Origin of the sequence: Flavobacterium sp. PL12 (genome assembly GCF_039123485.1) — a bacterium.
Classification (GTDB): Bacteria; Bacteroidota; Bacteroidia; order Flavobacteriales; family Flavobacteriaceae; genus Flavobacterium; species Flavobacterium weaverense.
On the sequence record NZ_JBANDI010000010.1, the window covers coordinates 57,672 to 111,085 of the forward strand.

The window sequence follows — 53,414 nt, forward strand, 5'->3', positions numbered from 1 at the left end:
AGATATAGACTAATATCATTTGTTGGAATTGCAGTTAAATAATGCTTTGGTGAAATAAATGTTCTTGAAATAGTATACGGAATTACGTAACCATCGGCATTAACTTTAGTTTTAGAGGCAGTTCCAATCAAAGAGGGAATTCTTGCTCCTAATAAAACGTCAGGGTTTTTAGCACCATCAAGATAATCTCCTTTTTTCCAACGCAAAATATCAGCTTTTCGAAGACTTGTCCAGCTAATGAATTCCATTCTACGTTCACGTCTAATTTCCCAGATAAGAGGGCTTACAGCGCCAGTGATTTGCTCTAAGCTTGATGTTCTTTGAGGATCGTTTATCTGAATTCCACCTACAGATGCATTTGATCCATCAGTAGTTAAAACTGCAATACCTGCACGAGCTCTTACTTTGTTTAAAGATAAGTTAAGATCTGCGTTTGTTGCTGTACCAAGTTCTGCACAAGCTTCAGCATAGTTTAAATAAACTTCGCTCAAAGTAAATATTGGTGCATCAATTTGGTTTTGGCCAATAGTTGTAACCTCTGTGCCACTAGCAGCGGGAGTGTTGTACAACTGAAATACATATCCAGTTATTGACGTTAGACCATTAAGTGGTTTGTCAGAGTAAGCGTAATCAACATTTCCAAAAGCCTTTGCAAAACGTGGATCTCTGTTAGCAAAAACATTTGTAATTGTATTATCTCCTAAATATTGAGGATTCCCTCCAATTTGTTTGATTGGCAAACCGTTAACTGTAGAATAACTCTCAGCAGCAAATTTAGACAAACCACTTTGCACAGTAGAAGTGTTAGTGTAGGCTTGAATAGAGTTACCAAGAACTCCTCTTAAATATCTTTTAGCTAAAATTACTTCAGTATTTCCTAATAACTCTAACGAATTGTATAAAGACTTCCAGTCAGAATTTAATGAATACGAAGCGTTATTCATAACCATTAATGAAGCTGCTTTTGCTTTTTGAAGATATTCGCTTCCTGGTTGTCCAAGATTATATTTTCTATTAGTTCCTTCGTAAAGACAAACTCTACTCAATAGTGCATAAGCAGTAAATTTATTAACTGTTACGTTTTTATCATCAACAGCAAGCATTAAAGAACTTGCTTCTTCTAGATCTTTAATTACATTGTTAATTACCTCAGTTCTACTTAAAGCGGGTTTATATACGTTAGCGTCATTTTGCTGTAAAAACGCATCGGTGTAGGGAACATCTCCAAATTCCTGAGCTAATCTAAAGTACGTATATGCTCTGAAAAATTTAGCAACACCTAAATAATGATTTTTCTTTGCTTCATCCATATTGACTGCAGGCACTCTTTCTAGCATCAAATTACTGCGACGAATTAATGTGTAATAAGAATTCCAGTTTGAGTTAGTTGCATTAGCAGTTGTATTAAATGTTGTAAAAACATTCATAGCTAGATTGTCATCAAAATTCGATGAATTATGAAAATAGAAATCTGCAGTTGTTCCTGCATTATTTCCATATCCTAAAAATGTATCGTAATTCAACCAAGAGAATGTTTTAACGTTATTTTCAGAAGTCCAAAAATTACTATCTGTAAATATATCTTTTGGTGGTGTATCTAGAAAATCTGAGCAGCTAAAAGACATTCCTGCTATTGAAAGAGCAAGAACAGAAAGCTTTATCTTAGAGTTTATTTTTAATTTTCTCATTTTCTTTAATTTTTAATTTATTTTTTAAAATGCAAGTTGAATACCCATAGACCATGTTTTAGAATAAGGGAATGTTCTTCCCCAAGTCGCCTCAGAATCATTGATTTCTGGATCCACAGGTAAATTACTGTCTTTAAAAGTCAATAGGTTTAAACCAGAAACGTAAGGTCTGATCTTATCAACACCAATTCTTTTACTTAAGCTTTTAGGTAAAGTATATCCTACTGTTACGCTTTTTAATCTTAAGTATGACATATTTAATAAATATCTAGACTGTGACACGAAGTTATTTGATCCTGGAGCATAACCCCCAAAAGCATTTGCATCATGTTTAGGGAACGGATTAGGATAATAAGCATTTGTGTTATCTGGTGTCCAGTAGTCATTCATGTTCGCATACATTGCATCAGTTCTACTATAGAATGGTAAAACTAAATCTGAAGTAGCCCAGTATTGACGCTCACCAACTCCTTGAAAAAATGCATCGATATCAAAACCATATACATTTCCACCAAGACGAATACCATATTGATATTTAGGAGTAGCGTTACCTATAACACTTAAATCACCTGAATCATCAGCTGTTCCTTTTCCTCTAGATATTTTTCCATCTCCGTTTAGATCTTTGTACATAACATCTCCAGCACCGTATTTAAATGTCCCTGAGCGAATGTCTTTGTAATCAATTCCGTTAACAATAGAACCAGTTGGATCTACAACATCAGTAGCTTGAATAAGTCTATCTGTAGTTAAACCCCAAATTTCGCCTATTTTTTGTCCTGCGTAGAATGAACCTAAAAGTCTAGAAGAGTTATTCCATTCAGTAACCTCTGTTGTGTAATCAGATAAAGTTAAGTCTGTGTAAACAGAAATGTCTTTAGTGATTTCTTTGTTGAAGTTAATTCCTAATTCCCAACCTCTAGTTCTTAAGTTTCCTGAATTTGTATTTGCTGCTGATTGTCCAAATGATCCTGGCAAAGTTTTTCCAGGAGATAAAACTCCTTTAGTGTCTCTTTGATAATAGTCAAATGTTAATCCAACCATATTGTAGATTCTTAAATCTAAACCAATATCTTGAGTTGTAACTTTTTCCCATGATAAGTTTGCGTCCACATTGCTTGGTAGTGATACAGAAGGTGGGATAGTAGCTCCACTTCCTAACCACCATGGATTACTACTTGTCATAACTGGTAAAAATGCATTGTTTGCAATATTTTGATTACCAATAGATCCTATAGATGCACGTATTTTTAAGTCATTCAACCAGCCTCTTGTACTTTCCATAAATTTCTCATTCGAAATTCTGTATCCAACAGATGCTGAAGGGAAAAATCCCCACTGTTCTTGCGTTGGAAATTTTGAAGATCCATCATAACGAGCATTTAATTCTAATAAGTATCTTCCATCATAATCATAGTTAATACGGCCGAAGAAACCTGCAATTGCATATTCAGACAATCCTGGATTAATAGAAGAATTAGAAGAAAGAGGTGATGTAAATTGGTCACCAATTGCTAAGTTAAATTCTGGTTTATTTTTATCTAGCAAAGTATTTCTACGAGCGTAAGTTCTTTCGAATGATTGCCACTCTGAGTTTAAACCACCTAATGCTTTAAAGTTATGTACACTATTAAAAGTCTTTGAATAGTTTGCGTAGATATTAGCAACGTTAGTAGTGTAAGAAGATTTTGATTGAGCAACAAAATCATTGCCAGACTCCATCATTGTAGGTTTTCCAGCAACTAAATCTGCAGCACTTGTCCACCAATCCCATAAAGGTATTTGTCCACCATTAAATTTATTACTAAAGAAATTGTTGTTAATGCTGTATTCAGCAATAATATTGAAGTCTTTTGTAACTTGAGCTGTTAATTTCGCATTGATACGAGTATCGTTCTCTAATCTTTTATTCATTGAGGCATTATTCATGTAACCCGGTGCATGACGAAAAGAAATTCCGTTATAAGTACCATAAGGGAAATAAGAACCCCAACGCATGTAGTATCCAAAATATCCATTTCCAGCAGTGTCTAAACCACTGTTGTAATAATTAAAAGGAGATTTATATTCTTGCATAGAAGATAATACTTTGAAATCTCCTGAAAGCCAACTAGATAATTGAGTACTCATACCCATGTTCAAGTTAATTCTTTGATTATTTTCAGTATTTATATTCATAACCCCTTCTTGGTTAGAAACTCCTAGCGAAACAATAAATGAACTTTTCTCTGATAACGATCCTTGTGCTGAAAAGTTATGGAATGACGTTATTGCGTTTTTCTTAAGCATTTCTTTATGTGGATCCCAAACTCTGTAGAAGTATTCTTTTCCTCCAATAACATCAAAATCTTCTCCTAAGATCATATTCTTATCGTTACTGCTTCTTGTAGCTGCATACTTTTGTTGCCAGTTAATTATCCCTGGAAGTAAAGTTTTGTAGTTCATTCCAAAAGATTCTGGATTTGCATTTCCTGCACGAGCTTGCGCTTGAATCATTGCTGGAAGTTCGATTGTTGGGTCATTAAATTCAATTAATGAAATAGGATTGCTCCAACCGTAATTATTGCTGTATGCAAACCTTACTTTTCCTTTAGCGTCCTTACCATTTTTAGTAGTAATTAAGATTACTCCAAAAGCAGCACGTGCTCCATAAATAGAAGCAGAAGCAGCGTCCTTAAGAACAGACATCGTAGCAACATCTTCAGGATTAATTAATGACATATCAGATGGAACACCGTCAACTAATACTAATGGAGAACCAGTAGCAGTACCATTAATAATAGTTCCAGCTCCACGAATATTTATATTTGATGTTTTTCCAATGTTTCCAGAATTAAAAGTAATGTTTAATCCCGGCGTAGTACCTTGTAAACCTTTACTTATATCGGTAATTGGTTTACTTCCAAGTGCCTTTTCAACGTCGATTTTAGCAACTGCACCCGTTAAATTTGCTTTTTTCTGCGAAGAAAACCCAACCACTACAACTTCATCTAAGTTTAAAGTGCTCTCAAAAAGCGAAACATTAATTGTTTGTTGTTCTCCAACTTTCATTTCTTTAGTTGTAAAACCCATATAACTAAATACAAGTACATCTGCTGCTGATGCATTGATTAGATATTGACCATCCATATCAGTAACACTGCTTTTAGTAGTGCCCTTAATTAGAATCGAGGCACCTGGAATAGGGATTCCATCTGCATTGTTTTTAATAGTTCCAGTTATTGTTTTTGTTTGTGCAAATGTAACTTGTACTAAAAAAAACAAAAATGAAATCAGTAATAATTTTTTCATAATTATTGGTTTTTTAATGGTTATTATACAAATATATTTATTTAAATTACATTAGTGCAATATTTTTCGAATATTTTTTATTTTTAACATAAATAACGCAACATAACGCAAAAAATTAGTTTTAATATATAAAACTTTTGTTAAATTTAGTTAGTAAGCGCTTTAATTTCAATTGTATATTTTAATACATTTGCATTTTACCTATAAATAGCAATATGTTAAAAGCAGAAAGACACCATTATATAATGACTAAACTCGTTGCGGAGCATCGTGTGAGTACTATTGACTTAGCTGTGGAATTAGGTATGTCTGAAGATTCCATTAGACGAGATTTAAACAAATTGCACGAGAAAGGTCTTCTTGAGAAAGTGTATGGTGGAGCAGTTCCTATTGCTGAAAAGAACAGAAGTGTTTTTGATATCGTCATTACTAATGAGCAAAAGAAAAAAGAGATCGGCTATAAAGCACTTTCTTTACTTCACGATGGTCAAGTTATAATCATGAGCGGTGGAACTACTAATATGGTTTTTTCAAAATTAATCCCTCCTTCCTTAAAAGCGACTATTTATACTTATAGTTTACCTATTGCTATGCAACTCTCTCAATATCCTAATATTGACTTGATATTTATTGGTGGTAAAATGCAGAAAAATGCAATGGTTACGATCGGAATGGATGTGCTCCAAGTTCTGTCAAAAATTAAAGCTGACATTTGCTTTATGGGTGTAAGTAGTATAGATGTAAAGCAAGGACTCACAGAAGAAGGATACGAAGTATCTATCGTTAAAAAAGCGATGATTGAATCCTCAGATAAAGTGATCGCAATGTTTACTGCTGACAAGATGAATACTAAAAAGCCTCATGTAGTATGCGATTTAACAATGTTAGATACCATTGTTACCGACTTAGGATCGGATGATCCTCGATTAGAAGAGTATAAAAAGTCAGGAGTTTTTATATTTTAATGAAATTTAAGCGTATTTAGAATGCGTTATTTTGCATTTTTCATATTTATTTATGTTAAACAATGCAAAATAAAAGAAGTGTTTTGTTTTTTGTATATATTTGTTATTCTATTTCAACTTAGATACAAATTATGAAAAACAGCGCTCCGTTACAATATGACATCCCTGGTAAATTTGAAGAAACTCGATTTGAAAAAAATCATAATGTAATTTTCAAAAGTGCTTCAGATGCTTCAAAAAATGTTGCTGAGGAAATAGCGCAATTAATTCGCTTTAAGCAAAGTCGCAATGAATCATGTGTTCTTGGCCTTGCAACAGGTTCATCTCCCATTAAAGTTTATGAGGAATTAGTGAGAATGCATCAAGAGGATGGACTTAGTTTTCATAATGTCATTACGTTTAATTTAGATGAGTATTACCCGATGACTAAGGAAAATCGCCAAAGTTATCACTATTTCATGCAGGAGCATTTGTTCAATCATGTGGATATAAAGCCAGAAAATATTAACATTCCTGATGGTACAATTTTATTATCTCAAGTCAACCAATATTGTATTGATTATGATAATAAAATAAAACAAGCTGGCGGAATAGACTTGCAGTTATTAGGAATTGGTCGTACAGGTCACGTAGGTTTTAATGAACCTGGCTCTCATATTAATTCTGGAACCCGAATTATAACTTTAGATCATATTACAAGAATTGATGCGTCGTCTGCCTTTAATGGAACTGCCAATGTTCCAAAAAGAGCTATCACAATGGGTGTTTCAACAATTTTGAAATCAAAGCGCATTTTACTACTAGCTTGGGGACAAAACAAAGCCGAAATAATCAAGAGAACAATTCAGGGTGAAATTACTTCTGAAGTTCCTGCTACTTTCTTACAAAATCATAATAATACTACTTTTGTTTTAGATCAATTCGCCGCTTCAGAATTGACACGATTTAAAACACCATGGTTGGTGGGAGAATGTATTTGGACACAAGAATTAAAAAGCAAAGCTATAATATGGCTTTGTAAGGAAACTAAACAATCTATACTTAAACTTACAGATCGGGATTATAATAATAACGGCATGTCCGACCTATTGGCCCAAGAAGGTTCTGCATACGATTTGAATATTAATATGTTCAATGTTTTACAACATACAATCACTGGTTGGCCAGGCGGAAAACCAAACACAGACGATAGTAATAGACCAGAACGTTCTAATCCTTCTAAAAAACGAATTATTCTTTTTAGTCCGCATCCTGATGATGACGTAATCTCGATGGGAGGAACTTTTTCAAAATTGATTAAGCAAGGTCACGATGTTCATGTGGTTTATCAAACTTCTGGAAATATTGCAGTAACTGATGACGAGGCGCTAAAATTTGCAGAAGTATGTAATGATTTTATTTCGAATGAAAATAGTAGTACTTTTTCATCAGTTATCTCGGATTTAAATACCAAAAGTGAAAATGAAGTAGACTCATTGGAAGTTAGGAAATTAAAGGGATTGATAAGACGTCGTGAATCTTACGCAGCAACAAGATATATCGGTTTGAAAGATGAAAATACACATTTTCTAGATCTTCCGTTTTACGAAACAGGACAAATTAAAAAAAATCCACTTGCTAAGGAGGATATTGATATCGTTGCAGCGATCATTTCAAAAATAAAGCCGCATCAAGTTTTTGCAGCAGGTGATCTGGCAGATCCACATGGAACGCATGAAGTTTGTTTGAATGCAATATTTGCGGCAATGAAGGAACTTAAAAAAGAGTCATTTATGGACGATTGCTGGTTATGGTTATACCGAGGTGCTTGGCATGAATGGGATCTCCACGAGATAGATATGGCAGTACCGTTAAGTCCTGACGAAGTATTGATGAAAAGACACGCTATTTTATACCATCAGTCTCAAAAAGATAGAGTTATGTTTCAAGGCAATGATTCTAGAGAATTCTGGGTTCGTGCAGAAGATAGAAATAAAAACACAGCCAAATTATATGATGATTTAGGGCTTGCTCAATATGAAGCAATTGAAGCTTTTAAGCGATTTGATTATTAAATAACCATTTTAAAAGCTCTAAAAATGTCTAATAATTAATTTATAAATCATAGCGCGAAAATTGTAACTATTCAGACAGCGAAATCAATTTATAGCACTAAATTTATAATTCAAAGTAGTACATTAAATTTCACTTTTTCGTGAAAATAATAATAAGAAAAATAAGTAAATGTCCACATCTCATAAATTAGCAAAATTAGCGGTGTCATTAGAAGGAACTCTTCTATACGACGAGCTAAATAAAATTTTATATTCTACGGACGCTTCTGCTTACAGAATCTTTCCCGTCGCTGCTGCAATTCCAAAATCGGAAGAAGATATTGTAAAGATTATTCAATTTGCTACCGAAAATAATATTTCGATTACTCCTAGAACAGCCGGAACATCATTAGCAGGTCAGACCGTTGGAAATGGAATAATTGTGGATGTCTCTAAACACTTTACAAAAATAGTTTCTTTCGATGCTATAAATAAAACCATCACAGTACAACCGGGAGTAATTCGGGACGAGTTAAATATTTATTTAAAACCACACGGTTTATTTTTTGGCCCTAATACATCAACCTCAAATAGATGTATGATTGGTGGAATGGTTGGAAATAACTCTTCAGGTACAACATCAATACGGTACGGCGTTACCAGAGATAAAGTCGTCGAACTTAAAGCGATTTTAAGTGATGGAAGTACAGCTATATTTAAAGAAATTAGTTCTGCTGAATTCATTGAGAAAACAAAAGGAAATTCACTTGAGAGTTCGATTTATAAGAGTATTTATGAAGAATTATCAAGTACGGAACAACAAGTAGAAATAATAAAGGAATTTCCAAAACCTGAAATCCACAGGAGAAATACAGGATATGCCGTTGATTTATTGCTTAAGTCGGAACTTTTTGGTGGTACTGAAAAAACAATAAATTTAGGACAGCTGCTGTGTGGAAGTGAAGGAACTTTAGCGTTTACAACTGAAATAAAATTAAAGGTCGATACTCTTCCTCCAACTAATAATGTAATGGTTGTTGCGCACTTTCATACTATTCAAGAAAGTTTAGAGGCTGTCGTAATCGCAATGAAGCATCATTTGTATACTTGTGAAATGATGGATGATACAATATTGAATTGTACTAAAACTAATAGAGAACAAGCTAAAAACCGATTCTTTATTCAGGGTGATCCTAAAGCCGTTATTATGTTGGAGGTTGCTTCACATAATAGCATGGAAGATGCAGAAACTCAAGCAAACGAGTTGATAGCTGATTTAGAAGCAAATAATTTTGGCTATGCATTACCTAAGATTTACGGTGCTGATATTGATAAAATTAATGAGCTTAGAAAAGCCGGTCTTGGACTTTTAGGAAGTATCGTAGGCGATAATAAAGCTGCTGATTCCATAGAAGATACAGCAGTTGAATTAAGTGATTTACCAAATTATATTGCTGAATTTTCTGCAATGATGGAGCGTCACGGTCAAAGTGCTATCTATTATGCGCACGCAGGTGCTGGTGAACTGCATTTACGTCCCGTTTTAAATTTAAAAACTAAAGAAGGGTTACATCAGTTTAGAAATATAGCAACTGAAGTAGCAATTTTAGTAAAAAAATATCGAGGTTCTTTAAGTGGAGAGCATGGTGACGGAATTGTTCGTGGTGAATTTTTACCATTTATGATTGGCGAAAAAAACTATGAATTATTAAAGCGCATTAAAAAGGCTTTCGATCCAAATGCGATTTTTAATATTGGTAAAATAGTGAATGCTTCTAAAATGGATGAGAATCTTAGAGTAGAGGCAGGAAGAGAAGAACCCGATATTAAAACAATTCAGAATTTTTCTGATAGTATGGGAATTTTACGCGCAGCGGAGAAATGCAACGGTTCTGGTGATTGTAGAAAGCTACCTTCAGCGGGAGGAAGTATGTGTCCAAGTTATCGTGCAACACGTAATGAAAAAGATACAACGCGCGCTAGAGCAAACGCACTAAGAGAATATCTAACGCATTCAGAAAAGGACAATAAGTTCGACCATCAAGAATTATACAAAGTTTTTGAACTGTGTGTAAGTTGTAAAGCTTGCGCTAGTGAATGTCCAAGTAATGTTGATGTTTCAGCTTTAAAATCAGAATTTTTATATCAGTATCAAAAAGCTAATGGATTTTCATGGCGAAATAAAGCTTTTGCATTTAATGCGAAATTAAATGGATTGGGAAGTATTGCTCCAAAATTAACAAACTTCATGGTTAATTTACCAATCGTAAAAAAAACTATGGGAATTGCTTCATTGCGTCAGGTACCACATTTAGCGCCACAGACATTTAGAAAGTGGTATGGCAAAAATTGGAATCAAGAGCCTAGTGACTCTTTTGTAAATGGTAAAGTATGTCTGTTTTCTGATGAATTTACAAATCATTACGATGTATCTGTTGGAATAGATGCATACGAATTACTTACTGCGTTGGGATACGAAGTTATCTTAGTAGATCATGAGGAAAGTGGTAGAGCATTTATTTCTAAAGGATTTTTAGAAGAAGCGAAAGCTGTCGCTAATAAAAATGTTGGAATTTTCTCAGATTTTATTACTGCTGATTGTCCTTTAATAGGAATAGAACCTTCTGCGATATTGACTTTTAGAGATGAATACATCCGATTAGCAGATGATAAAGAGCGTGCAGTAAAGCTTTCGAAAAATGTATTTACTATTGAAGAGTTTTTCAAAAACGAAATAACTACAGGTAAAATTAAGCCTAGTCAATTTTCTGAACAACCTAAAACAATAAAAATTCACGGACATTGTCATCAGAAGTCATTGAGTACAATTGAAGCAACTTTTGCAATGTTGAACGTACCAAAAAATAATTCAGTCACCATTTATAATTCAGGTTGTTGTGGTATGGCGGGTTCTTTTGGTTACGAAAAAGAGCATTATGAAATTAGTATGCAAATGGGTGAAGATACATTATTTCCTAAAATCAGAGCAACTGAAAATAACGTCCAAATTGCCGCAGCAGGAACAAGTTGTCGTCATCAAATTTTTGATGGAACGAGTAGAACTGCGCTGCATCCTGTCACTATTTTGAGAAATTGTCTTTAATGAATTGATATATTTTTAAATAATTCCCTTTAAACATAAGATTAAATCATGAATAAAATCCGATTTACAGTAGTAGTTTTATTTGTGTTTTTCTATGCACATGCCGCTAAAGTTGACACTATTCAAGTCTATAGTAAGTCTATGGGTAAATATATTAAAAGCTGCATTATAACTCCTGACACCTATAAAAAAAGTAAAACCAGATTCCCTGTTGTCTATTTACTTCACGGTTACGGCGGAAATTATGCAACTTGGGTTCAAAGTTTTAAGGATGTTGCAAGTCAAGTTGATCTATATGGCTTTATAGCTATAGGTGTAGATGGAAATACTTCAAGTTGGTATTTTGATAGTCCCATAGATTCTTCCTTCAAGTATGAAACGTATATCACAACTGAATTAATTCCCTTTATTGATTTAAAGTACAAAACCATTGTAAGTCCGAATGCTCGAGCTATAACTGGACTAAGTATGGGTGGACATGGAGCATTATATTTATCTTTTAAACATCAGGATATTTTTGGAGCAGCAGGGAGTATGAGTGGAGGAGTGGATATTCGTCCTTTTTCTGAAAAATGGGATGTAAAGAAACGCCTAGGTTCAATAGAAGATTTTCCTGAAAATTGGGAGAAAAACACGATAATAAACATGTTAGATTTGGTCCAAAATAATAAATTAAAACTTATTATTGACTGCGGTGTAGATGACTTTTTTATAGACGTAAATAGAAATCTGCACAATAATATGCTCTCTTCAAAAATAAATCACGATTATATAGAACGTCCAGGAAAGCATAATACTGAGTATTGGGAAAATGCTTTAAAGTTCCAACTATTATTTTTCCATAATTTTTTTAAAGATTTCTCTAATTAATTTAAAATTACACCATGAAATATTTGTATTTAAAAATTGTTTTTCTTTTTGCAATTGCAGCTTGTTATTCTCAAAAAAATTACGAAAGGTCAGATATAAAATTTGCACATCTTACTGACTTGCATGTATCTGTTGGAAATGATAATGACTTTTTATTACAGCAAATTATTAAAGAAATTAATAGCTCTAAAAATGAATTTGTCGTAATCACTGGTGATTTGACCAATCGCGGTGACGACGATGAGTTGAATCGAGTACATGCAATTCTTACTGATTTAAAAATTCCATATTACGTCATTTCTGGAAATCACGAAACCACTTGGAGTGAAAGCGCAGGATTGACTTATAAAAAATTATGGGGAAACGATCGATTTGCTTTTTCTAAAGGAGATTATTTATTCGTCGGATTTCCGTGTGGTCCTTACATGAAAATGGGAGATGGTTTTGTAAAGAAAGAAGATTTGCTTTTTTTAGATAAAACTTTAAAAGACAGTCTAAAAAACAGTGCAAAGAAAGTTTTAAGTTTTTCGCATTATCCATTAGACAATAGCCTTAGTAATTACAAAGAAGTTCTATCTATTTTGCAAAAATATCCAACCGTAGCTAGTTTTTGTGGGCACGGACATACCTTAAAAAAATATGACTTCTCCGGATTAAGTGGAGTGATGGGTGTAGCTATTGTTACCAGAGATGGTAAAACAAAAAGCTATAATGAAGTAGAAATAAGTAATGATAGCATACGCATCTATCAAAAAGAGATTGACAAACAAAAAGCATTTAGATTTTCAGTTCCTTCTCAGCCTTCAAAAATTAAAATTGAAAATGAGAATGGTTTTGCTAAAATAGTTCCTTTTATTACAGATATTGCTTCGATATACAGCGTTCCTGCATTTGATTCAAAAAACTTATATTTTGCAAATTCCGTTGGTGAGATACAGTCACTGAATGTAAAAAGTAAAGTTTCAAAATGGAAAATAGAAACAGGTAATTCTATTTATTTTACACCAACAATTATAAAAAATAATTTAGTTGTTGGTACTATAGAGGGGAATATTTTAGGTTTTGATAAAAAAACAGGAATTCAGAAGTGGAATACTGCAATAGGAGGAATTTTAGTTGGTTCACCCATTGTTGAAGATAGCAGAATTTACACTGCAAGTTCTACTAAATTTATTTGCGTGAATGGAGAAGATGGAACGGTGATTTGGGAAAATAAATTACCAAACTCTTATTCTCAAGCAACTCCATTGATCCATGGTAACTCAATTATTTTTGGCTCATGGGATTCTTATCTTTATTGTTTAGACAAGAGTACTGGAGAATTAGTGTGGAAATGGAATAATGGTAATGAAAAACAAGAATTATATTCACCAGGTAATGTAAAGACAGTAGCTTCAAAAAATAGACTTTACTTAGTTACACCACAACGTTTCTTAACAATTCTTGATATCAATACTGGTAAAACTTTATTGCGAACATCTAAATGGAAAGTTAGAGAATCGATGGGTAGGAGTGAAGATGGAAAGTATTTCTATGCTAAAACAATGGATGGTGAATTGTTAAGATTGCCATTAAATGATTTATTAGAGTTAACAGAAGAAAATTTAGTTAAAAATAGTAAAGTTCTAGATTTAAAGATTGGATATGAGCACAATCCTGCGCCAATACTTGAAAAGAATGGTAAAATTTATTTAGGGAGTCGCAAAGGCGAAGTTGTAATAATTGATGCTGATAAATTTGAAATTATAAAAACGCTTCATTTAGGAACTTCAAGTGTAAATGGTTTTACAACAGATAGTAGAGGAAATGTTTGGACCAGTCTTATTGAAGGAGGAATCTATAAGCTATAACAATTTTTGAAATTTTAGTAAACCTTCCTTTTAGCTTTAAATTAATCTTTACTATCGCATTACTCCAATTCCATTTTAATATCGAAAATGATGAAAATACATCTTCTATTCATACTGTTTTTTTTAGGCTTTTTGAATGATTTACAAGCTCAAAAACTTGATTTAATTCCTAAGCCAGTTAAGATTGAGCAGAAAGCCGGAGTTTTCTTGATTCCATCATCCGTTCAAATAATTGTAGATAAAAAAGCAAAGAAAAGTGTTAGTTTCATAAGTGAAAAGTTTTTAAAGAACACTGGTGTTAGTCCATCACTTGTAATTGGAAGTAAAAACAAAAAAAATGCCATTACATTTTTAGTTGATGAAAAGATGAGTGTGCCAGTAGATGGATATGCTTTGAATGTATCAAAAACTGGAGTGCTAATAAAAGGAAAGTCAATAAATGGTTTGCTAAATGGTTTCCAAACATTATTGCAAATCTTTTCGGCAAAAGAAGTTAAAAAAGGAACAATTCCATTTGTCGAAATTGAAGATTATCCGCGTTTTGAATGGCGCGGAATGATGCTTGACGTTTCAAGACAGTTTTTTGATAAAGAAACCGTTAAAAATTACATTGACTGGTTAGCCGCGCATAAAATGAATATCTTTCACTGGCATCTTACTGATGATAACGGTTGGCGAATAGAAATTAAATCGATGCCAGACTTAGCCTTAAAAGGAGGTTTTAGAGGTCCAGGAGAAGTATTGTTACCCTCGTATGGGTCTGGAAATAAAAGATATGGCGGTTTTTACACACAAGAAGAAATAAAAGAAGTTGTGGAGTATGCATTGCAGCGAGGAGTTTCCATTATGCCTGAAATCGAAATTCCAGGACATTCCCGAGCAGTAACAGCGTCATATCCTGAAATAGGTTGCGTGACGACTCAAGAAACGAAAAGTGTTCAGGGCGAAGTAAAAAATGTATGGTGTGTGGGACGTGAGGAAAACTACGAAATTTTAGATTCTATTATTAAGGAGTTTTCTCAAATGTTTCCATTTGAATATATACATGTTGCCGGCGATGAAGTAAATCGTGCCAACTGGGAACAATGCCCTAAATGTAAAGCGGTGATGGAAAAGGAAGGCTACACAGATACTTTCCAATTGCAAAATTATTTCTTCAGAAGAATTGAAAAAATTGTCGAAAAGTATGGAAAAAAGTCTGCTGGTTGGAATGAAATTTTAAAAGGTGGCGAATTAAGTCCTAAAACTGAAATTTTTGCATGGCAAGGAATTAGCTACGGAATCGAATCTGTGAAAAAAGGTTACACCACTGTAATGATTCCGGGACAATATACTTATTTTGATATGGCACAGTCTGAAAATGAGCGTGGACATCGCTGGGCCGCAATAATTGATACGAAAAGAGTTTATTCATTTGAACCTATTCCAGAAAACGACTTATCACTAAAAGAACAAAAATTAATTAAAGGTGTTCAAGGAGCGTTATGGAGTGAGTATTTAGATTTGCCCGCTCGATTTATGGAATATCAAAGTTATCCACGAATTACTGCTCTATCTGAAATTGCTTGGTCTAAAAAATCAGATAAAAATTGGGAGGACTTCTACAGCCGTTTAACAAATAGTCATCTCAGCAGATTAGATAGTATGGGAATTGCTTTTAGAGATTTTCCACCAACTGCGCTGTATAAAAATGGAAGTATAGCTGTGACATTACCTTACGAAGGAGCTATTGTTCGCTACGATGGAGACGGAAAAGAGCCAAGTAACACTTCGCCGATTTATTCTGTTCCAATCCAAACTAAAGAATATGAAAAATACATGTTTCGTACTTTTTTTAATGATAGTGTTTCGAGTCCTGCAGTAAAGGTCGATAAATTGCCAGTAGCGGTATGGAATACTTCAAAAGTTGAAGTAATAAATTTTTCACAGAATATATCTGAAAATATAGATAAGAATGGGATTTGGTACCTTAGTTTCAATCCTACCTCTGATGGTTCAACAAGCGGATTTATTAAAGAAGTATCTCTTTTTGAAAATGATAAACTAATAAAATCATATACAGCTGAAAATACACTAAAGTCAAAGTCCCGTTTGCGATTTGTGGTGGATAATTATAAAGATAAAAATAGCTATCGCTTGGATTTTATTTTCGAAAATAAAGAAGCTAAAGAATCTTCGGCTAAAGTAAATTTTGACTGCAGTCCCTACCAAGAGCCAGAAGTGAAAGTAACTTCATCAATGACTGAAAATCCTAAATTTCCAATTTCAAGATTAGAAGATTACAATATTGAATCCTATTTGCGTACAGATGTTCCTTGTGCAAATGGAGATTGGATTTTATATACTTTTAAAAATCCTGTGACTTCTTCTAAAATTGATGTTTCAACTGGAATTCCGCATCATCCAAGATTTATAATTAGTGACGGTCATGTTGAATATTCTCATAATGGCAATGATTTTATCAAAGGAGATGCATTTGATTACGGTAATGCATCCATTTATCCTTTGAAGGCAGTAAAGGCTGTAAAAATTGTTATCACGGGAACCAACAATGAACCAATTATGGCAGCCCAAGATTTAAGAATAAATCCCTAAAAACATGAAAAAGATACCACTAGCATTAGTTTTTGTTTCAACACTTGTATTAGGAATTGGTTGCAGTTCTACAAAAAAAGCATATACAGTTTTTGATACTCAACAAAATGAAATTTTCATTGATTCGATGATGGCCAATGCTTTGGATAAAGGTTTTTTTCCGGGTGCCCAAATCATTGTGGGAAACAAGGATTCTGTTTTTTTAAATAAAAATTACGGTTTTCATGATTATTCAAAGAAAGAATTAGTAACATCAGCTGATGTTTTTGATCTTGCATCGATGTCTAAAGTTTTAGGAGCTACATTAGTCACCATGCGACTAGTAAGCGATGGAGAAATAAATGTAAACGAAAAATTAGCTGATATAGTTCCTATTTACAAAAATACTGCTATTGCTGATTTAACTATGTTCGAATTTCTTACCCATACGTCTGGTTTGACGCCGAGCATTACCTTTTATCAAAGTTTACTTTCTACGTCAGATGGTTTACCATTTCTAAATAAAGAAAAATCAGAAAATTATATAGAGTCATTTGATAATATGTATGTCAGTAAAAATATTCTTTACGACGATCAATACTTGGCTTTTGAGCCAAAAGCAAACTATGTCAAGGTTTACAAAAACATGTGGTTAAATCCTGAATTTTATAAAATAGTTTACCAAAAAATCAGTAAAGCAAATACAAATAAGCGGGGTGAATATTTATATAGTGATTTAAATTTACTTTTGGTTAAGCAAATGATTGAAGCCAAAACAAATAAGAAATTAGATCAATTAGCCCAAATACAATATACAGAAATGGGTATTAAAAATATTGGCTTTAATCCTTTAAACTGGACGTCTAATAAAAATGTTATTCCGACAGAGATCGATAACTTTTTTAGAAAAGATACTATTAAAGGTTACGTTCATGACGAAGCAGCAGCGATTTTTGGTGGAGTTTCAGGCAATGCGGGTTTGTTTGCAAACGCATCTTCGATTGCTGTAATTTGCCAAATGTTACTCAATAAAGGAAAGTACGAAGGCAAAAAAATTATAAAATCGCGCGTTATCAAAGAGTTTACAAAATCGCCATTATCCAAAAAAGGAATTTACCGCGGACTCGGTTTTGATAAAAGAAAACCAAGTGAAATATATAAAAAGAACGATTTTGGACACACAGGATTTACGGGAACTTTTTTCTTCCTGAATCCTGATTCGGGAAGGTTTTTAATTATTCTTAGCAATCGTGTCAATCCTAGTCGTACAAATCGATTGATGTACAAAGATGACTTCTCATCTAAAATTTGGCAGCAAATAAATAAATAACCACACTGCATTAATTTTCATTTTATGATAATTCCTATTGTACAGTAATAATCGCTAATTCTATTTTTAATGACATTGCTAAAATTCAAATCTTACAAAAAAAGTAGGTTTTAATTTTTTCTATTTGCTTCAAAAAAAATATGTGATCAAATCTTTCAGAATTAAAATTGTTTTATACATTTGGTTTATGAATAACCATTGCGTTATTTATAATAAAAGAGTGTTATAGTTACAAATTATTAATTTTTATTGATAAAATCCATTATATGGCAATAAGCGGTTTATTTAGAAAAAAGACGGTTCAGGATATTTTAAAACAAGTTGAAAAAAATAATGCTGACGGAGCTAATACGCTAGGTAAACATTTAACGGCAAGAGATTTAACTGCTTTTGGAATTGCGGCAATTGTAGGAGCAGGTATTTTTAGTACAATTGGAAAAGCAAGTGCTGACGGCGGTCCTGCTGTTATATTTCTCTTTTTATTTACTGCGATTGCCTGTAGTTTTGCAGCTTTTGCTTACGCTGAGTTTGCATCAATGGTTCCTGTTTCAGGGAGTGCTTATACCTATTCTTATGTTGCCTTTGGTGAAATAATCGCTTGGATTATTGGTTGGGCATTAATTATGGAATATTCCGTAGGTAATATAACAGTTGCCATCTCATGGAGCGACTATTTTACAGGATTACTCGAAAGCGGAGGGCTTCATCTTCCACAATGGATTCAAATGGATTTTCTATCAGCATCTAACGGATTTGATGATGCGACTGCACTAATGCAAGGCGGAAAACAATTTTCTAATTTAAGTCCAATTCTACAAAATGCATACACAGCATGGACCACTTCACCAGTTATTGGTTCCTTTCACTTTGTAGCTGACTTACCGGCGTTATTAATTATTGTTTTAATTACAGCTCTAATTTATCGTGGAATGAAAGAGTCTCGTAATGCGAGTAATATCATGGTAGTTGTAAAATTATGTGTGGTACTGTTAGTGATTGCTGTTGGTATATTTTATGTCGATACAGCAAATTGGGATCCTTTTGCACCTAACGGAGTTACTGGAGTTTTAAAAGGTGTTTCAGCTGTATTTTTTGCGTACATAGGTTTTGATGCCATTTCCACAACCGCCGAAGAATGTAAAAATCCGCAACGCGATTTGCCACGCGGAATGATGTGGGCCATTATTATTTGTACGGTTTTATATATTGCCATTGCTTTAGTATTAACAGGAATGGTGAATTTTAGTTTATTAAATGTAGGCGATCCATTGGCTTTTGTATTCGAACAACTAGATCTTAAATGGATGTCTGGAATTATCGCTGTAAGTGCGGTTGTTGCAATGGCAAGTGTATTATTAGTTTTCCAAATGGGACAACCTCGAATCTGGATGAGTATGAGTCGGGATGGTTTGTTGCCAAAACGCTTTTCAAAAGTACATCCTAAGTATAAAACGCCTTCCTATGCAACAGTTGTAACAGGATTTGTTGTTGCTGTTCCAGCTTTATTTTTGAACTTAACTTTAGTGACAGATTTGTGTAGCATTGGAACTTTATTTGCTTTTGTTCTCGTTTGTGCGGGAGTTCTAGTATTACAAAATAGAACCGATATTCCAAGAGGAAAATTTAAAACTCCTTATGTAAATTCTAAATATGTGATTCCTTTTTTAATTGTAGCGGGCTTAGTATTTGCTTTTGGTTTTAATAAAAAAGCGACTATGGACTTTATTACAAACGAAGCGAAGACGAATACTTCAGAAACTATTGTAACTGCGCTAAACAAAGAAGATACAAAAAAAGTGTATGATTATTTGGTCCAAATCGACCCGAAAAACAGTAAAGATGGAAATGTAGATTTAGAACATTTACTCGGTCAGTATCAAAAAGACGAAGCAAAATATTCTGAAGTTATTGCAGGTTTACCTTTAGCGGATTCAGTCAAATATGAAAGTGGTTTTAGTCTTTTTAAACACAAAGTACCTATGTGGATTTTTCTTATTGTTTTAGTAGGTCTAACCATTTGGTCGTTTAAATCAAATCTGTCTTTAATACCTTTATTAGGATTGATTTGCTGCCTGTATATGATGGCTGAACTAAGCGTTTGGAATTGGATTTATTTCGGAATTTGGTTATTACTAGGTTTAGTAATTTACTTTGGTTTTAGCCATAAAAACAGTAAACTTAATTTGAAAACACTTTAATTACTTAAAATAAACCGTTTCGTACTATAGCTTGGCGGTTTTTTTTGTTGAAATAAAATCAATAATTAAATTTAGAACAAATTTTTTTTGGCAGAAAATTTTTACCGAAATGTGAAAATATTTTTTCTGATAAAAGTTTTTAAGTAATTTCTAAGCTGGTTTGATATGTAATTACGTTATCGCTTTTTATGAAATCAAAATGCTTTTTTTGATACATAATTTGAGAAAGAAATTGCTCATCTTGAAATTCAGACAATGAGAAAGTGAAATCGTCTAAGTTCAGATTTCTGCAGTCTACTTTTAATTGCACTGAATTGAGTAGCCCCATTGTTTTTTGAATGACGTAGAATCCTTTTTCCAGTGATTTATCTTTTATAATATTGTCTTTTTCTATTTGGAATAAAGGAAATAAAAGCATTTCGTTAAACAACTCATTTGGCTTTAATTTCAATACTTTGTGGCGGTTGAACCAAATTTCAATTTGACTTTTAGGCCTGTCAAGAATTCCTGAAATTAATTTTGAGTTTAGATCAGTTATCGACCGTACATTAGGATCTTTCAACTGATGGAAAAAAAATGGATCAAGAAGCAAATCTGATATTTTTTGATTCTTACGCGCCGCAATTTCAGACCATTGTTGATATCTGTCGTCATCAAGAACTAAATGTCTGACTTCGATTCCTTCGCCGAAAGTATTAATTTTTATTTTCTGCAACTCAATTATGCATTTAGTTCCAATAAAGATATTATTTATAACCGTAAAGATGCGGCGAGCTGCGAAATAGATTCTTTAATCCTTTAGACATTCGTTCTTATTCTCTTTCGATTAAAATAATGGTAATCTTTTTCAAAAATGAATTATTTACAAAGGAGAACGTAGGATTAAATCAGTTGTAACTTTCGAAAAAATTCAAGGACCTCAATTTCAAAAATTGACTTTGGAATTCTATGAGTCATTTCGCTATGAATAGCCAACTGGAAATTAGTAGCATCATTTCGATTTTCAGCGAGCCATTTTAACGTATTATTCGCTTCGATCACATCATCTTTTCCTCCTAAAGCAAATTGTAAATAAGGTGAAGCATCTTCTAATTCTAGATTTGGAATATCCTGGTGCACTGGTCTATGTGGTAGAGCAGGATTGAAAAGTAAGGCAGGAACCTTCATTTTATTTGCGAAATAATAACTCATAAAACCTCCCATGCTACTTCCCATTACTACATCAAAATGGTGCTCTTTGTGTAGCTCTATCAAAAATTCAAAAATGTCTGGATTTTTATAATAGTCCAAATCAGGTGCAACTACGTTGCCGTGATTTTGCAGAACAGCTTTTTTCTCATCGCTCAGTTTACTTTCTAGTCCGTGTAAATACAAAATAGTCATATACCTTATTTTTTAATTTTGATTAGCATATCGCACGTTAACGGATATATTTCTTGTTACTGAAGCGCGATATAGTGTGGATGAGATACTTAGTTAATGTTTAATTACTAAAAGGATTACTCCAAGTTACTCCCAAAGCCAGAATGTTAACATCAACTTTATTTGATCCTTTCCCTATTAAATTATAGCCATATCCTACATCAAATGTGAAAGGAATTTCTTTTGGCGTAAGAGAATAGAATAAAGAAAACCGACTTTCTTTATACTCAAATTTGGTCCATTCGTTTACTGGTTGGTTGCGTTTGCTAGTAGAAAATAATGCTTCTGCGCTTCCTATAATATGATGTAATTTTTGTGTTCCTAAATCAATATTTAATTGCGTTTTGAAACGTGTTCTTAATTGGTAGTCTTCACTACTTTTCGTAAAATCAGGATTAAAAAACTTTCTGTATTCTTGTCGTATTGTCGTTTTCCACTTTAATTTATCAGTTCCTGTTAAGTAGGCATAACGACCATAAATCCTAAATTCCTGCTTTATTGCGGGATCTGCAGTTTCATATGGAGCTGTAGATTCATACTCATTTTGGCGTCGATAACTTAAACCAAATGAGTATTGCCAGTTTTTAAGAAACTTATTTGAGAATTCTTGGTTGAGGACTAAAAGCCCCATTTTGTTAAAAGGATCACTATCATCAGGAGTGCTTTTTCTTCCTATACCAATGTATGTAGTTGATTCTTTTTTGCGTAAAGTATCTAATGATTGTTTAATTCCAAAAGCGAACCAAGATGCGTTTTTTGCTTTTCCAAGACCTGGAGGACTAAATTGTGCATAAGTGCTCAAGGCAAATAAGGAAAGCATTGCTGTGATTAAAGTTTTTTTTATGTTTAGTTGTAGTGTCATTATTCTTAATTGTAGCTTTTAATTATGGTGTAATAAGGCAAATGTTTATTTAATAATTTCTTAATAAGTAAGTACATAAAAGAACTTAATTTTTTAGTATTTTAAAAAATATTATTTTTTTGAAGTAGCAAATTTAATATTTAAAAATTAAGAAATCATATTTATAAATTATTGCTTTTTTACAAATTTTAATTAAGATATTGCTGTTGCAAAAATAGGAATAGAAAGACTTACGATATAGTATCAAAATAATGAAAATACTGCATACAGCCGACTGGCATTTAGGAAAAAAATTGGATCATTTTTCACGTTTAGAGGAGCAGAGGCAAGTACTCAGTGAAATTTGCGTTATTGCTGATGCTCATAATGTTGATATAGTTATTGTTGCTGGTGATTTATTTGACACCTTCAATCCGCCTATAGAAGCAGTCGATTTACTTTATAAAACTTTAAAAAAGCTTACTAATAATGGTAAACGTCCTGTTATTGCTATTGCTGGAAATCACGATAGTCCTGATCGTATTGATTCACCAAATCCTCTAGCACGGGAATGTGGAATTTTATTTGTAGGTAATCCTGATGTTACGATACCGTTAATAACTATTGAAAATGGCTTTGCGATAACAAAATCTGAAAATGGTTTTTTAGAAATTAAATTACCTCATTATGATTTTCCAATTCGTATTATTACAACTCCTTATGCAAATGAGATGCGCTTAAAAATCTATCTCGGGTCTGAAGATAAAGAAGATCAGCTGAATCAATTACTGCAAGATTCATGGGCAGCATTGGCGGATAAATATTGTGACACAAAAGGTGTTAATATCTTGACAACGCATTTATACATATTAAAGCGTGGCGGTGAAATTCTTGAGGAACCCGATGGTGAAAAGCCATTGCGAATAGGTAATGCAGATATCGTTTACACAGATTGCATTCCTCACCAAATGCAATATACTGCTTTAGGTCATTTGCATCGTTTTCAAAACGTAGGTGGTCATGGTAGTCCAGTTGTTTATTCTAGTTCTCCTTTATCCTACAGTTTCTCTGAAGCGGGTCAAGATAAAAAAGTGGTTTTAATCGAAGCTGAACCTAATAATGCCGTTCAATATACTGCGATTCCTTTACAATCTGGTCGCGTTTTGCATAGAAAGCGTTTTGACTCGCTTGACGAGGCAGTCAAATGGTTGTTGGAAAATCCGTACTGTTTAGTTGAATTGACTTTGGTAAGTGACACCTTTATCGCTAGTCAGGATTTAAAACGTATTCACGAAAGTCATGATGGTATTATTCATATTATTCCAGTATTAATTAAGAGTGATAACGATGAATTACAAACACTTAAAGTTAATTTAGAACAAGATATTCAAGGATTATTTACAGATTATTTTAAATCTAAACACAAGCAAGAACCAAACGATGAACTGTTAGACTTATTTAATGAAATTATCGGTACTCAATCTATAAACGAATAAATAAATCCACTATGTTACCATTAAAATTAAGTATTACGGGTTTATATTCCTATCAGAAAACGCAAACCATTGATTTTGAAGAATTGACTAATGCAGGTTTATTTGGAATTTTTGGTGCTGTAGGTTCTGGGAAATCTTCCGTTTTAGAAGCTATAGGTTTTGTACTATATGGTGAAACGGATCGATTGAATAAGGCGGACAAGCGCGCTTACAACATGTTAAATTTAAAATCAGATAGAGCAAATATCGATTTTGAATTCTTCAATTATGAAGAACGAAAATTCAAGTTTGTAGCAGATTGGAAACGAAAAAAACGCTTTGAGGAAACTACTACTATAGAACGATTAGCGTATGAATGGAAAGATGGGCAATGGATTCCGTTGACTTCTGCTGATGCGACAGTTATAATAGGACTTACCTATGAAAACTTTAGACGTACTATTATTATTCCGCAAGGGAAATTTAATGAGTTTTTAGGTTTAAAAGGAAAAGAACGCTCTGACATGATGAAAGAAATTTTTCATCTAGAACGTTTTGATTTAAGTTATAAAGTTTCCGCTTTACAAAAAGAAACAAATAGTAAATTGGATTTCTTAAATGGAGAATTATCAGGATTTGAAGCTATTTCAGTAGAAGCGATTGCTCTTTTAGAAAATGAAGCTTTAACTGCTGTTGCGGAATTACATAGGGATAAAGTAGATTTGAGTTTAATCGAGAAGGAAGTGAATGAGCTCGCGGATTTGAAAACCAAATTTGAAGATTTAGAAAAAAAGAAAAGTCATCTTTCAAGATTGAATAATGAAAAAGTAGCGATTGATTTTTTAGAAGTTGAATTAAATTTATTCGAAAAAACGGAACGGAATTTTAAATCGAATTTAATCACATTAAAAACAGAGAAAACAGCCTTAGAAAAGGCAAAAGAAAATCTAAATTCGACTGAAAATCAGAAGAAATTAATTTTAGATAATAATATAAAAACGCAAGCTGCTTTAGATGTTCTCCAATCTGATTTTGAAACTCTCGAGAATTCTAAATATAAAGTTTACGATTTACAATCGATTGAAAAAGTAATTGTAGCAAAGGCTGAAGCCAACATTATTGATGAAAAAATAAAGTTAGCAAAAGCACTATTTTTAGAAAGTGATGAAAAAGAAAAGGGGTTAGCTGCAAAATTAGGAACTACTCAAATCCAATTGGTCGATGCCAAAAAGAACAGATTGGATCCTTCAATTTTATTAGATGTAGGAGCTTGGTACCAGAGACAGCTTTATCTTACTACTAATCTTGAAGATAATGACAAAAAAAAGGATGTTTTCCAAACGAACTTAAACTCAAAATCTGCTGCTTTTCAGCTCTTAAAATTACCTGTCGAAAGTTGGAAAGCTTTTTTTAAAACGAAGCTAGAAACACTTTCGATTGAAAAGGAAAAAGCTATCGAAATCCGAACAAAACTTTTAGTTTCTAAAGAGCTAAGTCATTTTGCTGATAATTTACACGATGGTGAAAATTGTCCACTTTGTGGTTCGCAAGAGCATCCAAATGTCATGCAATTTGAAAATGTCGTAAATCACTTAGAAATTATTTCTAATACAATTTCAGACTTACAGGACGAAGAAACACAAATCAATTTAAAGAAGTCGGAATGTGAAAAATTAGAATTCGAAATCACTCATTTTCAGGATGAATTAGGCAAAATTATTTTAGAAAGAGAAAGAATTGAATACGAGCAAAAAATCCATTTGTCAAAATTCGTATGGAACGATTTTGATGTACAGAATTCGCAGATTTTTGAGTTAAAAAAAACGGAACAACAAGTTTTAGAAAAGACGATAATTGCTTTAGAAGAAAATCAAAACGAACTTCGCAAAGAGCAATACACTATAGCTTTATTACTAAAAAATCACAACGCCGCTATAAGTGAATTAGAAAGCAAGAAAGCTTCTAAAGTTGGTTCCATTGAAAATGAATTATCACAACTTAAAGTACTTTCATTCAATGATTACGAAGCAGCTGCATTAGCTTCAATTCAAGCTGAAAAAATAGCTTTACAGACTAAAAACATAAAAGTAGAACAGGATTATAATCTTTTACAAGAAGTTGTCGCTAGAGAAAAGCAAGAACTAGCAACGCTAACAGGAGTTTTAGCAACTATCCAATTACAAGTTATTGAGAGCGAAAAAGCACTATTGCAGACTCAAAAAATCATTGAAGATTTGCTAGCTGAGCATTCTTTTTCGTCTGTTGAAGAAGTGAGATCTATACTTATTAAAAACTGGAACATTGAAGCTGAAAAAGAGAAGGTAAAACTTTTCACTGTAAACTTACTAACTGCAATTAATTCTGTTTTAGAAGGTGAGAAATTGGTTGTAGGTAAAACTTTTGATGGTAAAATTCTTGAGCAAAAAACGATACAGTTTTCAGCATTTCAACTAAAATATGAATCGCAATTAGGAAAAGTATCTACTCTACAAGATAATCTAGAACGAGTTAAGAAGGAATTTATAAAAAAAGCAGACTTACTAGCTCAATTTGATGTTTTAAAAGCACGTTCGATTAACTTACAAACTCTAGCTAATATGTTTAATGCGAGTGGTTTTGTAAACTATGTTTCGAGTATTTATTTACAAAATTTAGCTGATGTGGCTAATGTACGTTTTCATCGAATGACTAAAAATCAATTAAGTTTAACGATTAGCAATTCTAACGAATTTGAAGTGATTGACTATCTAAATAATGGTGCTTCTAGAAGTGTAAAAACACTTTCTGGTGGTCAAGGTTTTCAAGCCTCACTGTGTCTAGCTTTAGCTTTAGCGGAAAGCGTTCAATCGCTAAATAAGAACGATAAGAACTTCTTTTTTATCGATGAAGGCTTCGGAACACAAGATCCAGACAGTATCTCAGTTGTTTTTGAAACCTTGCAATCTTTGTATAAAGAGAATAGAATTGTTGGGATTATTTCACACGTAGCAGAATTGCAAGAGCGAATTCCACGTTCGATAAATGTAATAAAAGATGAAGAGAAGGGTAGTGTAGTGAGTGAAAGTTGGAATTAATTAAAAAAAAAAGCACTCAGGAATTAATCAGCAACAAGTATTCGATCGTTTGTGTGTTTTTTAAACAGCAACGGCACTTGCAGCTTTCACTTCTTCTTTCATGGTTTCTTCGTCTTGAATTTCTACATCTCTAATGTATCCTTTAACAGATTTCCCTTTTAGACGTTTTTTCAATAACACAAGTCTTCTGGTGTTTAAACCCTCAAAATTGAGTAAAGAAACATAGATTAAAACAGAAGCTCCTACCATTATTAATAGCCCATAAATCCTTTTTGTAGAAATCATTAATGCATCAAGATTAATGATTCTGTATAAACCCATCGCTTTTTGTTGCGAGTAAGCAGATGCGTCGATTTTCCCGACTAAGTTTGTTAAGACTTCTAATTTCCAAATTCCATCGATGTAATTAAATGCTATACTCCATAAACCAGGTCCAATCATTGTTCGCACAATGATCAAAACAGCAGCTGCTCCAAGCATTGAGTCTGGCGGTAAATTACCAAGTGCGTAAAGCCAAATTCCAATAAATAAAACAGCCATCCCAAAACCACGAATTATGTTTGGAACAATTAATTTCTCGTAACTTAAACCTGGTGATACCAAGAAATACATAAATATGTAATAAAAAAGTAAGGCTGAGAAGCCAGTGAGAATATAAATTTTCAAGGATTTCTCTTTTACAAGCCATTTCATACTGTAAAAAATTGCAAGTAGCAAGCCCGGAATCATCCATAGATTAAATGAGTTGTCCATGAGTGAGTCAAAACCTAATATTCCAATAGTTATTTTGCTCTGCAAAGAACTTCCCGCTAAGAAAAACCCTAACATCAATAACATAACGCTACCATGAATTACGCTATAATTTTTGAAAAAATTAAAATTGACAAAAGGATCATCTTTTAGACGTTGATTAATCACATAAAGAATGCTTCCAAAAATCATAACTCCGAATGCGAATATAATATTATCTGATCTAAAGTAGTTTTGTTGTTTCGCAAACGCTATGACATATGCTAAAGCTAAAAACACTATTGTAAATAAAAACATCCCAGTCCAATCGATTCCTTTTCGAGACACTTTTTTATCATATCGTTGATTGTGCATAAAAACAATGGATAATGTGGCAAGAAATAGCATAATGATTGCCATTAAAAAGTTAGAATTTTGCCAATAGGTATTAAATCCGTAACGTGTCATTAAATACCCAACCAGTTGTGGGAAAACAATTGCAGAAGGGTAAAAAATAGCGTAAAAACGAGGGCGATTTCCATCTGGAGCAATAATAAACATCATTGGCATTATCAGTTCAATAAGTGCAAACATTTTAAGAAATCCTATAAAAAATGCGCTTGAAACTATCACTATATTACTATCTGTAGTTGCAATCATAAAATTAGCCAAAGCAATAAAGAGAAGCGTTCGAACCATAAGATACTTGGTGTGAAATCGCAATTTATACCTAAAAATAATTGGTAAACTAACACCCATTCCCACAACTCCAGCATAGTTTGCAAAAACTATCCATTCATTTTGTGTACCAAGACTACTTACAATATAACTCAAGTTACCTGTGTAAATACCGCTTACCACTAAAACTGGTAAGAGAAATACAATAAGTAAAACTATCATTAATGGTTTTGGAACCCAATCTGCAAATAAGCCTTTATTATACATTTTTTAATCGTTTAAGGTCATCACTACATTCATTCCTACGCGCACAAGTTCCACTAATTTAGGATCGTTATTTTGTGTAAATTCAATTTTAACGGGAATGCGCTGTTGTACTTTTACAAAATTTCCAGCAGAATTATCAGTAGGAATTGCAGAGTAAGCTGCTCCTGTTGCTGCTGAAATAGAAGTCACTTTACCTTCAAATTTTTGTTTTCCCATCGCATCAACAGTAAAGTTAATTACGTCTCCTACTTTTACTATTGATAACTGAGTTTCTAATAAATTTGCTTCCACCCATTTTGAATTATCTTGAACTAAAGCAGCAATTTGCTGTCCTTGCTGTACGAATTGCCCAGTAGTAATAGTTCTTCTGCCCATAACACCATCTTTTGGAGCTAAAATCACTGTGTACTTTAAGTTAAGTTTTGCTCTTGCTAAAGTAGCTTCTGCGGATTTTATTTGTGCATCACTAACCGCTAGCTGAGACTTGGTTTCATTTGTAGATAAAGACGCAGTGTTTTTCTGCTTGTTTAAAGCATTGTATTGAGATTGCAAGGTTTTAACTTGCGTTTCAATTTGCTGATATTGCTGTAACGTAACAGCATCATTATCTAGTAAATTTTTATAACGTGCTAAATCTGCTTTAGCATTACTAAGTTGCGCTTGAACTCCAAGCATATTTGCTTCAACAGTGCTCTCACCACTACCAACTCGAGCAACTGATGATGATACAGCAATTTTTCCAGCTTGTGCCTGACTCAATCCTGCTTCTGCCTGCAAAATAGAATTTTCAAATTCGGTTTTATCAAGGATTAATAGCGTATCACCTTTTTTTACAGACTGATGTTCAGTAAAAAAAATATCGGTTACATAACCTGGAACTCTCGAATTCACAGGATTTATATACGCCTTTACTTGTGCATCACTCACATAAGTATCGTCATTAATATGCAAATAGTTTTTAATAACGTACCAAATGGCGAATAATGTAATAGCGAAAACAAAAGAATTTAAAAGAATTAAATAGAGCTTATTGTTCTTTTTCATTTTTGGTGTTGCTGCTGCTTCTGGTGTTGATTCTGTTGTTGCCATAATTTCTAATTCTTTATAGTGATAGTTTTTTATAGTTCACCCGTAACACGAAGAAGTCTCACGTAGTTTAAAATGATATTTGTTTGGTCGTCAAGTACTTGTAGTTCAGCTTGCAGTTTTGTGTTTGCAGCGTCAATAATTTCGATGTAAGTTACTAGTTGATTTTTATACTTCAATTCAGTAATACGATAATTCTCTGAAGCTGCTTCCTGATTAATTATGCTAACTTCTCGCTGTTGTATTGCTTGATGGTAATTTTTATAGGCTGCATTTACATCTGATTCAATTTGTTGTCTCACTTCTTCTTTTTGCTGCTCGGCTTGGTCAATTACTATTTTATCGACTGCTTCTTTTTTAAAGTTTTTATAAATCGATCCAATATTATAGGACAAACTCAAACCAACTTGGTACGTATTTGAATATAAGTCTATTGGTGTGCCAGTTGTTTGTGGACGATTTGCATTGTATCCTGCAAAAGCAGCTAGAACGGGAACTCGATCCGTTTGTGTTAATTCAAAATTCTTTTCAGCAATTGCAATCTGCATATCACTTCCAGTTATTTGAGGATTTTTTGAAAATGCAATTTGTCTGTAATATTGTTCGTCTTGTTTTCGAATGTTATGATTGATATTGTCAATCGTAGGGATAATCAATATGTTTTCATCTAATCCTGTAAGTAAAGTTAAATTCTTATTGGTGATAAAAATGGCATTTTGAACCTGAAGAATACTTTGTTCTAATTGACGTTCTAAAACTTGTGCACGAAGCATTTCGTTTTTGGTAATCATATTTTGATCGTAGAAGAATTTAGTATTTTGTGTTCGCTTTGACGCTAGATTCTTATTGTTTTCAAGAATATTCTTTTGATTTTGAAGATTGTAAAGATTTAGATATAATTCAATACCATTTAATTTGATGCTCTGTTCAGTATTATTCAGTTGATTTTCGCTAAGACTTTTACTCAATTCAGCTAGAGCGATTGATTTATTAATTTTTCCTCCAGCAAATAGAAGTTGATTAGCTTTCACATTAAATTGATTTCCAAAATTAGGAAGATCAACCTTTTGCAATTTCTTGAATCCAGTATCGTAGATAGTTACGTCACTTAAATAAAAGGCGCTCACATCTGTAGAAATATCAGGAAGTCGATTCGTTTTTACTGCCCCAATTTTTGCATCGGCAACTTTTACAGAAGTGTTTGCAATTTTTAACTGAATGTTGTTTTTACTTAAACTTTCGGCTAATTCCTGAATAGTCATCAGTCGTTCTTGCGTTTCCTGCGCTACAGCTGATGCGTTTCCTATACTAAACAACATAAAGCTTAAAAGTGTAAAAAATATAAATTTTTTCATTTTTAAATATTTCAAATTAATGATAAATTCTTTTGACATCTAATTATATCCTGATTGTTAAAACTGGTATCATCGAATGATTTGCAACATCTTCAGATAGACTCCCTTTTAAAATTGATGCAATACCTTGACGAGCGTGAGTAGGAATAACAATAAAATCTGCGTTTATATCTTCACTAAAATTGAAAATGCCTTTTTCAATTGAGTGTTCTGAATAAATAGTGACATTGTTTTTAAATTCGGAACTATCTTTTTCTCCTGCTTTTGTAAAGAAATTAGTAAGAATTAGATCTAATTCTCGAGTATTTTTAAACTTTCTTCCGTTTGGATTTATATAGACCATTTTCATCGTCGTTTGCCACTCTTTAAAAAACTCTTTTGCAGTTATATAAGCATCAATACTATCTTCTGAAAAGTCTGAAGTATATACACCAATTCCCATTTTGTATTGTGATGCGACTTCTTTAATAACTAATACGGGCACATTTGAATATCGTATAACCTTCTCAGTGTTAGATCCTATTACTATTTCATGTAAGCCGCTAGTTCCATGAGAACTCATAACGATAAGCGACACATTGTTCTCGGTGAGCACCTCATTAATCTCACTGAAATTAGTGTTTTTCTTTATAATTTGACTCACTGACAGTCCTTCTAAATAGGCTTTATCCAAAAATTGAACGTAGTTCTTTTCCGCTAATCTTATGCAAAACATAGTTTCAGTAAAACTATCATCATTATTTTTTATAAGAGATGAATCTTTAATACCAGCGAAGTGTAAAACCAAAAGCTTAGCGTTTTGATGTTTAGCTATCAATGCCGCTGCTTTTAGCGCATTTTCACTATGTTCTGAGAAGTCAGTTGGCACCATTATCGTATTCATAATATTTAATTTTAATATAAACTAAAGTGCAAATTTACAACAAGTTCGTTTAGTTACGAACTAAAAGAACTAAAAGTTTTGTTAATACGTACTAACTGTTATAAAAAAGGAGAAATTAAGCGAACAATTTTCTCCCATAAATGAATATATTTCGGTCTGCCAAGCCAAAGTTTAGCATCAATTTGTACTGATTCTTTTAAATCGTTCTCGAAAGCTACTGTTAACTCTCTCGCTGTTTTCTCATTATAAATCAAAGCATTGACCTCAAAGTTCAGATCAAAACTTCTATAATCCATATTAGCAGATCCTATAATGGCCAAATCATCATCGATTACCATTGTTTTAGCGTGTACAAATCCTTTGTTGTACTTATAAATTTTTGCACCATACTGTAATAATTCAGTATAGTAAGCACTTGCGGCTGAGTTGACCATTTTGGAATCTGATATTCCCGGAATTAACACTTTTACATCTAATCCGCTCTGTATTGCAATAATTAGAGCATCCATTAAACTTTCGCCAGGAATAAAATAAGGACTAGTAATATATATACTTTTTTTAGCGCAGCTTATTGCTTCTAACAGAGAATAGAAAATAACGGGTTGCGCGCTGTCTGGTCCTGATGCAGCAATTTGCACTACTTCATTTTCGATTATTTCATTATGATTTATAGTGGGAAAGTACGTTTCATTATAAGTTAATTTTGTCGTGCTACAAAAATTCCAATTGCACAGGAATAAATATTGTAAATAGGAGGTAGCTTGTCCATTTATCATTAAATGGGTATCTCTCCAAAACAGCTTATTTTTTGTTTCCAAATCATTTCTGTACTTATCGCTCATGTTTATACCTCCAACAAAACCAGTTAATCCGTCGATAATTATAATTTTTCGGTGGTTTCTATAATTAATTCGGTTTGCTAAGGCGTACCATTTTATCTTGTAAAAAGGGGCTGTTTGAACTCCGGCAGCGTTTAACTTTTCTATAAATTCTTTTCCTAAACCATGGCTTCCAAAATCATCATACATGAAACGAACTTCAAGACCTTCATTTGATTTTTTAATTAATAAATCTGCTATTTGATTACCAGTAACATCACTTTCGTAGATATAATATTCGAAGTGAATGTGTGATTTTGCGTTTTCTAAAGCTATTAGTAACTCAGGAAATTTCTCCTCACCATTAATAAAAAGTTTTACTTTATTGTTAGCAGTTAACGGACTACTTCCTGAGCGACGAATAAACTCTGTTAATGTTTTATGCTTTTCGGCGATAAGGCCAGAATTAAGAATTGCATCAGAGTAAACATTCATTTTATTCTGAATTTTAACTCGTATTGGTTCATCAACCTCTAACTTTTTACTATATAACTGTCTCTTTCTGTAGTTGATTCCAAACGAAAAGTAGAAAAGCATTCCCGCTATTGGAACAAAAATGATGAATAAAATATAGGCTAAAGCTTTTGTACTGCTGCGAGTATCATAGAGAACGCGAAGGATTACAATAAAAACTGCTAATGAATAAATAATTTGAGTTGCTAATATCCAATTCATCATAAGATTGATATTTCTTATTAATTACAAAATGATTAAATTAAAAACTAGGGGAACACATTACACATTTAGAAACTATTAATTTTATTTTTAATACTAAAAACTATTTATAACAGCTAATTACACTCTTTTTTATACGTTTGACTTATCTTTATTTAATAAAACTTTTTATTACGCACTTTTTTATTTGCTTTAGGATCAAGTAGAATGCAAATTTTTAATACTATAAAATAATATGGCTTATAGAGATATCTTTATTAGAGAGTGTAAATTATAAAAAATATTTATAATATTATAAAAATGTAGCAGTAATTAATATTGTAAATTTCGACTCACAAAAAACAAATAAATTCTAATTTGATCGCTTACATTTTTATTTGCTTAGTGATTGTTTCTCAGCTCATTCAATATTTTACTAAAAGTTACTTTTGAATAAGAAATCAAAAATTAATTTTAAAATTTCACAAGCTGTTATTATTTTTTAAATCTGTAAAACGACGTAATTATAATTATCTTAAAGTAGTAGAGAAAATTAAATTATTTCAACAACACAATTATTTAAGCCTCGCCATCTACTAAAAACACACTATGACAATTACTTGGATAATTATACTTTGCTTACTGATATTAGTAGCATACGCCTTTGACTTGAGTTCAAAGCACACCAAAATTCCGACCGTTATCATTATGCTAATCATGGGATTTTCAATTCATCAAGGAATCAACTTTTTTGAAATTAAAATACCGAACCTAGATTTAATGCTGCCAGTTATTGGAACAATTGGATTAATCTTGATAGTGCTAGAGGCAGGATTAGATCTTGAATTAAATAAAAACAAAAAGAAAGTTATAACTAGTTCCTTTTTCTCGGCTTTGATTCCGCTCGTATTTTTACTTTTAATTTTTGGATTTGCAATTAATTATTTTACAAATCAAGGTGTTATGATCAGTTTATTAAACGCAGTGCCATTTTGTATAATAAGTAGTGCGATTGCTATACCTAGCGTTCAAAATTTATCCTCAAGTAAAAAAGAATTTGTGGTTTATGAGAGCAGTATGTCTGATATTTTTGGTGTGATTTTATTTAATTTTTTTCTGACCAATGAAACGATTGGAGTAGGTTCGTTTTTTACCTTCTTTATACAAATACTTATCATGCTAGTAATATCGTTAGTTGCTAGTTTAGGCTTATCACTTTTGATTAAAAAAATAGACCATCATGTTAAGTTTATTCCCATTATGGTAATGATTATTTTAGTGTATGCTCTTGCAAAAATTTATCATTTGCCAGCGCTATTATTCATTCTAATCTTTGGATTATTTTTAAATAACTTAGATGAACTAAAAGGCTTTAGATTCATAAAGAAGTTGAATCCAGAAAAACTGAATTTAGAGGTTCGTGAATTTGCTAAACTAATTGCTGAAGTTTCATTTTTGGTTCGAACGCTATTCTTCATACTTTTTGGTTATACTATTACATCAGATGTCTTACTAAATAGTGAAACGCTTCCTTTTGCTTTCGGAATTATCGCTGTAATAATTTTAGCTAGAGTAATCCAACTTAAAGTTTTAAAAATTGAATTAGCGCCGCTTCTCTTTGTTGCACCTCGAGGCTTAGTGACCATTATGCTTTTTATTTCAATCCCTTTATCAAAAAGCATTAATTTTATAAATAGCTCTTTGATTATTCAAGTGATTATTCTGAGTGCAGTGGTAATGATGTTGGGATTGATGTTTAATAAAACCAAAGCTGAAAAAACATTGTAATTTAAGTCAAAAATCATTTTAGCTCAATTATTTATAATACTACAGAATAAATATATTTTTACAAGAATGAAAGAATTTTTAAAATATACTCTATTTACATTTGATGGATTTTCATTGCAAGTATTAGCGATTGTAAAGTTAATTTTATGGTTATTCATGGTTGGAATTTTGCTAAAAACTATAAAATCAATAGTATATAGGACTAGTCGTTTTGATGATGCTAAGAAGTTTTCGATTTACACTTTGAGTAAATATGTAATTATTGTTTTTTCATTTATGATTGGTTTGCATCTCATAGGATTAGATGTTTCACTTTTATTAGCGGGTTCTGCGGCACTTTTAGTTGGTTTTGGATTAGGGATGCAAAACTTATTTAGTGATTATATTTCCGGATTAATCATATTAATTGATTCATCAATTAAAGTAGGTGATGTGCTTGAAATTAAAGGACTTGTATGTAAAGTGCAACAAATAAAATTGAGAACTACGACGGTTTTAACAAGAGATGATAAGTGGATAATTTTACCAAATACTGACCTAACGCGAAATCAACTTATCAATTGGACACACAGTGATACTACGTCTAGATTCTCTGTTTCTACAAGAGTTGATTTTAGCTCAGATGTCGATTTGGTAATGTCAATTATGGAGCAAACTGCTCAAAATTTTGACAAAATTAGATCGGAACCTAAACCTATAATTCGGTTTGAAGAATTTGCTGAGTCATCTCTTAACTTTACAATTCACTTTTGGTCGGATGACGTTTTTAGAATTGAAAATATAAAAAGTGAATATAGAGTGCTTCTTCTCAAAGCTTTTAATAAAGAAAACATCGTAATTCCTTACCCTCAAAGAGTTATACATTCTTCAATAAATAATCAATTTACAACAGAATAAAGAATTAAAGTGAGAAGTGATTTTATCGAAAAATGCGTAACAATTACTTTCAGTTTTAGATGAGATTTGCAGCATTATTTAGCTTTTATGCAATGCCAATAATTGTTATATTAATGTTTTGTAGTACTTATAGTTAACGCTTTTTTCTCTCGTATTAAGTAAATTCCAATTGAAATTAAAGCACCACCTACAATATACCAGAATGTAAATTCTTCACCATCCAGTATTCCCCAAATTATTGCAACAACCGGTAATAAGTAACTAGAAATACTTGCAAAAACAGCTGACGTTTTTTGAATTAGCTTAAAGTATAAAAGCATAGCGATCGCTGTACCAAAGATAGTCAAGAACGACATATAGATTATTGGTTCTATGTAAGTAGGTTGCATTTCAAAATTTTGAATCATTCCAGTGAAATACAATATTATTCCAGATGGAATTGCCCAGAAGCTGTAAACTGCCGCGGTCAACTTCACTGCGTTAAGCTCGGGTAGTTTTTCTTTAACAATTAGAGAATTTACAGCGTATGAAGCACCACCTAAAATGATAAGCATGGCATAACCAAACTGTGAATTTTCAGAATTTCCTTCTGAAAAAAAGATCAAACTTGCTGCTCCTATAAAACCAATTATTGCACCAATTACTTGCGTAATTTTGCTTTTGATTCCGAAGAGTAAAAATCCAAATGCCAGAATAAAAATTGGAACTAATGAATCCAAAATTCCTGCTAGAGAGCTACTAACTCGCGTTTGAGCAATAGGAAACAAGAACATGGGAAGGAAGTTTCCAAAGAAGCCTGCGATGATCACCCATAAAAGATTATTTTTCCCCATTTTTAAAAGTGCAGGAATACCTATTGCTCCTAATATTAATCCAGATCCTAATACGCGAATCGCTCCAATTTCATAAGGTGTAAATACTAGGAGAGATTTCTTGATTAATATGAATGAGCTTCCCCATGTGATCGAAATAAATAGTAAAAGAAACCAGCGATTGTTATAAATTTTATTCATAAAAAGTAATGCCTAATATTTTTGACCGCGAAAGTAATACAAAATAGAGCCTAATGCAGTATAATATTCTAAAGTAGTCTCAAATTAATTATTGTACTAATGCTTCCACTCATTAAATAAAAAGACGTAATACATTATCTAATTTTGAAAATAATTAGATTTTGTATTACGTCCTAAGTTTGTAATTTTCAGTAAGATTTACATATCTAAAGTCTGCTCGCCACCACCATTAATGAAAATAACTTGGCCACTTGTCCAACTTGAAATTGGCGCTGCAAAATAAAGTACCGCGCCTGCGATGTCTTCCGCTTCACCCAACCTGTGGATAGGTGTGTGCTTCAACATAGCTTTTTCTAATTCTGGAGTTAATACCGTACTTAAAGCGTGCGTTCTTGTCGCGCCAGGTCCAATTGCGTTTATTCTAATATTATCTGGCCCATAATCAAACGCTAGATTGCGCGTCATATGATTTATTGCTGCTTTTGACGATGCATACGCGCTTATTGCAGGACTTTTGTTAATAGAAGCCATTGACGACATATTGATAATACTACCGTAACCTGATTTTTTCATATGTGGTGCAACCAATTGACAAAGACGCCACATACTAAAAACGTTCATATCAAACACTTTTTTAAATTGCGCTACCTCAATATCGTAAGGGCTTTCTTTTCCTGCGCCACCACCACCAACATTATTTACTAATATTTCGATACTGCCAAATTTTTCAATAGTTTTATCTACTAAATTAATTAAGGCAGCGTCTTCAAGAACGTTGCAATCTATTGCGATTGAAGTTCCGCCATTGTCGTTTATTGCTTTTGATGATTCTTGAGCAGCTTCTAAGTTATAATCTGAAACAACAACGTTAGCGCCGTAAGCAGCTAGTATTTCGCAACAAGCTTTTCCTATTCCGCCTGCTCCACCTGTTACTATTGCTGTTTTTCCTTTTAAATCAAAATGTTTTGATGTATCCATAATTGTATTTATTTTAATTTTTAATATCTATGATCTTTAACGCTGGTATTATCTCTTAAATATCGTTTTACCTTCTTTTATAGTTTCTAAAATTTGGATGTTTTTAATTTCCATTGGTTGTACTTTTAATGGATTTTTATCTAAAATTACAAAATCAGCTAATTTTCCAGTAGTTAAAGTTCCTTTCAATTTCTCGTCAAATAACTCGTAAGCGGCGAACGCTGTAATCGCTTGTAAAGCTAAATAAGGAGTTGTTCTTTCAGATGCCCCAATTACTTGACCAGATCTTGAAACTCGATTTACAGCTGTCCAAATGGTGAAAATGGGATCGATAGGAGTAACCGTAGCATCAGAATGATTCGTCGGTTTTAAACCTAATTTTTTTGCTGTAACCATTGGACTTAAAAAATCAGCGCGAGCTTTGCCTAAATTTTGTACATGAACATCACCCCAGAAATAAGCGTGATTGGTAAAGAAAGAAGGTTGCATACTATACTGGACAAATTTATTTAATTGTTCCGGACGTACAAATTGAGAATGAATAACAATCGTTCTTCGATCTTTATCTAAAGGTTGGTTTAACTTTTTGCATGCATTTTCGTGTGCTAATAAAACCATATCGATGGAAGCGTCTCCATTACAGTGAATAAACAACTGATTGTCTTTTGCGTAAGCAGTTTCAAATAAATTATTTAAATTTTCTTGAGTTAAGCTTGGCAATCCTCTGCAATCATGATGACAACCAGGAACTTCAGTTAAAAAAGGTTTGCTAAAGAAAGCTGTTTTTCCTTGTGGCGAACCATCGGCAACTATTTTTGTTCCTTGAGTTTTAAATCCGTTTTTGTAGGTTTTAAAATGTAGAGTAGTATCTGCTAAATTACTTTCTAATTCTGAATATCCTGCTAAAGCAATCAAATCAATCTTTAATTTTCCAGCGTCAGCTTGTGACTGAAAGAATTTTATAGATTCTCTGCTAGTCATTCCATCTTGTGCAGTCGTAATTCCGTTTGAAGCATAATAATCTTGCGTAGAGTTGAAAAATTCTGCTTGTTTAGAATCTAATTTTTCCATCATCAAACGTACAAAAGGGTACATAGCTGTTTCTTGCACTAAGCCAGTTGGATCACTTGAATTTGGGAAACGAACAATAGTTCCACCGTCAGGATTTTTTGTAGCTGCTGAAACTTTTAAAGCTTCAAGTCCTAACGAATTAGCAACTCCCATATGTCCGCTAGTATGCTGGAGATAAACCGGATTATTTGGCAATACTTTATCAATATCTTTTTTGGTAGGATGACGTTTTTCAGTTAATTCGCCATCATCATAACCCCAACCAAAAATCCATTCACCATCTGGAATTTTCTTATCTTCTTTATACTTTTTAAGGTTTTCTAAAATATCAGCAAGATTAGTGACATTTCCCACGGGTTTTGGATTCAAATCTACTTGTCCCATCGTATTAGAAACCATTCCAAAATGACTATGCGGATCAATAAATCCGGGTAAAAGTGTGCTACCTTTTAGATCAATTTTTTCAGATTCTTCGAACTTTGATTCCGCTTCTAATTTAGTTCCTACAAAAACAATTTTTCCGTTCTGCGCAACAATTGCTTCTGCATATTGAGGAGAGTCGCCGTCCATGGTGAGAATGTCTCCATTATAGAACAGCTTAGACGATTCATTTGAATCTTTATTAGTTTCTTTACAACTGAATAAGGAAAAAATCAGGATGAGAGATAAAATGTGCTTCATATTGATAGGTTTTGTTTAACTATTTTTTTAAATAATTTTTTTTTAACTACTTATAGTATCCTCGGTAATTATCGTGCATTCCTTTAATGTCAAATAGTTAATAACTCCAGAAATTAGACCAGCAATTAAACCAATTATTATCAAAGCAGTCACTAATGAAACTTCAATAGTGCCCATATTCTTTTGCCATATCACTGCTAATGATGTAATAACTCCAAAAGTAAAAAAACCATTTTTTATCACGAGCCAAAAAGCGGTTGGGAAAAACTTGACTTTTTTCTCTTTAATCGTAAAATATGCCACCACCGTCAGTAAAATAGATAACGATATTGCTAAAGAAACCGCTTCTCCTAAAACCGTAGGAATATCATTTGTTATATCATCAACTGAAATGGGTATTACTTGTAAATCTTTTAGAAAAAAGTACTGAATTACTCCGTTAATAAACGCGTTAATAATCCCAGTGGTTATTGCACCATTTAATAATTTGGCTTGTTTTGATTTGGTAATAGTTTTGTTTTCTTAAAAATCTAAAAATAGTATTCTAAAATTTCGTTTAATGGTTTTTTACAAGCATGCTTTCGTACTATAAAAGGAATGTTCACTATTTAAAATGTTCTTACTTAAATCTCTTTAGAAATTGTGCAAAATCCTGTTCTAAATTATTCTCTTTTACTATTTAAAGAGATGTTAGCCCAACTAAATCACGCAGCTAAATGGCTTTTAAGTAAAATTAAGAAAAAGATAGAAATATACTAAACGTTATTCATCTTCTTAATATAACACCGCGAAAAAATTTAATGCTATTTTCTAATGCTTTTTTAAAACTTTGAGTTTGAACAAAGTTTTTACGACTCTAGTTAAAAAAGGCATTCGTGTGTATTTTATTTTCTTTAAATGATTCTACATTATATCAATAGTACAAATATACGATAAGTTCGTAACAAAACGAACCAAAATAGTAATACATTTTATATTTAAAGTTATAAAGTCTAATTTATTTGATGTGCAACTGTTTATTTAGTGATGATAAGCTTACAGATTTAAAGGATAAAATTTTTACTTTTCTTTATCAGTAGCACTAAAATCATCGATTTTTTTAATAGTGTCTTGAATTAGAGTTTGTTTTTTAATTAGATAATCTTGTAATATATCTCCTAAAGAGTTTTCATTGGTATATTTCGCACTATGGTACTTCTTATTGTAGGTATTGATTTTATCTATTAAACGGACCTCATTTGATATATCTTGAAGATCAACATTTAATGTTACTAATGAAAAATATTTAGCAAGTCTAAAATACCTTTTTCTCGTACCGGATTTTGTATAAAAAGAAATATAATCCAATTGCAAAAGAACGTTAACGTTTACTGAAATTGAACTTTTACTAGCTGGAACGATAGTTTGAATTTCTTCAAATGTTAGACCTTCATTCGAAGAAAGAATTAGTAAAGAATAAATTCTTGAGGCTAGGGGAGACAGTTTTATATTGTCCTCTAGCTGTAAACCTAATTCTTCTATAAGTTTTATTTGTTCTTCAGATTCAGTCATTGTAGTTGGTTCCTGTTTTTTATAAGAGGTAAAAATACGATTACTTTAGTTAAAGATCTTATTTTAGCGTTTTATAATTATTGTTATTAAATAGCAAAAAGGAAATAGTAGAAATCAGAAATCTACAACGCTACTAGAAAATAGGAAATGACATTCTAAATTTCGAATTAACTGTTTATTGCATTTTAGTACAGCATTTTGAGATATAAAGTGCTTTAATTCACTATTAACGATTATTAAAAATGTTTGATATAGTATTTTTTAATTTCGAGAAGCAACAACAATTTGTCGGTACATATTACAATATGTAAACTATCGAGAAAACTGCTGTGGATTAAATTTCAGATGAATCTTATTTTGTAAACGCAGTTGTTACAAGAGTTTTATTACATTGATTTTTAGAGGAATAAAAGGGATTAAGACTGATTGTAAAAATTAATTAGGCCAAAACATTTACTCCTTGATTTTCAAAAAAAATGCCTGATTTATAAAATCAGGCACTAATTTTTATTAGTTTTTTTTATGTAAAATGTTCAAGTTTAATTCAATTTCTCAAAGCAAAATTTATATGCGCAGTACAAACTAAATAATTTAATCTACTGAAAAAGGATTGAATTTTAGATTACTATTTACAATGCTCATTTTAATACAATGGATGTATAAATATCTAATTGATCATTTTAATATTTAAGGTCTTGTTCTCAATCAATTCAAACTTACAGTCCTTAAATTTAGGTGGGCCAAATTTTGGCTTAAAATTATTGGAAAACGCATAAGATTCTTTTGGCATTCCCATAAAATTTCTATTACATTCTTTATCTGAATTTTCGTCATGATACATTGTAACTGCATATTCGCCCTTAGGTAAATCGGTAATTGTAATAAAAGCAGTATTCTTTTCTACTTTAACAGTATAATTTTTTATTGCAGATCCCTCTTTAAGAAAGTTTTTGTCTTTGTCGAAAATACCAATTATAATCTCTCCCTTCATTTTTTCAATATTGGAAATTTTAATGGTTAACTGTGGATTTTCTGATGAAAATAAACTTGTGATGAGGCTGAAAAATATAAATAAGTTACTCATAATTTAGTGTTTTTAATTAAAATAGTGTTTCATTTGAATTGAATTGTGCTCTTTAAAGGCCTGATATGGTTCCGATTTTTTTAACAAAAACCATTTCACCGGTTCTTTAATTATAGAGGTAGCAATTTTTCTACCTGACGAAACTTTTTCAGATTCCATTTTAAAATAATCATCTAAACTGTCTTGTCTAAAATGTACGATTTCCTCTAACTCATCGCCATCAGCATAATATCCGCAATGGAAATTTTTATCTGCAAACGCGTGCTCAGGAAAATTTAACTTCCCTAATCCAAAGATAGCAAAAGATCGCTCTAAAAAAACTTTATAACTAGCGCGACAACTTTCTCCTCCTCCCAAGTTAAAAATTTGCTTAGAAAGTAAATGCTGTTTCTCAATTCCATTGACAAATGCTCGCGCAGTATCTCTAGGAGTTGCTATTTCCAATGCTGTATTTAAAGGTTGGTGAAACATTAGTTTTGATATTTTGTGATTACCCATAATTGCAGCTAATCTAAATATGGTGTAATCTAATTTACTATTCCGAATGTATTCTTCGGCTGCAATTTTAGTTGTTGCATAATAATCTCCTTCACTGGGTTGCAGTTGGTCTCCAACATTAATATAAGGATCTACTATTCGATCTCCATAGACAGAAATACTAGAACTAAACATAATAAAAGCTGCAGGCGAATGCATTTCTAACTGTTTTACTAAATTTTGAGTTCCATTTAAATTTACTTTTTTAGCTAATGGTGGAAAATCATCTGCTACTGGCGGAATTACTGCCGCTAAGTGAATTGCAAAATCTATATTTTGAATAGCATCCAAGTCATCAAAATTGCTAATATCACCAAAGACTATTGTAATTTTATCTTTGAATGGAAGTAATTTTTCGCGAGAGGCTTCACTTTCTTGATCAAAAACAGTTATGGTATATCTATCAAGAGCAAGTAATTGCTTTAATGCCTCGAAACCTACAGTTCCAGATGCTCCAGTTAGTAAAATATTTTTCTTTATCATACCTCAGGAATGCAAAACAAATGCCGAAATTTAACAATTCATGAATTTAACTTTTCTTTATAACTTTTCTTATAAAGTACATTAGCATAAATCTTTATCATTTTCACTCATTTCTTAGCGTAAATTAATTAACTATTTATCGATAAATCGACCCATTGCTTCGATTACAATAATTATAGTTCTTAAATTAGTGTCATTTATTGTTCTTAAATTATTTAAAATTCAAACATTAAAAAATTTGTAATTTTGAATCTTTCATAAGATAAAGATTTAAAGTTAGTACTTACGAGTATAAATTTTTAGATGAAATTTTGTATAATTTTTTAGATTTTTTAATATGCAAGGAACAAATTTTATAGTCTTTAAATAGTGATTAAAAATAAATTTTGTTCATGCGCTAATAGAAATATTAAGATTAGATAATTCAGGGGAATGAATTAAGCATCTAAACTAATAAAAGATGTAATTACTCTTCTCTATACTTAAGATTGATCCGTTTTTTTTAGTTAAATAAAATTTTGGTATCAAGCATAAAAAAAAGATCTGATATACATTCGTATACCAGATCTTTGATTTTGTTACCACACTACAAAAGTTATTTTTAGTTATTGTAGAATTCTACAACGATTATATTAGTTCATGTAAACTGCTTCGAAAACAGCTAAAGGAGCTCTTCTACCTACGTTTAAAGATAACACATCATTTACAATCGTGTAATTATCAGCTAATTCAAAAACTTCTAAAAGTTCACTCTCGTTTAAATCTACATCTGGACACATTTTCATTGTCACTGCAACATTTTTGAAGCTAATTCTATTTCCTTCCTCTAACGTGTATTCACCAGACAAAGAATTGCATCCTGCAAATCCTGTAAGTCTATTTTCATTTGTTTTCAAAGTAATAAAGATTTCACGCTCCTGATTTTTTTTCATCAAAACTTCTTTACCATCTAATGTTTTTAATTTCCAATATTTCTCAGTTATCGTCTCATCTTTCGATTCTGGATTTGACTTTTTTGTTGAATTGCATCCAATAGCTATAAAAGCTAAGAATACCAGAAGTAGGCTTTTGATTTTCATAATATTTTTATTTTTAAAATAATTGCAAAGATAGCCATACTTTAAACAATGAGAACTATAGATATTTTAAAGTGAACATTTAATTAATTAAAAGTAAGTAAATCAAAATGTTACGGTATGTTATGTAAAGTTAATCAGCAATTTTTAATCCTATTTAAAATAGCTCAAATACTATTATGTTTTCGTTGTCAACACTTTACAATAACTGTGGTAATTAAAAAGAAAACGCTTTAATGATATTTTATATCAAAGTTAAATTTGAAATCCGGATCGAATAAAAATTGAAAACTTGAATATTATTAATAAGACTCTTTAATAATTTTATTTTTATTTACACCAATGGATAATAAGCTTTCATCAATTGCATTCATCATTGGCGGTGGCCCACATAGGTAGTAAGTATTAGAATTACCGTCTACATGTTTTTTAATGATTTCAGTGGTGATATAACCATTTTCATATCCTTTTTTATTTTCTTCTGATAACACATTGATAAAATTATCACCCAAAATGTTTGAAAAGAATTTTTTATCAATAATATCTTCTGCCTTTTTATTAGCAAAAATTAACTTGCTGTTTCCTACCGCTCCTTTTTGTTCTAATACTTTTAGAATAGCTATAAATGGAGTAACTCCAGCACCGCCAGCGATAAAAACTCCTTCGCCCTGATTTCTAATATCCCCAAAAGCATCTTGTAGAATAATTTCGTCCCCAACCTGCGCCAATAGTAATTTATTAGTAACTCTTTGTCTCGCTGGATAGGTCTTAATTGTGAATTCTAAAGTTTCATCTTCTGGTAATGAAGTGAAGGTGAAACAGCTTTTTTTATCTTCCCAATTTGGCTGATTAACTGAAATGTCTGCTGCCTGGCCCGGTACGAATGTATATCCTTTTGGTTTTTCAAAAGTAACTCTCAATACGTCGTGAGTTATCATTTCTAAATCTGTAATTTTTACTACTTTTCCCATGTTTTATTTTTTGAGTTTTGTTTTGGAACGAATCGAAGTACAAGAGATGCGCATTCATAGTTCTCTTTTTAATTAAAACAATAAAATTTCTTGCACTAACGTTCTTAAAGATATTGATTTTAAACGCTTTCATCAATATCTCTATAATTTATTTAACTTTTGTTGATTTATTCAATAAGGATTTCTTTTTAAATTCTTTAAAAAAGTAATTTTTGACAATCTATAATTATTCGTAAAATACCATGGTAATTTCAGTGATAATATTGTTCAATAGTATTTTAATTTGTAGTAATTAATGCAATTAAGATACTTTTTAGACCTTAAAATTTATAGAAGTACAGTTGAACATAAAATTTCTTGTAGATTTGAAGTTGAAAGTAGGCTCAAACTAAAATTGAATTACTAATACATTTTGATCATTTCTACTGCACGATTCTTAATGTCATTTCGCACGGTTTCGGGCTTCTATAAGTTATACTTCTGCACCATATTTTAATAATTTCATGGCGATGTCATTTGTAGGATTTATGAACAATTCATTCACTAATTTATCATCGCTATCGCTTATTATTTTTTGCGAACATATTATGAATTCGAATTACAAATGCTTTTTACAAAAAAAGCGCTGATTAAGTTCAGCGCTTTTAATTTTTGTGATTTAAAGAATAAATTTTTGATAGATTTATAGAGTAACTGTCTGAGAAATTGGTTTTCCGCATTCTTTACCCTGAGGCATTGCAAACGAAATAGATTTTCCATTTAAGGTTACTACAATCTCTTTCAAGTCTTTATTCATTTCAGCATCGGTAACGCTTATGATATATCCTTTACTAACTTTTTCTATCAAAACAGCGCAAGGAGCTGAAACTTTCAACGTAGTTGTGCCTGCTTTCATTATCGCATTTTTCGAATAAAATACAGCACCAATAACTTTTCCATCCATAGATTGTACCGCTTGCAAAGTTGTATCGTTATTTGTTACAACCATTGGAAGTTCAGCAGCAGGATTTCCTTTGCCAATATAAACAACATAACCATAGGTATCGTTTGTCGGTTTTTGCCCGTGATCCAACCATAATTTAAAAACTTTAACAGATTTTGGTGCGTCTGCTTTGCTTTTATTGGTGAGATTCATTTTTATCCAATCTGTTTCTTTAGTCTCTAAAGTATAATTCATTTTCTTCGAGAACTCAGGCAATAGGGTATAGGCAAACTTATTTTTTTGCTTAATCCAGATTGGGTTTTTATCGGCTAAAATAGAACCCATGTTTCCAGAAAGTGATTTTTCTTTTCCATTTTGTATTAAAGTAACTTCATTTTCCCATGCTGTGTGATCAATAGTAGTACGAATAGTTCCAGCCATTTCCGGTTTATTATTGTTTACTCCAGCACCAAGAGCTACCATGTAATCGCCTACAATAAACCATGATTTATTTGCTTTTACACCATATAATATTTCGTTTGTAATTTTATTAGTTTTGCCATTTTCATCCTTTTTATCATATGTATTATTTTTTTCGAAAATGAAACCAGAAGCACTATTTAATCCACCACTAGTTGCAGCTGCTGCAAAATTGTGTAAACTATTATATCCTTCCCAATTAGTTACAGGAACTAATTTTTCCATGCCTTCCCTTGCCGTTACTCCTGGCGATGCGGTTACATCATAAGCACCAAAAATAGATTTGTATTCATAACCAGTTCTTTGGAATAATGTCAATCCATCAGCAGTATAAAAATTATAATTGTCAGCAGTATTATCAGCACTTTCTAATCCAGAACATCTGCTAGAAGCCATATTAACGATGAGGTGATAATCATCAGTTTTTTTTATTAAATCATCATTATTAAAAAACCAACGAGTGCCGTTATACATCCCTGCAGGATAATCTTTCATTTGGATGTTTTTTGTTTGCGCTTCTTTTTTTAATTGTGTTAATTCATTTAATTCCGCTTTAGTTAGCACGTTAATGTAGTTAGTGATCAAGTTGTTTACAATATTTATATAAGAGATAACACTCGTTTTATTATCATAAACCATTGAACCACGATCAAGACACGGCAGTATATATCCTTTATAGTAATAGAAATTACCACCTCGTATAAAGTTCAATAAAGCATCAACGTTTTCGCGATCGATATTCTTATTAAAAGGAGTATCTTTTAGTAAATTCAGTATTCCAAATATTCCATTGGAGCCATGAATTGGATATCCCCAAATCAAACATTGTCTGCCATGTCCCCATCCTGCGCCATCTACAGTCATACCTTCATTCCAAAAATCAGTTTCGTTTGTGTTTTGTGCAGTATTGCTAAGTCCACCCACTGCTACCTCTGCTAGTAATTCAATCATTGGTACTGATTTATACATTACAGCAACAGGCATTACAGCACGGTACCCAGACCAACCTCCTAATCCATTTCCACCTACCCACCAAACGTGATGTCTAAAGCGTTCTATTTGTACAACATTATTATCTGTAGCATCTTTGCGCAGTGGTTGTGTCCATGATTGTAATGCCGTAACTTTTAGCATGTCACAGGCTTCTTTTAATAATGGATTTTTGTTTTGTCCACTTTCATTAGCGTCCATTTGCTTTAAAAAACTAAAGTAAATACTAACTGCCGAAGACGGAATACTAAAACAAGAATCGTGAAAACGATGTACATAGTTAGATCTACTAATTTCTAAATTACCATAATAAATAATAGATTTTAGATAGGAAGGCGTTAGCGCTACTTCTGCAGTTACTTCACCACGTCTAACAGATATCGCAATTTTAGCTAGTCTTTTATAAGCTTCAGCAACAGTACTTGCGACGTTTCTTTCTTTATCGATTAAATCCTTGAATGCACCATTTTCTTGGATTAATTCGCTACACTCTTTCCAACTTAATTTTACGCTGCCTATCCTACCATCTACTTCAGTTGAGGTAGCATAATGCGCTCTTAATTTTTCAATTGCTTGCTCTTTCTCTGGCTCATTTACTTTTGGGTTGTAGTATTTATGATAATTATCAAAAGCCCATTTTCGTGGTTCTGATTGCGCAAAAACTTGAGCTGATGCTATTAGTAATATTAAAAGGTAGTAGACGTTTTTTTTCATTTTTTTTATTTTTTGTTTTGCTAACACTTTTCTCTTCTCAAGAACCATGCATTTTTAAAATTATTGGCTATGTGATAAGCTAATTTTTTTGTTTTTAAAGCGGTAATTTCGAGATAGAGAACAAAAAAAGTTCCTGAATATAAATAATTGAAGTTTTAAATTTCAAAAGTCATGCTAATTAAGTCAAAATTTTATTATAAAAATTGGAATTGTCGTAATTTTTAAGCTCTGTTATCCTCATGTAACTTATCATTTTTGTTTTAATCTAATATTTGGATCTGTAAATAAAACCTGCAGTATAGGTCAAGCTAAATTTTTGTAATTAATTTGATTGATAAAGTCTTCTATAGTTGCATAAATCAAAGCGGAGTGTAGCCTTTTTCTGTTGTACCAAATTTCAATGTGTACAAACCTGATGAAAATTTAAAGTTGAATTTCTTGAATTTTGAATTGCCTTAAGGCTAAAAGGTAAGTGAAAATTATTTTTGCAAAAATAAATACTTTAGAGAACAGGATTTTGAGACTGCTCTTTAAAGTATTTAATTCAGTTAATATTTTGCTTCTTTTTAAACTAATAATTTTCATTTCTGTTTGAACCATCTCCTATTGGATCATTAGGATCAGCGCTATTTAAAAAGTGCTCGTTGTTCTGCGCATTCTCGTCATCATTTGTATCATTATCCGATTGTTCATCGATATCACTTTCGTCAATTTCATCCATGTCATCCATGTCTTCATCATTTTCTCCACTATTTAAAAAATCGTCATTATCCTCTTCTTCATTAAGTTCTTTATTTTCATAATCACTTAATCTATCGTCATCATGTTCCGGAGAATTATAGTTATCTCCTTCACTTGTGTGCTCAGTTCCAGTTTTTTGGACTGTTGTCATGTTTTCTAAACATTCTTTTGATCCCTCTTTAATCTCAATTGCTGTTTTACTTAAATTATCCATGTTGTTGAATGTTTGAATTAATAATAATTAAAATTAGTAAAAGAATCAAGTTATTATTTACACAATTATATTTTATACTTTATTAATTATAAGATGCTTGTGATTGTATATGATTTGAAATTCGGTAATTGAAAATTTAACTTTACTTTTAAAAATTAGTATTTACGACTGCCGTTTCATTCAGTTAAGTTTTAAATATTAAAGTTATTTAGATGAGAAATAAATCTGCAATAACTTTATATAATCGCAAAAAGCCAGCAAATCTCTTGATTTACTAGCTTTTTACTTTTTAACTAATCTAATATTTAAAAATTAATTACATCATTGTACAATGATTGACATCTCAACACGTCTTGCATGTGATGCAGAGGATGACAAATCTTCACCCCTAAAAGAAGTGAGAATACGTTTAATTTCAATTCCATTCTTTAAAAATATTTTTTCCACTGATTCTGCTCTTCGCATTGAAAGCTGCTTATTATAAATAGTTTTGCCTAGAGGACTAGCCCATCCTTCTAACAACACTTTTGCTTCAGGATATTTTACTAAAATATTTGTCAAATTCTGGATATATTTTAAATATTCATCTCTCAAAGTTTCTGAATTGTTATCAAAATAAACTTGTTGCCTAAAGTAAGTTTTGCCCGTTAATACATCTTTTTTGAAACTTTTTTGAGAAGATTCAGCCTTCATCTCTAAACTATCCATTTGACGTCTTACAATTCGTAATCGTTCTTTAACACCTGCTAAACTATCATTAAGTGAATTATATGATTTTTTTGATTTGTAGGCATTTTTAAGTGAATCTATTGTAAACTCCAACTGCTTTATTTTATAATCTTTCGCGGGAGTAAGTGTTGTGATAGTTCTCGCATTAGGATAAAGAGCTGGATTTGACGCTTGTGTACTACTTGGCATTATTATGGTCGAATTATCTCTACTTAAAGGAGAAATGCTATTGCTACTTGAGCTTAAGTGGTCAATCCTCTGATTTAAATAATTCAATTCACGAAGAATTTGCTCGTTTGAAACATTTTCATATCTAAGTGGTTGTACTAATGATGATTGTTGCGATTTTGAGCGTAACTCAGTTAAATCCTGCTTCATTTTTCTACTATCTCGTTCTTTAATTTGTGTTCTTCTTGCTTCTGCAATTGTACTTAAAAATGAGTCTAGTTCTGACTGTGTCATCACGATAGTACTTTTTTCACTATTTTTTTTATTTTGAGAGAAAGTACTAATTGAAAATAAGATGCACAGAGAAACTACTATCTTTTTTAATTTATGTAATTTATTTAGCTCTAACATAGTATTAAAAATTTAATTTATATCCAAGAGATATTCTGTGGATATCTACAAAATTGTGTGCTGTATAGTCTGCAAATAGGCGACCTCCAAGTACATTAAAAGAAGTACCTAAAATAATATTTGGACTAAAAGTGCTAGCTCCAGCTGCATCATTGTATCCAATCCCTAGACCTGCGTAAGGATTTAAAATCACACCTTTATTTACTGGAAAGGGAACTACTACGTTTGCATTTATTCCAAATCCAGTATTTTTTCCTGGTGCCACATATACGTCTGGCATAAATTTAAACGGAGAATTAGTAAATGAGTAATTTCCTCTAATCCCTATAGTCATTGCTACCTGATCTGCGATAGCTACACCTGTGAAAACTGAAATTCCTTCATTTACGACCCATCCTGTCGCAACTCCTTTTACTGCAGATTCAGATTTTAAAACCGTGTTTCCACCACTATTTGAATTAACAACTGTTTCTGGTTGCTGTATAACCTGTGGAGCTATTTGATTCGGTTGGCCTGAATTAATAATGGTTGTCTTATCTAAATTTGGATTCTGATTATTAAAATTCAGATTATTTATTTTATCTGTATTTCTCTCAATTTTTTTGTCTAGCTCATTTAATTTATCCAAAATTTTCTGTGAAGCGTCTTCTTGGCGAGCTGGAGTTAAATTTTCTCTATAAGTACCAGTATTAATTTCTAATAATAGTCTCTCTAATCGATCCATTCTTTGGTCAACCGTTTGTGCTTTTGTAGATTCTTCGTCAACTCCTTGTATTACTTTTTCAATAAGGTTTTCAAGCTCCTTAGGAGTCATTTCAACGCGTGATTCTTTTGCAGATTCATTGTTGAATTGCTGTTTCGCTTTACTGTTTGTAGGTTCTTCTTCAAAGTAAATCTTACGTTCTAATTCTTTTTTCTCCTCAATAATTTCTACTGCTTTTTTAGTGTCACTATTTCTATAAGCTTCAGATAATTCAGACTCTAGATCATTGATACGATCTTTATAAACTTGCGTTTTCTCATCTGCTCTTATTTCGATCTTTCTTTCTAAAAGCTTGTCTGTATCAGCAGCTTTTTTACCTAACTGAAAACGTACACCCACACTATACATGGTATGTGTTTTTAATTCGTCAGGAGCAATAGTATTCTGTAAATCATCGTTGTCACGTTCTGATGTATACATTAAACTTGCATCACCAAAAACTTCAAAGTTACGACCAAGTGGAACATTCACACCTAAACCACCTTTTGCAAAATAGCCTGACTTAGCTCCAGTTAGTCCATTCTTTCCAACGTATTTACTATTATTAACATTTAGATATCCACCACCTAAATTAATGTAAGGAACTAGACCGCGAGATACATTTAGTTTGGCAATAAAATCTCCTCCATACATAGCCATATCGTCCCAATCAGTTGATATTTGCTCATTTCTAGTAGCTTGGTAATAAAATCCTCTTATGCCTATATATTGATTTAAATCAAATCCAACTTTACCTCCAAGAAAGTAAGAGTCTGCTAAATTGGTGTCATTGTCAAAATTGATGAACGAACCTGTTGGCTCAAATATCAATTTAAACCCGCCTGACCCACCAGAGAATTTATTTTTATACGCTCTATCTAATGCACTGTATTCTTCTGGTGTACGGCCACCTAGATACAATTGTAAACCTGCAAGAAGTGTCCAGTTATACATCCTTGTATTCTGATTATCATTTAACCAATTCTCAAGTTCACTTTGATCTTGTCCTTCTTGAAACAAGACAGAAGAAGGATTCATATTAAAAATAGTATTTTTCGCTTCTAAATTTAAAAATAAGCGATTACCTAATTTAATTTGAGTTCCTAATCCTACATGTGCGAAAATCTGATCTGATTTTTGTTGGTTTGAAGGAGCTCCTACTGCAGCTATATCAACTTTAAGGGATTGTACTCCAGCACCTACAGTAAAGTATGGGACAAATGTGCCACGCGTTGGGATATTTGCTTTAAACTCACCTCCAAATCTTTCGATATCTACACTTCTAGAATTGAAATTATTTACAAAATCGTTTGAAAAAAAATTTAGTCCATCAACGGTGTTTTTTAGATCGGCTGATTTCTCATAAATAGCTCTCAGTTCGATAGTTTCACCGAAACCAAAACCTATTCTACCCCCGTACATTACTCCATCATCTATAGCTGTGTTCTTATCGAACCAGTTATAACTAGCTGTTGGTTGCAAAGTAACCGTGATGTCTTTCATCTGAGCGTGCGCTGTAGTTCCTAAAAGGCCTAAAACACAAAAAGTAATAATTTTATTCATAGTGTTGTTTTTTTGAATTAAACTTTTGTAAAGCATTAAAGATTTATTTAAAATTGAATTCAGTTGAAGAGTTTAAAGGGTTCCTTAAACTACTTACAAAAGTACTGACTGATATAAGTATCTAAAATGACCTAGGTCAGCTGAATCATTTTTATATAATTTGCAATCAACTAAAAATAAAACCTTATTTATTTGAGTAATGAAATATGGTTTTTAAATATTTTGTGAGATTGTAGAATCTGTCATTATAGTTGACAATTAATCTAACTAATTATTTTAGCCCCCGATAAGTTCGGAGTGTTATTTTAAATTTCAAACTTATATATTTGAAACATGAAATACAAGAAATGGACTTTAGATCAGAAG

General features: G+C 32.0%; 35 protein-coding genes (1 of these 35 only partly in view). 12 read left to right on the plus strand and 23 right to left on the minus strand.

The genetic code is table 11. The features are described from left to right. On the minus strand, positions 1-1,688 hold the 5' portion of the coding sequence (locus RCH19_RS06510) for a RagB/SusD family nutrient uptake outer membrane protein (protein WP_121926182.1). 40 nt of this gene lie to the left of the window's left edge; only the first 1,688 of its 1,728 coding nucleotides appear in the window; its start codon is at positions 1,686-1,688; its stop codon lies off the left edge, out of view. 24 nt (positions 1,689-1,712) lie between these two features. Next, positions 1,713-4,979 (minus strand): TonB-dependent receptor, encoded by a 3,267-nt coding sequence (locus RCH19_RS06515; RefSeq protein WP_343022543.1) that lies wholly within the window; start codon positions 4,977-4,979, stop codon positions 1,713-1,715. Positions 4,980-5,194: 215 nt separating this feature from the next. Between RCH19_RS06515 and RCH19_RS06520 the strand changes: the two genes are divergently transcribed. From RCH19_RS06520 to RCH19_RS06555, 8 genes are all read left to right on the plus strand, one after another. Next, complete coding sequence (locus RCH19_RS06520) at positions 5,195-5,944, plus strand: DeoR/GlpR family DNA-binding transcription regulator (protein WP_343022544.1); 750 nt, start codon at positions 5,195-5,197, stop codon at positions 5,942-5,944. A 131-nt stretch (positions 5,945-6,075) separates the two neighbouring features. Further along, on the plus strand, positions 6,076-7,998 hold the full coding sequence (nagB, locus tag RCH19_RS06525; protein ID WP_343022545.1) for a glucosamine-6-phosphate deaminase: 1,923 nt from the start codon (positions 6,076-6,078) through the stop codon (positions 7,996-7,998). 169 nt (positions 7,999-8,167) lie between these two features. After that, a complete protein-coding gene (locus RCH19_RS06530; protein ID WP_343022546.1) occupies positions 8,168-11,080 on the plus strand; it encodes an FAD-linked oxidase C-terminal domain-containing protein in 2,913 nt (970 codons plus the stop codon). A 48-nt stretch (positions 11,081-11,128) separates the two neighbouring features. Further along, positions 11,129-11,950 carry an alpha/beta hydrolase family protein gene (locus tag RCH19_RS06535; RefSeq protein WP_121926177.1) on the plus strand — a complete coding sequence of 274 codons (822 nt, stop codon included), beginning with the start codon at positions 11,129-11,131 and terminating at the stop codon, positions 11,948-11,950. A gap of 14 nt (positions 11,951-11,964) precedes the next feature. Further along, on the plus strand, positions 11,965-13,800 hold the full coding sequence (locus tag RCH19_RS06540) for a PQQ-binding-like beta-propeller repeat protein (RefSeq protein ID WP_343022547.1): 1,836 nt from the start codon (positions 11,965-11,967) through the stop codon (positions 13,798-13,800). Positions 13,801-13,887: 87 nt separating this feature from the next. Continuing rightward, on the plus strand, positions 13,888-16,395 hold the full coding sequence (locus tag RCH19_RS06545; RefSeq protein WP_343022548.1) for a family 20 glycosylhydrolase: 2,508 nt from the start codon (positions 13,888-13,890) through the stop codon (positions 16,393-16,395). A gap of 4 nt (positions 16,396-16,399) precedes the next feature. Beyond that, positions 16,400-17,704 (plus strand): serine hydrolase, encoded by a 1,305-nt coding sequence (locus RCH19_RS06550; RefSeq protein ID WP_343022549.1) that lies wholly within the window; start codon positions 16,400-16,402, stop codon positions 17,702-17,704. 266 nt (positions 17,705-17,970) lie between these two features. Further along, entirely contained in the window at positions 17,971-19,902 is a 1,932-nt protein-coding gene (locus RCH19_RS06555) for an amino acid permease (protein WP_343022550.1), read from the plus strand. A 139-nt stretch (positions 19,903-20,041) separates the two neighbouring features. Here RCH19_RS06555 and RCH19_RS06560 read toward each other — a convergent pair whose 3' ends face one another. From RCH19_RS06560 to RCH19_RS06570, 3 genes are all read right to left on the minus strand, one after another. After that, entirely contained in the window at positions 20,042-20,617 is a 576-nt protein-coding gene (locus tag RCH19_RS06560; protein ID WP_343022551.1) for a hypothetical protein, read from the minus strand. A 167-nt stretch (positions 20,618-20,784) separates the two neighbouring features. Continuing rightward, positions 20,785-21,285 (minus strand): YqiA/YcfP family alpha/beta fold hydrolase, encoded by a 501-nt coding sequence (locus RCH19_RS06565; protein ID WP_343022552.1) that lies wholly within the window; start codon positions 21,283-21,285, stop codon positions 20,785-20,787. Positions 21,286-21,385: 100 nt separating this feature from the next. After that, positions 21,386-22,186, minus strand: coding sequence for a hypothetical protein (locus RCH19_RS06570; protein WP_343022553.1), 801 nt, complete (start codon positions 22,184-22,186; stop codon positions 21,386-21,388). Between the two features lie 251 nt (positions 22,187-22,437). Between RCH19_RS06570 and sbcD the strand changes: the two genes are divergently transcribed. Further along, positions 22,438-23,661, plus strand: coding sequence for an exonuclease subunit SbcD (gene sbcD / locus RCH19_RS06575; RefSeq protein ID WP_343022554.1), 1,224 nt, complete (start codon positions 22,438-22,440; stop codon positions 23,659-23,661). An 11-nt stretch (positions 23,662-23,672) separates the two neighbouring features. Then, a complete protein-coding gene (locus tag RCH19_RS06580) occupies positions 23,673-26,714 on the plus strand; it encodes an SbcC/MukB-like Walker B domain-containing protein (RefSeq protein ID WP_343022555.1) in 3,042 nt (1,013 codons plus the stop codon). Between the two features lie 60 nt (positions 26,715-26,774). On the opposite strand, the gene RCH19_RS06585 is transcribed toward RCH19_RS06580, so the two are convergent. The 5 genes from RCH19_RS06585 to cls form a co-directional block, all read right to left on the minus strand. After that, positions 26,775-28,388, minus strand: coding sequence for a hypothetical protein (locus RCH19_RS06585; RefSeq protein WP_343022556.1), 1,614 nt, complete (start codon positions 28,386-28,388; stop codon positions 26,775-26,777). 3 nt (positions 28,389-28,391) lie between these two features. Then, entirely contained in the window at positions 28,392-29,477 is a 1,086-nt protein-coding gene (locus RCH19_RS06590; RefSeq protein WP_343022557.1) for an HlyD family secretion protein, read from the minus strand. 29 nt (positions 29,478-29,506) lie between these two features. Further along, the gene (locus tag RCH19_RS06595; protein WP_343022558.1) at positions 29,507-30,829 is read right to left on the minus strand and encodes a TolC family protein; all 1,323 of its coding nucleotides are present in this window, start codon (positions 30,827-30,829) and stop codon (positions 29,507-29,509) included. Positions 30,830-30,872: 43 nt separating this feature from the next. After that, a complete protein-coding gene (locus RCH19_RS06600) occupies positions 30,873-31,712 on the minus strand; it encodes a universal stress protein (protein ID WP_343022559.1) in 840 nt (279 codons plus the stop codon). Positions 31,713-31,810: 98 nt separating this feature from the next. Next, positions 31,811-33,268 (minus strand): cardiolipin synthase, encoded by a 1,458-nt coding sequence (gene cls, locus RCH19_RS06605; protein WP_343022560.1) that lies wholly within the window; start codon positions 33,266-33,268, stop codon positions 31,811-31,813. 585 nt (positions 33,269-33,853) lie between these two features. On the opposite strand from cls, the gene RCH19_RS06610 reads away from it, so the two are divergent. Both RCH19_RS06610 and RCH19_RS06615 read left to right on the plus strand, forming a co-directional pair. Continuing rightward, complete coding sequence (locus RCH19_RS06610) at positions 33,854-35,032, plus strand: cation:proton antiporter (RefSeq protein WP_343022561.1); 1,179 nt, start codon at positions 33,854-33,856, stop codon at positions 35,030-35,032. A gap of 66 nt (positions 35,033-35,098) precedes the next feature. Continuing rightward, entirely contained in the window at positions 35,099-35,929 is an 831-nt protein-coding gene (locus RCH19_RS06615) for a mechanosensitive ion channel domain-containing protein (protein ID WP_343022562.1), read from the plus strand. A gap of 110 nt (positions 35,930-36,039) precedes the next feature. Here RCH19_RS06615 and RCH19_RS06620 read toward each other — a convergent pair whose 3' ends face one another. The 13 genes from RCH19_RS06620 to RCH19_RS06680 form a co-directional block, all read right to left on the minus strand. Continuing rightward, positions 36,040-36,942, minus strand: coding sequence for a DMT family transporter (locus RCH19_RS06620; protein WP_343022563.1), 903 nt, complete (start codon positions 36,940-36,942; stop codon positions 36,040-36,042). Between the two features lie 198 nt (positions 36,943-37,140). Then, complete coding sequence (locus RCH19_RS06625; protein ID WP_343022564.1) at positions 37,141-37,920, minus strand: glucose 1-dehydrogenase; 780 nt, start codon at positions 37,918-37,920, stop codon at positions 37,141-37,143. Positions 37,921-37,968: 48 nt separating this feature from the next. Continuing rightward, positions 37,969-39,672, minus strand: coding sequence for an amidohydrolase (locus RCH19_RS06630; RefSeq protein ID WP_343022565.1), 1,704 nt, complete (start codon positions 39,670-39,672; stop codon positions 37,969-37,971). Between the two features lie 42 nt (positions 39,673-39,714). After that, positions 39,715-39,975: a hypothetical protein gene (locus tag RCH19_RS06635; RefSeq protein ID WP_343022566.1), complete on the minus strand. Its 261-nt coding sequence runs from the start codon at positions 39,973-39,975 to the stop codon at positions 39,715-39,717. Between the two features lie 756 nt (positions 39,976-40,731). Beyond that, the gene (locus RCH19_RS06640) at positions 40,732-41,223 is read right to left on the minus strand and encodes a MarR family transcriptional regulator (RefSeq protein ID WP_343022567.1); all 492 of its coding nucleotides are present in this window, start codon (positions 41,221-41,223) and stop codon (positions 40,732-40,734) included. Between the two features lie 667 nt (positions 41,224-41,890). Next, positions 41,891-42,307 carry a DUF2141 domain-containing protein gene (locus RCH19_RS06645; protein WP_343022568.1) on the minus strand — a complete coding sequence of 139 codons (417 nt, stop codon included), beginning with the start codon at positions 42,305-42,307 and terminating at the stop codon, positions 41,891-41,893. A 12-nt stretch (positions 42,308-42,319) separates the two neighbouring features. Continuing rightward, positions 42,320-43,327: an NAD(P)-dependent oxidoreductase gene (locus RCH19_RS06650; RefSeq protein ID WP_343022569.1), complete on the minus strand. Its 1,008-nt coding sequence runs from the start codon at positions 43,325-43,327 to the stop codon at positions 42,320-42,322. 632 nt (positions 43,328-43,959) lie between these two features. Further along, complete coding sequence (locus tag RCH19_RS06655; protein ID WP_343022570.1) at positions 43,960-44,406, minus strand: META domain-containing protein; 447 nt, start codon at positions 44,404-44,406, stop codon at positions 43,960-43,962. A 299-nt stretch (positions 44,407-44,705) separates the two neighbouring features. Beyond that, the gene (locus RCH19_RS06660; protein WP_343022571.1) at positions 44,706-45,374 is read right to left on the minus strand and encodes a flavodoxin reductase; all 669 of its coding nucleotides are present in this window, start codon (positions 45,372-45,374) and stop codon (positions 44,706-44,708) included. A 682-nt stretch (positions 45,375-46,056) separates the two neighbouring features. Further along, positions 46,057-48,480, minus strand: coding sequence for a polysaccharide lyase family 8 super-sandwich domain-containing protein (locus RCH19_RS06665; protein WP_343022572.1), 2,424 nt, complete (start codon positions 48,478-48,480; stop codon positions 46,057-46,059). 571 nt (positions 48,481-49,051) lie between these two features. Then, entirely contained in the window at positions 49,052-49,435 is a 384-nt protein-coding gene (locus RCH19_RS06670) for a hypothetical protein (RefSeq protein WP_343022573.1), read from the minus strand. Positions 49,436-49,756: 321 nt separating this feature from the next. Next, positions 49,757-50,743: an OmpA family protein gene (locus RCH19_RS06675; protein ID WP_343022574.1), complete on the minus strand. Its 987-nt coding sequence runs from the start codon at positions 50,741-50,743 to the stop codon at positions 49,757-49,759. A 4-nt stretch (positions 50,744-50,747) separates the two neighbouring features. Next, entirely contained in the window at positions 50,748-53,048 is a 2,301-nt protein-coding gene (locus RCH19_RS06680; protein WP_343022575.1) for an outer membrane beta-barrel protein, read from the minus strand. Positions 53,049-53,414 lie beyond the last annotated feature (366 nt).

Coding starts and splice junctions, on each gene's coding strand:
- RCH19_RS06515 (WP_343022543.1), bottom strand. CDS start 4,979: ATGAAAAAATTATTACTGATTTCATTTTTGTTTTTTTTAGTACAAGTT.
- RCH19_RS06520 (WP_343022544.1), top strand. CDS start 5,195: ATGTTAAAAGCAGAAAGACACCATTATATAATGACTAAACTCGTTGCG.
- nagB (WP_343022545.1), top strand. CDS start 6,076: ATGAAAAACAGCGCTCCGTTACAATATGACATCCCTGGTAAATTTGAA.
- RCH19_RS06530 (WP_343022546.1), top strand. CDS start 8,168: ATGTCCACATCTCATAAATTAGCAAAATTAGCGGTGTCATTAGAAGGA.
- RCH19_RS06535 (WP_121926177.1), top strand. CDS start 11,129: ATGAATAAAATCCGATTTACAGTAGTAGTTTTATTTGTGTTTTTCTAT.
- RCH19_RS06540 (WP_343022547.1), top strand. CDS start 11,965: ATGAAATATTTGTATTTAAAAATTGTTTTTCTTTTTGCAATTGCAGCT.
- RCH19_RS06545 (WP_343022548.1), top strand. CDS start 13,888: ATGATGAAAATACATCTTCTATTCATACTGTTTTTTTTAGGCTTTTTG.
- RCH19_RS06550 (WP_343022549.1), top strand. CDS start 16,400: ATGAAAAAGATACCACTAGCATTAGTTTTTGTTTCAACACTTGTATTA.
- RCH19_RS06555 (WP_343022550.1), top strand. CDS start 17,971: ATGGCAATAAGCGGTTTATTTAGAAAAAAGACGGTTCAGGATATTTTA.
- RCH19_RS06565 (WP_343022552.1), bottom strand. CDS start 21,285: ATGACTATTTTGTATTTACACGGACTAGAAAGTAAACTGAGCGATGAG.
- RCH19_RS06570 (WP_343022553.1), bottom strand. CDS start 22,186: ATGACACTACAACTAAACATAAAAAAAACTTTAATCACAGCAATGCTT.
- sbcD (WP_343022554.1), top strand. CDS start 22,438: ATGAAAATACTGCATACAGCCGACTGGCATTTAGGAAAAAAATTGGAT.
- RCH19_RS06580 (WP_343022555.1), top strand. CDS start 23,673: ATGTTACCATTAAAATTAAGTATTACGGGTTTATATTCCTATCAGAAA.
- RCH19_RS06585 (WP_343022556.1), bottom strand. CDS start 28,388: ATGTATAATAAAGGCTTATTTGCAGATTGGGTTCCAAAACCATTAATG.
- RCH19_RS06590 (WP_343022557.1), bottom strand. CDS start 29,477: ATGGCAACAACAGAATCAACACCAGAAGCAGCAGCAACACCAAAAATG.
- RCH19_RS06595 (WP_343022558.1), bottom strand. CDS start 30,829: ATGAAAAAATTTATATTTTTTACACTTTTAAGCTTTATGTTGTTTAGT.
- RCH19_RS06600 (WP_343022559.1), bottom strand. CDS start 31,712: ATGAATACGATAATGGTGCCAACTGACTTCTCAGAACATAGTGAAAAT.
- cls (WP_343022560.1), bottom strand. CDS start 33,268: ATGATGAATTGGATATTAGCAACTCAAATTATTTATTCATTAGCAGTT.
- RCH19_RS06610 (WP_343022561.1), top strand. CDS start 33,854: ATGACAATTACTTGGATAATTATACTTTGCTTACTGATATTAGTAGCA.
- RCH19_RS06615 (WP_343022562.1), top strand. CDS start 35,099: ATGAAAGAATTTTTAAAATATACTCTATTTACATTTGATGGATTTTCA.
- RCH19_RS06620 (WP_343022563.1), bottom strand. CDS start 36,942: ATGAATAAAATTTATAACAATCGCTGGTTTCTTTTACTATTTATTTCG.
- RCH19_RS06625 (WP_343022564.1), bottom strand. CDS start 37,920: ATGGATACATCAAAACATTTTGATTTAAAAGGAAAAACAGCAATAGTA.
- RCH19_RS06630 (WP_343022565.1), bottom strand. CDS start 39,672: ATGAAGCACATTTTATCTCTCATCCTGATTTTTTCCTTATTCAGTTGT.
- RCH19_RS06640 (WP_343022567.1), bottom strand. CDS start 41,223: ATGACTGAATCTGAAGAACAAATAAAACTTATAGAAGAATTAGGTTTA.
- RCH19_RS06645 (WP_343022568.1), bottom strand. CDS start 42,307: ATGAGTAACTTATTTATATTTTTCAGCCTCATCACAAGTTTATTTTCA.
- RCH19_RS06650 (WP_343022569.1), bottom strand. CDS start 43,327: ATGATAAAGAAAAATATTTTACTAACTGGAGCATCTGGAACTGTAGGT.
- RCH19_RS06655 (WP_343022570.1), bottom strand. CDS start 44,406: ATGAAAATCAAAAGCCTACTTCTGGTATTCTTAGCTTTTATAGCTATT.
- RCH19_RS06660 (WP_343022571.1), bottom strand. CDS start 45,374: ATGGGAAAAGTAGTAAAAATTACAGATTTAGAAATGATAACTCACGAC.
- RCH19_RS06665 (WP_343022572.1), bottom strand. CDS start 48,480: ATGAAAAAAAACGTCTACTACCTTTTAATATTACTAATAGCATCAGCT.
- RCH19_RS06670 (WP_343022573.1), bottom strand. CDS start 49,435: ATGGATAATTTAAGTAAAACAGCAATTGAGATTAAAGAGGGATCAAAA.
- RCH19_RS06675 (WP_343022574.1), bottom strand. CDS start 50,743: ATGTTAGAGCTAAATAAATTACATAAATTAAAAAAGATAGTAGTTTCT.
- RCH19_RS06680 (WP_343022575.1), bottom strand. CDS start 53,048: ATGAATAAAATTATTACTTTTTGTGTTTTAGGCCTTTTAGGAACTACA.